Source organism: Actinosynnema sp. NPDC059797 (assembly GCF_042732085.1).
Lineage (GTDB): Bacteria > Actinomycetota > Actinomycetes > Mycobacteriales > Pseudonocardiaceae > Actinosynnema.
The window spans coordinates 1-44,926 of sequence record NZ_JBHWIE010000039.1; the positions used below are offsets into that span (position 1 = coordinate 1).

The window sequence follows — 44,926 nt, forward strand, 5'->3', positions numbered from 1 at the left end:
CTCGCCGCGTGAGGACCGTCAGCCGTTGCGGGCTTCCACGGCGGTGTCCGGGTTGTCGGAGAACACGCCGTCCAGGCCGGTGGCGTAGAACTTCGCGTACTCGTCGAGCGCCCGGCCGTAGGCGGCCGGGTCGGTGGACGTGCGGAGGTCGGCGGGCAGGAACGCGTTCTCGTTGCGGAACGTCCACGAGTGCACGGTCAGGCCGCGCACGTGGGCGTCGCGCACCAGCGTGGTGGGCTGCTGCAGGTTGCCCGCCGCGTCGCGCGGGATGATCAGCGGCTTCTCCACGCCGATGCCCGCCGCGTAGGTGCGGATCTCGCGCAGGCCGTCCGGCGTGACCAGGTCGCGGTAGGTGCGCTTGTCACCGGCCTTGACGAAGTCGTACGGCGCGCCCGAGGCGCTGACCAGCTGCACCAGCGGCACGCGCACCCGCGACTTGAGCCACTTCAGGTTCGCCACCTCGAACGACTGCACGTACACCCGGGCGCCGTGCCGGTTGAGGCCCTTGCGGTTGAGCGCGTCGACGAGCCGCGGCTCCAGGGGCAGGCCGATCTCCTGGAAGTACGTGGGGTGCTTGGTCTCCGGGTAGATCCCGATCTCGCGCCCCAGCTCGCGGGACAGCCGCCGCGACAGGTCGACGACCTCCTCGAACGTCGGCACCTCGAACCGGCCGTTGTAGAGGGTGTTGCGCGCCCGGACGTCCGGGATGCGCTCGACCGCGCGCAGCGTCTTCAGCTCGGCCAGCGTGAAGTCCTCGGTGAACCAGCCGGTCAGCGGCGTGCCGTCGATGACCTTGGTGGTCTTGCGGGCGGCGAACTCCGGCCGCGACGCCACGTCGGTGGTGCCGCCGATCTCGTTCTCGTGCCGCGCGACCAGCTTGCCGTCCTTGGTGACCACCAGGTCGGGCTCGATGTAGTCCGCGCCCATCCGCGCGGCCAGCTCGTACGCGGCCAGCGTGTGCTCCGGCCGGTACCCCGACGCGCCGCGGTGGCCGATCACCAGCGGCCCCTTGCGGGCGTGCGCCACGCGGTCGTCGCCGCTCGCCGCGCCCCACGGGAGCGCCACCGCCAACCCGGCCACCGCCACGGCGGCGAGCGCCGCCCCGACGATCCTCGTCCGCACCATCGCCGACCTCCTGTCAAGGTTCCAGACGCGCGGCAGCCTCGTCGCGCACCGCGACGTCCGAATCACCGTAGGGTGAAGTGCAGAACACGTCACGGTGAACTAACGTCACTCCCTCGCCAGGGCGGCCTCCTCCAGGTCCAGCTCGCGCAGCACCCGTCCCAGCACCTCGTCGTCGATCCGGCCCGCGTCCCGCGCCTCCACGAACACCTCGCGCTCGGCGTCGAGCATGGTGCGCCGCAACCGCCGGAACGCGGCGGCCGGCGACTCGTCCTCCTGCCGCCCCAGCCGCTCCCACGCCGCGTTGCCGCGGTGCTCGGCCAGCAGCCGCAGCCGGTGCACGACGTGCTCGGGCGCGTTGTCGCCGGAGCCCACCTCGTGGTCCAGCCGCCGCACCGCGGCCTCCGCGGCGGCGTGCTGGACCTGCGCCTCGGCCAGCGCGTCGCTGCGCTCCTCGTCGCCGCGGTGCCCCAGCCTCCGGATCACCAGCGGCAGCGTCAGGCCCTGGATCAGCAGCGTGCCCACGGTGACCACGAACGCGCAGAACACGATCACGTCCCGGCCGGGCAGGTCCAGCGGCAGCGCCACCGCGGCGGCCAGCGACACCACGCCCCGCATCCCCGCCCACGAGATGACCGTGACGCCGCGCCAGCCCGGCGCCTCCTCCCGCTCGCGGACGCGCCGGAACAGCCACCGGGGCAGGTAGGCCGCCGGGTACATCCACGCGAACCGCACCAGGATCGTCGCCAGCAGCACCGCGCCCGACGCCCACGCCAGCCCCGGCGTGAGGTCCACGGCGTCCACGACCGTCTTGAGCTGCAACCCGATCAGGGCGAACACGAACGACTCCAGGATCACGTCCACCGACCGCCACACCGCCGTGTCCTGCAGGCGCGTGTAGTACGAGGTGCTGGGCGCGTGGTGCCCGATGTAGAGCCCGGCCACCACCACCGCCAGCACGCCGGACGAGTGCAGCTCCTCGGCGAGCAGGTACGTGCCGAACGGCACGAGCATCCCCAGCGAGCTCTCCAGCACGCCGTCGTCCAGCCGGGTCCGCACCCACCGCACGCCCACGCCGGCCGCCAGGCCGACCAGCACGCCGCCGCCCGCGCTGACCGCGAACGTGCCCGCGCCGCCCGCCCAGCTCGCCGTGGCGCCCGCCGCGGCGGCCACCGCGACCTTGTACGCGGTCAGCGCGGTCGCGTCGTTGATCAGGCTCTCGCCGGTGAGCAGGGTCATCGTGCGGCGCGGCAGGTTCAGCCGCCGCCCGACCGCCACCGCCGCCACCGCGTCCGGCGGCGCGATCACCGCGCCCAGCACCATCGCCGACCAGAGCGGCAGCTCCGGCAGCACGAGGTGCGCCACCCAGCCGACCGCGACCGTGGTCGCCAGCACCAGGCCCACCGCGAGCAGCCCGATCGGCCTCAGGTTGGCGCGGATGTTGTGGTACGAGCTGTCCAGGGCCGCCGAGTACAGCAGCGGCGGCAGCACCAGGACCAGGATCAGCTCCGGTTCCAGGGCGAACGCCGGCAGGCCCGGGATGAACGACACCGCCAGGCCGACGCCGACCAGCACCAGCGGGGCCGACCACCCGAGCCGCCTGGAGACCGCGGTCACCAGCAGCGAGCCGACGAGCAACAGCAGCAGTTCCGGTCCGTGCATGGCGCAATCTTGCGTGATGATGGGCGACATGACCTGCTCCCACGTCGAACAGCTGCCCGCCTCGGTCGAACCCGACAGCCCCGACGGGTGCGCCGACTGCCTCGCCGCGGGCGAGCACAACTGGGCCCACCTGCGCCTCTGCCTGTCGTGCGGCCACGTGGCGTGCTGCGACTCCAGCCCGCGCCGCCACGCCACCGCGCACTTCCACGCCGGCGGCCACCCGGTGATGCGCTCGTTCGAGCCGGGCGAGGACTGGCGCTGGTGCTACGTCGACAACCGGGTCGTGTGAGGCGTCTTTACAGTCCCTTTAGACGGTCGGTCTATGGCTGTGACCGGCGACACAAGTAGCTTCGGGAGCGCCTGATCAAGCGCGACACGAAGGGGTGCGCGTGTCGACCAAGACGCAGACCGGAGAGACCACCGACGTCGACGGGTTGCTGGCCGAGTACGACGAGGAACGCCCCTCGCGCTCGCTGTCCCGGCGGTGGGAGCTGGGCGTGTGGGCGGCGGGGCTCGCCGTCTCGCTGCTGGTGCTCAAGCAGGTGTTCTGGCCGTTCGCCCAGGGCGGCCAGTTCTACCTGGTCGTGTTCCTGGCGGTGACGCTGCCGCTGGTGTTCCTCTGCTACCGCCCGCACGGGCGGCGCGGCGAGACCGACGACCCGGGCGTGCTCGACTGGGCGCTGGCCGCCGCCGCGTTCGCCGTGGCCGCCTACCCGCTGGTCGGCGGGTTCGACGCGTTCCTGGACCGGCAGGGGCAGCTGACCGCGGTGGACGTCCTCGCCGGGTCGGTGCTGCTGGTGCTGGTGCTGGAGGCGTGCCGGCGGACCACCGGGTGGGTGCTGCCGGCGGTGTGCGGCGCGTTCATCGCCTACGCCTACTACGGCGGCTACCTGCCGCCGTCCTGGCGGATCTCGCACGCCGGCGTGGACTTCAGCCAGATCATCAACGGCTTCTACAACGACGCCACCGGGTTCTACGGGACGCCGCTGGACGTGGCCGCCACCTACATCGTGCTGTTCACCATCTACGGCGCGGTGCTCAACGCCTCCGGCGCGGGCGCGTTCTTCGTGGACATCAGCTTCGCCGCGTTCCGCGGTTCCCGCACCGCGCCCGGCCGCACGGCCGCCACCGCCGGGTTCCTGCTCGGCACCGTGTCCGGCTCCGGCACCGCCACCACGGTATCGCTGGGCGCGGTGACGTGGCCGATGCTGAAGAAGGCCGGCTACCCCCGGGAGAACGCGGGCGGGCTGCTCGCCGCGTCGGGCATCGGGGCGATCCTGTCGCCGCCGACCCTGGGCGCGGCGGCGTTCATCATCGCCGAGTACCTCGAGACCTCCTACCTCCAGGTGCTGGTCTGGGCGATCCTGCCGACCCTGCTGTACTACCTGGGCATCGCGCTGGCCGTGGAGGTCGACGCCCGGCGGTTCGGCGCGAAGCCGGTGGACGTCGAGACGCCCGGCGCGTGGGCGGTGCTCAAGCGCGGCGGCTACCACTTCCTGTCGCTCGCGGTGATCGTGGTGTTCCTCGCGCTGGACATCCCGGTCTACTCGGCCGTCGTCTACGCCACCGGCGTCGCCGCGCTGTTCGCGCTGGTCGCGAGGCGGGGCGACGTGCGCGGGTGGGCGCGGGACGTGCTCGACTCGCTGTCCGCCGGCGCCCGCTCGGCGCTGCCGGTGGTCGCGGTGTGCGCGGCGGCGGGCGTGATCACCTCGACCATCACCAAGACGGGGCTCGGCCAGGTGCTGGCGGACCAATTGGTGGGCGTGGCGCGGGCGATCTCGTCGGACCCGACCGCGGTCCTGGTCGTCACGGCGGTGCTGGCGGCGGTCGCGGTGGGCGTGCTCGGGCTCGCGGTGCCGGTCACGGCCTCGTTCATCATCGCCTGGGTCGTGATCGGGCCCGCGCTGACGGACCTGGGCGTGGCGCCCGAGGAGGCCGCCATGTTCATCTTCTACTACGCGGTGCTGTCGGAGGTGACGCCGCCGACCGCGCTGGCCGCCGTCGCCGCGGCCGCGATCACCGGCGGCGACGTGATGAAGACGATGTGGCGGACGTGGAAGTACACGCTGCCCGCGTTCCTCGTGCCGCTGGCGTTCGTGCTGACCGACAACGGCGCCGGGCTGCTGCTGCGCACGTCGCCCCTCGACGCCCTGTGGGTGTTCGCGGTGTCGGCGCTCGGCGTGGCCGCGCTGGCCGTGCTCACCGGCGGGTGGCTCCTCGGCCCGGCGCGGTGGCCCGAGCGGCTGCTGTGCGCGCCCGCCGCCGCGGCCCTGCTCTACCTGCAACCGGTGACCATCGCCGTCGGCCTCGGGTTCCTGGTGGCCGCGGTGGCGGTGCACGTCGTCCTGCGCAAGACATCGAGGAAGGAGCAGCAGCATGCGTAGCTGGGCGCTGAGGGTCGCCGCGGGCGGGCTCGCGATCGGGCTGGTCGCCGCCGGGTGCGGCGGGAAGCGGACCCCCGAGGCCGCGTCGCCGTCGGGTGGCGGCGCCGCCTGCGAGGCGTCGGACGGCCGGATCACCATCGCCACCGGCAACTCCGGCGGCGTCTACTACGTCGTCGGCGGCGGCCTGGCGAAGCTGATCAGCGACAACACCGGGTTGAAGGCCACCGCCGCGGAGACCGGCGCGTCCGTGCAGAACATCCAGCAGCTCGTCGGGAACGACTACGACGTGGCGTTCTCGCTGGCGGACACGGCGGCCGACGCGGTCGCGGGCAAGGGCGCGTTCGACGGCGAGCCGCAGGACGTCAAGGCGCTGACCAGGCTGTACTCGAACTACACGCAGGTGCTGGTGCGCGCCGACTCCGGGATCGACTCGATCGCGGACCTGCGCGGCAAGCGGATCTCCACCGGGTCGCCCAAGTCCGGCACCGAGGTCATCGCCCACCGCCTGCTCACCGCCGCCGGGCTGAACCCCGAGACCGACGTCCAGGCCCAGCGGCTCGACCTGGCCAAGACCGCGGACGGCATGAAGGACGGCAGCCTCGACGGCCTGGTGTGGAGCGGCGGCCTGCCGACGGCGCAGATCACCGACATCACCACGTCGCTGAAGGACCGGGTGAAGTTCCTCGACGTCACCCCGCAGCTCGACGCGCTGAAGCAGGTCAACGAGGTCTACGAGCGGGGCGTCATCCCGGCCGCCACCTACGGGCAGCCGGCCGACGTGCCGACGGTCGTGGTGCCGAACGTGCTGCTGGTCCGGTCGGACTTCCCCGAGGGCGACGCGTGCGCGATCACCAAGCTCATCTTCGACAAGAAGGCCGACCTGGAAGCGGTGCACCCGGCGGCCAAGGGCATCACCCGGGAGGCGGCCGCGCAGACCGACCCGGTGCCGCTGCACCCCGGCTCGCAGGACGCCCTGGGCGGGTGAGCGGGTCGGTCATCTAGGCTGGCCCACCGTGCGTGTCCTGGTCATCGGGTCTGGCGCCCGTGAACATGCCCTAGTCCTCGCGCTGTCGCGGGACCCCTCGGTGATCGCGCTGGCGTGCGCGCCCGGCAACGCCGGCATCGCCGGTGTGGCGGAGACCTACGGTGTCGACGTCACCGACGGCGCGGCCGTCGCGGCGTTGGCCAAGGAGTGGAACGCCGACCTGGTCGTGGTCGGGCCGGAGCAGCCCCTCGTGGCGGGTGCGGCGGACGCCGTGCGCGCGGCCGGGATCCCCTGCTTCGGCCCGTCGGCCGCGGCGGCCCGGATCGAGGGCTCCAAGGCGTTCGCCAAGGACGTCATGGCCGCGGCGGGCGTGCCGACGGCGACGTCCGAGGTGGTCGACAACCCGGCGCGGCTCGACGCCGCCCTGACCCGCTTCGGCCCCACGTGGGTGGTGAAGGACGACGGGCTGGCGGCCGGCAAGGGCGTGGTCGTGACGACCGACCGGGCGGTGGCCCGGGCCCACGCCATGACGCTGCTGGACCACGGCCACCCGGTGCTGCTGGAGACGTTCCTCGACGGGCCCGAGGTGTCGCTGTTCTGCCTGGTCGACGGCTCGTCCGTGGTGCCGCTGCTGCCCGCGCAGGACTTCAAGCGCGTCGGCGACGGCGACTCCGGCCCCAACACCGGCGGCATGGGCGCGTACTCGCCGCTGCCCTGGGCCCCCGAGGGCCTGGTCGACACGATCGTGTCGACCTGCGTGCAGCCGGTCGTGGACGAGCTGGCGCGGCGCGGCACCCCGTTCACCGGCCTGCTGTACGCGGGCCTGGCCCTGACCTCCACCGGGCCGCAGGTGATCGAGTTCAACTGCCGCTTCGGCGACCCGGAGACGCAGGCCGTCCTGGCCCTGCTGCGGACCCCGCTGGCGGGCCTGTTCCACGCCGCCGCGACCGGCGAGCTGGCCTCCGCGCCGGCCCTGGAGTGGGCCGACGGCTACGCGGTGACGGTCGTCATCGCCGCCGAGGGCTACCCCGGCCGTCCCCGCACGGGTGACGTCGTCGGCGGCGGCGACGCGGAGGGCGTGCTGCACGCGGGCACCCGCCGGCGCGAGGACGGGGCCGTCGTCTCGGTCGGCGGGAGGGTCCTGTCGGTCGTCGGCACGGGCCCCACGCTGGCCGAAGCCAGGGAAGACACCTACCGGCGGGTGGCGGGCGTCCACCTCACCGGCTCGCACCACCGGACCGACATCGCGCTGCGCGCGGCCAACGGCGGGATCGAAGTCCCCTAGGCCCCTCACCACGGTTCATCGCGCGCGGGCGGCAGGCTCTCCCCTGACCGCCCGCGCGCTCTGCTCTGCTCTGCGAACGCGGTGGAACCGACCACGGCACGCGTCCGTCCAACTTCAGATCCGGCACACGCGGCCGTTGGTAGCCTCGGACCGGGACCGATTCGTCACCGACCGTACGGGGGTTGGACGTCGTGGCAGAGGAGAGCGGCCTGCTGGGAGCCGTCGCCGGTATAGGTGGTGTCATCGGCAAGGCGGTCGGCGACGCGTTCGCGGCGGAGAAGCGGCTGAGCGAGACGATGGCTTCGGGGCCGGGCTCCGGTCAGAAGTTCGAGGTGACCAAGGAGACGGTCCTGCAGGCCGGCAAGGTCATCAGCGCCCAGATGGAAATGCTCCAGAAAGGCTATGCCGACGCTTTCGACGACCTCCGGGTCGAACTCCGCGGCGCCGACGAGCTGAACGCGGACATCGCCCTGGCGTGGAACGACCGCCTCGTCGGGAGCGACGACTCCTACGCCAAGAACATCAAGCGGTACATCGACAGCCTGGCGGGTCTCGTCGATCAGCTCCGCGAGACGGCCAAGCAGTACGGGTACACCGAGGAAGAGGTCGAAGCGGCCATGGGGGCAGCGGGTGCCACGCACAAGTAACGTCGTGTTCGTGCTCGCGGCCGCGCTGGCGGTGCTGGCCGGTTGCACCACCGGTGAGGGCGGCAACCCCAGCCCGCAGACCACGGCCACGGGCGGATCCCCCACCTCCGGTTCGACGGAGCCGACCGCGGATCTTCCGCCTCGACCGGCCGAGATTGAGCTCGACGGCATCACCGACGCCTGCACCGCCCTGACGACCGACCAGCGTCAGCAGTTGGGGATCGACGAGGCGATCAACGAGCCCCAGGACGTGATCCAGGGCAAAGACTCGCCCGGGTGCAGCTTTCAGGCGAACTCGCGGCCGCTGTTCAGCTACGAGGTCGCATTGATCGCCGACGAGGGCGTGGGCTACTGGCAGGGTGGCGGCAACCTCGACGTCGAGCGGAAGACCGTGGCGGGGTTCGGCGCCTACCAGGTCACCCTGGCCGGTACGACGGACGCGGACTGCGCGTTGGCCGTGGACGTGGCGGACGGGCAGCAGGTTTTCGTGTCCTTCCTGCCGATCACCGACTCATTCACCCAGGACGAGATGTGCCAGAACGCGGCCAAGGGCGCAGAAATGGCACTCGCGACTTTGCAAACGCTGAAGTGAGGGGGAGTTGTGACCGGCTTCAGGCAGATCAGGGACTTCCGGTTCCAGGGGTACGACAACTCGGCGCTCTCCGCGCTGGTCCAGCGGTTCTCCCAGGGTGACGCGGCGCAGCAGTTCAGCAACGCCTCGCACGCACTGCGGAAGCTCGCGTCCACCCTTGAGGAAACCGACCAGACGCTGCGGGACGAGCTGCGCAAGCTCGGCATCGAGTGGCAGGGCGCGGCCGGGGACAACGCCGGGCAGGCGGTGACGGTGTCGGCCGACGTCGCGACTTCGGGGACCGAGGCGGCGCAGCACAACTCCAAGGCCACGGCGGTGCAGGGGGCCACCTACAGCCACACGCGCAACGGGATGCCCGACCCCCAGGCGTTGCGCGGGGACACCGAGACGAACTTCGTGGACGACGTCGGCGGGTTCTTCGGGTACGAGACCGACCACGCCAAGGAAGTGAAGGAGACCCAGGCCGCCCGGGAGCAGACCATCCGGGGGCTGGAGCAGTACACCGACGCGAGTCGGGACGCGCTCAACCAGTACCAGGGGATGAACCGGCCGCCGCAGTTCGACGTGACGGCCGCGGCCAGTGCCGGTGCGCCCGTCACGGCCGTGGGGCAGCCCGGTGGTGTGGTGCCGGGGGTGCCCGGGTCGGTGCCCGGCGGGTTGCCGGGTGGGTCGTTCGGGCAGGCGCTGCCCGGTGGTTCGGTCGGGTTGCCCGGACAGCTGCCGGGGCAGTTGCCCGGCCAGGTGCCCGGTCAGCTCCCGGGGCAGTTGCCCGGTGGTGGGACGACCACGATCGGGCCGCCCGTGCCCGGTGTCGGCGGGACGAACACGCAGACCGCCGCGATCGGCAAGCCCGGTGGGTCGAACCTCGGGCTGGGGATCGGGTTGGGGCTCGCGGGTGGCGCGGCGCTGGGTGCCATCGCGGCCGGCGCCCGGGCCGGTCGGGTGGAGCGCAACCCGTCCGGCGCGGTGCCGCCCGGTGGCAAGGCGCCCGAGGGTGCCGGTGGCAAGGGCGCCGGAGCCGGTGGCGCGGGCAAGGGCGTGGCGCCCGGCGTGCTGACCGGCAAGCCCGGGGTGTCGGCGACCATCGGCGCGATCGACCCCGACGAGCGGGTGGCCGGGCGCGGCGGTGCGGCCGGCGTCGCGGGCAAGGCCGGCGCCGGCGCATCCATGATGCAGCCCGCCGCGACCGCGAAGGGCGGGCCGGAGGAGGAAGACGCCGAGCACGTCCGCAAGTACGGCGTGGACTCCGACGACGTGTTCGGTGACGAGCGGATGGTCGTGCAGTCGGTCATCGGCGACGAACCCGAGCGGAAGTGACGTGGGCACGGTCGTCCTGACGACGCTGGAGTTCGACGTCGCGTGGGAAGGGGAGCGGCTCACCAGGCGGAACGTCGCGCTCGACGTGCCCAGCCCCGGTGTCACGCACACCGAGCGCGCGGTGTTCGTCGGGCAGGCCTGGGGGTCGCTGTCCGAGCGCGGGCTGGCGTCGAACGGGCGGCTGACGCCCGAGTTGGCCGACGCGTTCGCGCTGCTGGCCAACCCGCAGGTGTCGATCGACATCTGGATCTGGGTCGATGGCCGCAAGATCAAGGGTCTTGCGGCCGCCGCCGGTGACGAGGCGGTGCTCGCCGTCGTCGACGGTGACGAGGTGTGGCTGATCGACGCTCGGGCCAGCGCGCTGGCCGAGGCGGCGGTGTCGGTGGCCGGTGAGATGCCCGCCGGCTACGGGCGGTCCATCAGCCTGCCCAACGACCTGCTGCGCAAGGCGTCCGAAGAGGCCGGGAAGGACGCGGAGAAGCTGGTGCTGGCGCTGGAGCGGCACGGCTTGCCGCTCCACGAGGCGCAGGAACTGGCCGGCATGTGCGACGGCATGAGCACCCGCGGCCAGTTCGGCGCCGAACGCGCCCAGCACAGCGGACCGCCCGTGCGGGCCGGGCGCGTGGTGGCCTGGCACGACACCCCGTCCGGCCGCTACCTCCACCTGGTGCGGCCCAGTTCGGACGGGCGCAACTGGAGCACGATCACCCCGATCGACAACGCCCGGTTGGCAGGCTGCGTCTGGGAGCTGCTGCAGGAGATCTGACCACCACGCCACCCCGTCCATGACACGCCGCCTAACCCGCCCATGCCCACGGTTCGCCGCAGGCGGGCAGGGCGGGCAGGGCGGTAAGCGGGCAGGTAGATGGCTGTCGCGTTGAGCGGGTGGCGGTTGAGTGGCCAGCGGTGGTTGGGCGGCGGTTGAGCGGGCGGTGGTGGCCGGCTGGGCGGTTGGCCGGCTGAGCCGAGGTTGGGCTTGGGCTTGGGAGCGCTCCCGTAGGTATGACCGTTCGGTTGGAACCCGGGCGGCCTTCGCCACGTCAGTTCCGTGCGGGCCTGGGGGGCCGGAGCAATGCCCGCCGTCATCCGGGAGTGACGTTTCGTGTCCAACGCGACGCTCAGCGCAACCGCTTTCCGCACCGCCTGGGAACACCTCGACCTCGGCGCGATGCCGATCGTCCTGCACGTCCAGGACGAGCCCGCACCGTGGAGCGCCCTGACCACGCGCGGACTCGCCCGTGGCGGTGAGCTGGACCCGTGGCTCGGTGCGGCGTTCAAGCTGCTCGCCTACCCGCCCCGCTCGGCCGACCTGCGGCTCGGGATCGGGCGCGCGGCGGTGCGGGCGCTGGCGGCCTCGACCGGCGCCGGTTCGTTGTTGGCCGTGCTGACCGGGGACCTGCTCACCGTCCGCGAGCTGGACACCGACCTCGCCACCGCCTTGGTCGACCTGCTGCCCGCGATGCCGGACGGCAGGGTCGGCGCGCCGGACCTGCGCGGCCAGTTCGGCGCCGCCGCGATCGACCGGACCGGCAGGCGGCAGCGCGCGGCGGACGTGGTCGAGTTCCACGGGTTCACCGATGCCGACGTGCTGCGCGCGCGGATCAACGCGCTGCTCGCCCGCTTCTCCGAGCCCTCGGGTGAGGTGCGGGAGGCCTGAAGGGGACAGGAATCCCGCAGGCAGGAGACCTGAGGAGCAGGGGTCCCGCGGGCAGGAAGCCTGGGAGGTGGGAGTCCCGCAGGTAGGAGGCCGGTGGACACGCGCTCTGAGGAGGCCGGATTCCGGGAGGGTCGGAGTCCGGGAGTCCGGGAGTCCGGGAGTCCGGGAGTTCGGGAGGGCCGGGGTTCCGAGGGGCGGAGTCCCGAAGGGCGGGAGGGCTGAGGTGGGGCGGGTGCCTCCCTCCTGAGGTGGCTGGTCGGTTGGTGGGGGCGTGCGGGTTAGCCTGACCCCCATGTTGGGTGTTGCCGCTCGTGCTGAGGTGCCTCCTTTCCACGTCATGGAGGTGTTGTCGGCCGCGGCTCGGCGGCAGCGGGTTCGGGGGGACGTCGTGTCGTTGGCCGCCGGGCAGCCTTCGAGTGCCGCGCCGACGCCCGTGCTGGAGGCCGCGCAGCGCGCCCTGCGGGAGCAGCCCCTCGGGTACACCGAGCAGCTCGGCATCGTCGAGCTGCGTGAAGCCCTGGCCGGGCACTACGGCAGGCAGTACGGCCTGGAGGTCTCCGCCGATGACGTGGTGGTGACCACCGGGTCGTCCGGGGCGTTCCTCCTCGCGTTCCTCGCGTCCTTCGAGGCCGGCGACCGGGTCGCGCTGGCCCGGCCCGGCTACCCGGCCTACCGCAACATCCTGCGCGCGCTGGGGTGCGAGGTCGTGGAGCTGCCGTGCGGACCCGAGACCCGCTTCCAGCCCACGGTGGAGGTGCTGGAGGCGGCGGGACCGCTCGACGGGCTGGTGGTGGCCAGTCCCGCCAACCCCACCGGCACGGTGCTCGCGCCCGCCGAGCTGGCCGGGCTCGCCGAGTGGTGCGGCGCGCGCGGGGTGCGGTTGGTCAGCGACGAGATCTACCACGGCATCAGCTACGGCACCCCCCTCGCCTGCGCGTGGGAGACCTCACGGGACACCATCGTCGTCAACTCCTTCTCCAAGGCGTTCGCCATGACCGGGTGGCGGCTGGGCTGGATGCTGCTGCCGCCGGACCTGCGCCGGGCCGTGGACCGGTTGACCGGCAACTTCACGCTCTGCCCGCCCGCCCTGGCCCAGCACGCGGCCGTCGCCGCGTTCGAGCCCGAGTCGTACGCGCAGACCGAACGCCTGGTCGAGGGGTACCGCCTCAACCGCGACGTCCTGCTCAAGGGCCTGGCCGACCTGGGCATCGACCGGGTGGCCCCCGCCGACGGCGCCTTCTACGCCTACGCCGACGTCTCGCACCTCACCGACGACTCGATGGACTTCTGCCGCCGGCTGCTCGACGACACCGGCGTCGCGATCGTGCCCGGCGTCGACTTCGACCCCGTGCGCGGGCACGAGTTCATCCGCTTGTCGTTCGCCGGGGCCGCCCACGACATCGAGGAGGCGCTGCGGCGCATCGGGAGTTGGCTTTCGTCGTCATCATGATGACTTTTTACGCCGAGGGGCGGGGGTGTGGCCAGGAATTCCGGGCGGGAGCACCCGATCAGGTGTCATCGTGGTGTCATGGTTCGCATCATCGTGTTCCTGCTGGCCGCCTGGGTGCTCCTGGCCGTCGTGGGGTCGATCGTCAAGGGCGTCCTCTGGCTGGTCCTGGTCGGAGGGGCGTTGTTCCTGGGTGTCGCCGCGTACGGCGCGATCAAGACCCACAAGCGCCCCAAGGGCATCAAGGGACCGGGTAACTAGGAAAAACGGGGTAGGGCGCTCACCATGGGGCGGTGTTCGAGACCGATGAACGCCGCCTCGACCGGTGGGAGCGGCGCGCCGAGTGGCCCCTGACGGGCCTCGCGGCGCTGTTCCTGGCCGCCTACGCCTGGCAGGTCCTCGACGACCGCGCCACGCCCGGCCTGCACGACGCGCTGGAGGTCGTCCTCCGGCTGGTGTGGCTCGTGTTCGCCGTGGACTACGCGGTGCGCCTCGCGCTGGCCGTCGACAAGCGCCGGTTCTTCACCGCGCACCTGTTCGACCTGGTCGCGGTCCTGCTGCCGGCCGTCCGCCAGCTCCGGGTGCTGCGCCTGCTCAGCGTCCTCAAGGTGCTCAACCGCCGGTTCGCGGGCCGGGTCCGGCAGCGCGTCGGCGTGTACGTCGGCGCCGTCACGGTCATGGTCGGCGCGTGCGCCTCGCTGGCCGTGCTGGACGCCGAGCGCCACCACCCCGACGCCACCATCACCACCTTCGGTGACGCCGCGTGGTGGACGCTCACCACGATCACCACCGTGGGTTACGGCGACCGCTACCCCGTCACCTGGGAAGGTCGCCTGGTCGCGGCGCTGCTCATGGTCGGCGGCATCGCCCTGCTCGGCGTCATCACCGGCACCATCGCGTCCTGGCTGGTGGAGCGGCTGAGCGGGGTCGAGGGCTCGGTCGCCGAGGCCGAGCGGGCGACGCTGGCCGAGCTCCGCCTGGTCAAGGCGGAGCTGGCCGCGCTGCGCGCCGAGCTAGAGCACCGCCCGGGCGTGTGAGCTGCCGCGCCACAGCACGCCCCGCAGGCCCGCCGCGTTCGCGCCGTCCACGTTGACCTGCCGGTCGTCGAAGAACACGCAGTCCGCCGGGTCCGCCCCGAGCCGTTCCGCCAACGCCGCGAAGATCCGCAGGTCCGGCTTGGCCACGCCCAGGTCGCCGGAGAACACCAGGTGCCGGAAGTGCCCGGTCCACGGCTCGCGCTCGGCGACCCGCGCGAACGACACCGGCGCGTTGGACAGCAGCGCCAGCGGCACCCCGGTCGCCGCCAGCTCCTCGATCAGCTCCAGGGTGGCGGGGTCGGGGAGCAGCCACCCGCGCACGTCGACGTCGGTCAGCCGGCGCGCCAGCTCCTCGTCCACTTCGGCACCCGCCACCGCGCCGACCGCCCGCCAGTACTCCAGGTCGGGCTGCCCGCGGTCGTACTCGTCGCGCGCCTTCCAGTACCCGCGCTCGAAGTCCGCCAGGGGCACGCCGAGCAGGTTCGCCAGGTCCGGCAGCGCCCCGGTCGGCCGCGAGATCACCTCGCCGTAGTCGAACACCACCCAGCGCATCAGCTCACCGACCCGATCCGGCGAAGCGCCTCGGCCACGTCGTCGCCTCCCACGTCGCGGTGCGTCACGAAGCGCACCTTGCCTCCCATCGGCCCGGCGAACACGCCCAGGTGACGCAGGCCGTTCAGCGTGACCTCCAGGTCGGGCACGCCCGCCAGCACGATGTTGGTCTCGGGCTCGTCCACCTGCCAGCCCAGCTCGGCCAGGCCCGCGGCCAGCGCCTTCGCGTTGGCGTGGTCCTGGGCCAGGTCGTCGACCCGCCCGAGCGCGACCAGGCCCGCCGCGGCCAGCACACCGCCCTGCCGGACGCCGCCGCCGAGCATCTTGCGCACCCGCCGCGCCTCGGCCACGAACGTCGCCGTCCCGGCCACCACCGACCCGACCGGCGCGCCCAGCCCCTTCGACAGGCACACCTGCACCGTGTCCACGCCGACCGCCAGCGCCGCGGGCGGCAGCCCGAGCGCCACGGCCGCGTTCCACAGCCGCGCGCCGTCCAGGTGCACCCGCAGGCCGGTCTCCCTCGCCGCCGACACCAGCAGCGCGTGCTGGTCCGGCTGGGTCACCGAGCCGCCCGCCGAGTTGTGCGTGTTCTCCAGGCACAGCAGCGCCGTGCGCAGCGTGTAGTACGGCCCGGACACGCCAGCCGCCGCGCGCACCGCGTCCGCCGACACCCGACCGGGTCCCGCGTCCCACTCGACGGGGTGAGGCATGCCGCCCGCCAGCCACGCGGCCGTGCCCAGCTCGCTGTCCAGCACGTGCGCGCCGCGCGGCGCCAGGAACCGGTCGCCCGGCCGCAGGTGCGTGATCAGCGCGATCAGGTTGCCCATCGACCCGGAGGGCACCCACAGCGCCGCGTCCACGCCCAGCAGCTCGGCGACGCGGTCCTCCAGCAGCCGCATCGTGGGGTCGTGGTCGAGCACGTCGTCGGCGACCTCCGCGCTCGCCATCGCGAGTCTCATGGTCTCGTCCGGCTGGGTGACGGTGTCGGAGCGGAAGTCCAGGGGCGCGTACTCGGTCACGAATGGATCACATCACACCGGGCAAGCCCCTCCCCAGCCGCGTCGGCGGTACCACGATGGGGGTGACGCGGATCTCGCCGGACCGGCGTGCAACCGTTGTCGGCACCGGTTCCGTCCGGTAGGTGCAAGCACGACGAGCGGAGAGAGTCCGCGTGGATCAGCGCGACGAGCAGGAGTTCGCGGAGTACTTCGCAGCTCGCCGGGAGGCCGTGCGCCGAACGGCGTTCCTGCTGTGCGGTGACTGGCACCGGGCGGACGACTTCGCGCAGACCGCGTTCGTCGCGCTGCACCGCAGGTGGCGCAAGGTCCGGGACAAGGGAGCCCTGGACGCCTACGTCCGCCGGAGCCTGGTGCGCGCGGTGATCGACGAGTCGCGCCGGCCGTGGCGGCGGGAGCGCTTCGTGGACCAGGTCCCGGAGGCGCCCTCGGGCGACGGCGAGGTGGCGGACTCGGTGGCCACGCGCGAGGCCCTGGTCGCGGGCTTGAAGCGGGTGCCGCCGCGGCAGCGCGCGGTGCTCGTGCTCAGGTTCCTGGAGGGCCTGGACGTCGCCGCGGCCGCGGAGGCGCTCGGGTGCTCCGAGGGCACGGTGAAGAGCCAGACCTCCCGGGGTCTGGAGGCCTTGCGCGCGGCGCTCGGCGACACGATCGACGACTTGCGGCCCGCGTCGTGAGCAGGGGGTGGAGGTAGGTGGACGAGCAGAAGCTGGCGGAGCTGTTCCGCGACGCCGCGCGCGACGCGCCGCCCGCGTCCTTCGACGTCGCGGGCGTGCGGTCGGCGTCGGCCCTGGCCACCGCGCGGCGGAGGACGCAGGTGGCGCTCGGCTCCGCCCTCGCCGTGGTGCTCGTGCTCGGCGGGGTCGTCGCGACCTCGGTGTCGCCGCGGTCGGAGGGCAACACCACCGCGGCGGGTTCCGCTGAGGACGCGTCGTCCCCTAACGTCAGCACCTTCGGGGTGCCGGAGCTGGCACCGAACGAAGCGTCACCGGACCGCAACGGCGGTCTGCCGCCCAAGAGCATCCCCGAGGACCCGCCTACGCAGGGGGGCGAGCTCTCGGGGAGCGCCGACCGCTCGACGGTCGGCGGCGCGCCCACCGGGTGCGCGGAGGTGGACCGGGAGCTCGCCGTCGCCCTCGCCGACGAGCTCCCGGTCGCCCGCGGCCTCACCCCGGCGCCCGCCGCGGTGAGCTGCCCGCCGGGTTCCCGCGGGGCGAGCTACCTGCTGCGCGACGGCGGCGTGACCGGCACGGTGTCGGTGGTGCTCACACCGCCGGGCGAGTTGCCGCCGTCCTTCGACGAGGGCACGCGGTCCGAGACCGCGAGCGCGTCCGGCGGCCGGGAGCTGCACGTGCTCAGCCGGCCGGAGGCGGGCTCGCCGGTCGTGCCCTTCGCCGACGAGCTGCCCGCGCTGGCGGGCCGCCTGGCCACCCGCTTCTGACCTCCCGCCTCCGACGGCCGCCTGTCGCCGATTTTGGTACGGTGGTACCAAAATTTTGGAGGTGGTCGAGGTGGCGTGGGTCGTGCTCATCGTGTCCGGCTTCTTCGAGGCCGGCTGGGCCGTGTCGCTGAAGCTGTCCAACGGTTTCACCCGGCCGTGGTGGACGGTCTCGTTCGCGGTCACCGCGCTGATCAGCTTCGCCGGCCTGGCCTGGGCGATGAAGCAGCTGCCCGCCGGACCCGCGTACGCGGTGTGGACCGGCATCGGCGCGGCGCTCACCGCCGTCATCGGCATGCTCTGGCTCGGCGACGGAGTCTCCACGCTGAAGCTGGTCTCCCTCGGCCTGATCGTCAGCGGCGTCATCGGCCTGAACCTGGCCGGCGGCGGGCACTAGTACCTTTCGAGCAATGACAGCCGCAACACCGAAGGGTGAACGCCGGCGCCAGGCGCTGGTCGAAGCCGCCGCCGCCCTGCTGGTGTCGGGCGGGTTCGACGCGGTCCGGCACCGCGCCGTGGCCGAGCGCGCGGGCCTCCCGCTGGCGTCCACCACCTACTACTTCGACTCGCTCGACGAGCTGGTCGCCGCCGCGCTGGAGTTCCACGGCAACGCCGAACTCGCCTACGGCAAGGCCCGCCTGGCCGAGCTGGAACCCGCCGAGTGCGGCGGCGACGCGTTCGTCGACCTGGTGCTCGACCTGCTGCTCGGACCCGTCGGCGAGGTCGACGCGGAGGCGGTGCTGCTGCGCTACGAGCGCCTGGTCGCCACCGGTCGGCGGCCCTACCTGCGGCCGCTGATGCGCAAGCTCTCCGGCGAGCTGCACGACCTGATGCTCGACATCTTCGCCAAGGCCGGCCAGCCGGTCGGCCGGGAACGCGTCGAGGAGCTGATCGCCCTCGTCGACGGCGCCGTGGTGAACGCCCTGATCGAGATCAGCCCCGACCCGCGCGCGGCCGCCCGGCGCATGCTCGCGAAGGCGATGCAACCCCGCTGACCTCCCACCGCGTTCTAGGAATCGGAGGGCGCGGAAGGGGATCGCATGCGCAAGGCCGACGAGCAGGGCTTCCGCGAGTTCGCGGTGCAGCACGCCGCTTCGCTGCGGCGCACCGCTTACCTGTTCTGCGGCGACTGGCACATGGCCGAGGACCTCATGCAGGCCAGCCTGCTCAAGCTGTACCAGGCGTGGCACCGGATCGAGTGGCGCGACAACGCCTCGGGGTACGCCCGCAAGGTGCTGCTGCGCACGTGGCTGGACGAGAAGCGCAGACCGTGGCGGCGGGCCGAGCAGCGCGACGGCGAGGTGCCCGACGTGGCGGACGCGGCGGCCGACCCGGAGCGGGCGGGCGAGCAGCTGTGGGCCCGCGACCTCGTGCACGCGGCCCTGCTGCGGGTGCCGCCGCGGCAGCGGGCCGTGCTCGTGCTGAGGTACTTCGAGGACCTGCCGGTCAGCGAGGTGGCGGTGCTGATGGGCTGCACCGAGGGCACGGTCAAGAGTCAGACGGCGCGCGGGCTCGTGGCGCTGCGCACCGCCGTCGAGGACCTGGAGCGGGGGGCGGTGGTCGCGTCGTGAGCGAAGCGGAGCTGCGGGAGGGCCTGCGCGCCGCCGTCGGGGACGAGCCGCCGCTGCGGTTCGACCCCGACGAGCTGATCCGCCGCGGCCGCCACGAGCGCAAGCGGCGGCGCGCGCTGGTCGCGGTGGGCGTGGCCACGCTCGTCATCACCGGGACGGTGCTGTCCCTGCCCGGCCTGCTCGCCACGCGGCCCGGTGCCGGGCCGCCGGGGTTCGACGCGGCGGCGTCGCCCGTGCTGACGACCACGGCGGCGCCACTGCCGGCCGAGACGACGCCGGTGCCCACGTCCGCGCCCGCGCGGGCCCTGGACGCGAAGTCCCTGGCGGCCTACGCGACCCGGCAGGTCCGCGCGCTCCTGCCGGAGGTGAAGGTCCTGCGGGCCGAGTTCACCGACGTGGCCGTGGCCGGGGATGTCACCGGGTTCGTGCAGTTCTTCGACGAGCAGGGGGTGACCAGGATCACCGCGCAGCTCAGCGCGCCGACGACGCCGACGTCGGCGCGGGAGGGGTTCTGCGCCGAGGCCAAGTGCGAGGCGCCGCGCCGGCTGCCCGACGGCAGCCACCTGAGGTTCGCCGAGGTCGTCGACCCGAGCGGGAAGTTGATCACCTACTCGGTCGCGCACTTCCGCGTCGACGGCTCGGTGGTGCGGTTCAACGCCCACAACCACGACCCCGTGGACGGCACCCCGGTGAGCCGGGACGTGCCGCTGACCGGCGACCAGCTCGCGAAGCTCGCCACCGACCCGGGGTTCGCCGCGTGGTGACGTCCCCGCCGGCCGGTCGCGCCCGGCCGCCAAATATGCTGGTCACGTGACTGCCAAGCCCCGCATCGCCAACGTCCTCGCCGGCCGCTACGCCTCCGCCGAGCTGGCCACGCTGTGGTCCGCCGAGCACAAGGTCGTGCTGGAGCGGCAGCTGTGGCTCGCGGTGCTGCGGGCGCAGGCCGAGCTGGGCGTCGACGTGCCCGCCCAGGCCGTGGCGGACTACGAACGGGTGATCGACCAGGTCGACCTGGCGTCCATCGCCGAGCGCGAGCGCGTCACCCGGCACGACGTGAAGGCCCGCATCGAGGAGTTCAACGCCCTCGCCGGCCACGAGCACGTCCACAAGGGCATGACCTCGCGTGACCTCACCGAGAACGTCGAGCAGCTCCAGGTGCTGCGGTCCCTGGAGCACGTGCGCGGCAAGACCGCCGCCGTCCTCGCCCGGCTCGCGCGCCGCGCCGCCGAGCACGCCGACCTGGTCGTGGCGGGCCGCTCGCACAACGTCGCCGCCCAGGCCACCACCCTCGGCAAGCGCTTCGCCACCGCCGCCGACGAGGTGCTGGTCGCGTTCCGGCGGCTGGACGAGCTGATCGCGCGCTACCCGCTGCGCGGCGTCAAGGGCCCGGTCGGCACCGCCCAGGACATGCTCGACCTGCTCGGCGGCGACCGGGACAAGCTCGTCGAGCTGGAACGCGCCGTCGCCGGGCACCTCGGGTTCGAGCGGGTGCTGACCAGCGTCGGCCAGGTCTACCCGCGCTCGCTCGACTTCGACGTGGTGTCGTGCCTGGTGCAGCTGGCCGCCGGCCCGTCGTCGCTGGCCAAGACCATCCGGCTGATGGCGGGCCACGAGCTGGTCACCGAGGGCTTCAAGCCCGGCCAGGTGGGCTCCAGCGCGATGCCGCACAAGATGAACACCCGTTCGTGCGAGCGGGTCAACGGCTTCGCGGTCATCCTGCGCGGCCACCTGTCGATGGTCGGCGAACTGGCCGGCGACCAGTGGAACGAGGGCGACGTGTCGTGCTCGGTGGTGCGCCGGGTCGCGCTGCCCGACGCGTTCTTCGCGCTGGACGGGCTGCTGGAGACGTTCCTCACCGTGCTCGACGAGTTCGGCGCGTACCCGGCGGTGGTGGCCCGCGAACTGGATCGCTACCTGCCGTTCCTGGCCACCACGAAGGTGCTGATGGCGGCGGTGCGGGCGGGCGTCGGCCGGGAGACCGCGCACGAGGCGATCAAGGAGCACGCGGTGGCCGTGGCGCTGGCCATGCGCGAGGAGGGGAAGGCCGAGAACGACCTGCTGGACCGCCTGGCCGCCGACCCGCGCCTGCCGCTGGACCGGGCGGCCCTGGACGGCCTGCTGGCCGACCGGCTGTCGTTCACGGGGGTGGCGGAGCAGCAGGTCGCCGAGGTGGTGCGGCAGGTGGAGGACGTGCTGGCCGCGTTCCCGGCCGCGGCGGGCTACGTGCCGGAGCCGATCCTCTGACCCGCGCCGGCGCGACGACCGGTCACGCCGGCCTGACCTGCGCCGACGCCGAATTGTCGTACCCGGCGGATAAGATCGAAGCAGGGGTGCCCCTGGCGGGGACTTCTGCGAAGCGCGGGGTCGGGATTGTGGTCGGCGGGTGACGCCGACCTGCTCGCGCGGCGGCTCGGGCGGCCCCCGGGGAAGCTGCGGAGCGCGGGGTCAGTCGGTCCTCTCCCAGCGCAGCCACCCGCGGCGCCCCTTCTCGCACACCAGCGGGCGCCCGGTCGGGTCCACCGCGGTCGCGCCCCGCTCCTCGCACGGGAAGCCCTCGAACGCCACCGGGTCGACCGCCGGCGGCTCCGTGGTCGGCGCGGTCGTCGGCTCGGGGCGCGGTTCCGGCCGGCTCGGCGCGGGTGGCGGCGGGGGTGGCGGAGGCGGGGGCGGCGGCTCGGTGGTGGCCTCCACCGCGGTCGTCGGCGTGGTGGTCCGCGGCGGCACGGAGATGTTCGCCACCGCCGGCACGGAGGTCACGGGCGCGGAACTGGTGGTCGTCGGCACGACGACCGGCTCCGGGGCGGCCGTCGGCTTGCCGCACGCGCCCGTGAGCAGCAGGGCGAGCGCGCCGGTCGCCGCTACCGGCGCGGTCAGGGCCTTCCGGTGAACCACGTCAAGCAGGGTAGGGGTCTCTCCGCCGGTAGCCCAAGTGGAGTCCCACGGTCGGCCTTACGACGCACACCGTGGGTGGTCCCAGGGGTCTGCCCGCGCCTACAGCCTGCCCGCTTCGATGATCCGCTTCAGGAACTGCCGCGTGCGCGGGTGCTCCGGCTCGCCCAGCACCTGCTCGGGCGGCCCGGACTCGACGAGCCTGCCGCCGTCCAGGAAGACCACCCGGTCGGCGACCTGCCGCGCGAAACCCATCTCGTGGGTGGCCATCAGGATGGTCCGCCCCTGCGCCGCCAGCTCCCTGACCAGCTGGAGCACCTCGCCGACCAGCTCCGGGTCCAACGCGCTGGTGACCTCGTCGAGCAGCAGCAGCCGGGGCGCGTACGCCAGCGCCCGCGCGATCGCCACCCGCTGCTGCTGCCCGCCCGACAGCTGCTCGGGGTAGCTGCCCGCCCGGTCGGCCAGCCCGACCCGCTCCAGCAGCTCCCGGCCCCGCCGCTCGGCGTCCGGCCGCGGCACGCCGTGCACCACGCGCGGCGCCAGGGTGATGTTGTCCAGCACGCTCATGTGGGGGAACAGGTTGAACGCCTGGAACACGATGCCCATGCCGCGCCGGGCCACGTCGGCGTCCACCCGCGGGTCGGACACGTCCACGCCGTCGAGCAGCACCTGGCCGTCGTCCAGCTCCTCCAGCAGGTTCACGCACCGCAGCAGGGTCGACTTGCCCGAGCCCGACGACCCGATCAGCGCCACCACCTCGTGCTCGTGGACGTCGAGGCCGATCCCGTCGAGCACGGTGCGGTCGCCGTAGCGCTTGACCAGCCCCCGGACGGACAGCACCGGTCGGGGTGGCGCCTGCCCGGACGCCGGCGCGCCGGTCACAGACCACCCCGACGCCGGTCGACCCGCCTGCCCAGGGCGTCGGCGAACCGGGCCGTGGGCACCGCGAGCAGCACGAACAGCAGCCCGGCCACCACGTACGGGGTGAAGTTGAACGCCCGCGACTGCTCGATCTGCGCCGCCCGCACCGCGTCCACCGCGCCCAGCACGGAGATCAGCCCGCAGTCCTTCTGCAACGCCACGAAGTCGTTCAGCAGCGCGGGCATCACCCGCCGCACCGCCTGCGGCAGCACCACCAGCCGCATGGTCTTGCGCGGTCCCAGGCCCAGCGACCGGGCCGCCGCCACCTGCGACGGGTGGACCGACTCGATACCGGCGCGGAACACCTCGGCCACGTACGCGGTGTAGGCGAGCACCAGGGCCGTGCCGCCGAGCACCACGTGGTCGTTGGGCACGCCGGTCAGCCGCAGCGCGGGCAGCCCGAACCCGACCAGGTACAGCAGGATGATCAGCGGCAGGCCGCGGAACAGGTCCACGTACGCCGTGGCGAGCACCCGCAGCGGGAACCACACGGGGCCGCGCAGGGTGCGCAGCGCCGCCACGACCAGGGCCAGCACCAGGATCAGCGCGCCGCACACGACCAGCACCCGGAGGTTCAGCCACAGCCCCTCCAGGATCGCGGGCAGCGACCGCCACGCGACCTCCGGGTCGAAGAACGACTGCCGCACGCGCGGCCAGCCGGGCGCGGTGGTCACGGTCGCCCACGCGACCACCGCGAACACCGCGGTCGACAGCAGCGCGACCAGGGTGGACCGCCGCGCGCGGGAACGCCGGTAGGCGAGGCGCTCCCGCTGCAGCTCGCTGATCACTTCAGCTCGGGCGCCGTGCTCGCGGACGACAGCCACTCCTGCTCGATCCTCGCCAGCGTGCCGTCGGCCCGGAGGTTCTCCACCGCCGTGGACACGCACGGGGTCAGCGGGCTGCCCTTGTCCAGCACGATGCCGAACTGCTCGGGCTTGCCGTCGCCCGCCGGGATCTGGCCGATGACGACGCCGTCCTCCAGCTCCGCGGAGGTGATGTAGAACGCGGTCGGCAGGTCCACCACCAGCGCGTCGATCTGCCCGGCGCGCAGCGCGGCCTTGGCGTCGTCGTTGGTGTTGTAGACCGCCACGTCCTGCTCGGGCTGGAGCCGCTGCGCCGCCTCGAAGCTGGTGGTGCCGACCTGCGCGCCGATCTTCACCGACTTCAGCTCGGCCAGCGTCTTCACCGACGCGGCCTTGGACGACTCCAGCGTGATCGCGACTTGGTCCACGTCGTAGTACGGCGCGGAGAAGTCGACGGCCTGCCTGCGCTCCTCGGTGATGGAGAACTCGTTGATGTCCGCGTCGTAGGTCTTGCGGCCCGGCTGGATGGCCGCGTTGAACGGCACCCGCGTCCACACCACGTCCTCGCGGGCGTAGCCCAGCTCGTCGGCCAGGGCGTAGGCGACCGCGGACTCGAAGCCCTTGCCGTTGGTGGGGTCGTCGTCCACGAACCACGGCTCGTACACCGGCTGGTCCGTGCCGAACGTGATCTTGCCGGGGGTGAGCGTCGCCAGGTTCTCCTTCTTGCAGTCGACCCCGTCGACCTGGTTGGTGGGCCGCGCCTCCTGGTCCGCGGGGGCGCAGGCGACGGCGACCGCGACGACGGCGGTCACGCTCAACATCAGTCCGGGTACGCGCATGGGCAGAATCTTGCCGCAGGTGGGAAGGGCCGCCCACGGATCGGGACAAGTAGGCTTCGGCCGTGCCCAAGCTCGACGACTACCGGCAGGTCGCCACCGGCAAGGTCCGTCACATCCACGAGGTGGACGACGACCTGCTGCTGTTCGTGGCCTCGGACCGGATCTCCGCCTTCGACCACGTGCTCTCCACCGGGATCCCGGACAAGGGCCGGGTGCTGACCGCGATGAGCGTGTTCTGGTTCGAGCGGTTCGCGGACCTCGTGCCGAACCACCTGGTGTCGTGGGACGACCCGCGCATCCCGGGCGAGGTGCGCGGTCGGGCGCTGCTGGTGCGCAAGCTGGACATGGTGCCGGTGGAGTGCGTGGCGCGCGGCTACCTGACCGGGTCGGGCATGGCCGAGTACCGGCGGTCCGGCTCGGTGTGCGGCGTCGAGCTGCCCGAGGGGCTGGTCGAGGCGTCCGAGCTGGTGCCGCCGATCTTCACCCCGGCGACCAAGGCCGAGGTCGGCGCGCACGACGAGAACGTGTCGTTCGCCGAGGTCGAGGCGGCGGTCGGGGCGGACCTGGCCGGGCGGCTGCGGGACGCGACGCTGGCCGTGTACGGCGCGGCGCGGGAGTACGCGCGCACGCGCGGCGTGGTCCTGGCGGACACGAAGTTCGAGTTCGGCCTGGACGCCTCGGGCACGCTGGTGCTCGGCGACGAGGTGCTGACCCCCGACTCGTCGCGCTACTGGCCCGCGGACTCCTACGCGCCGGGGCACGTGCAGCCCTCGTTCGACAAGCAGTACGTCCGCGACTGGCTGACCTCGCCGGACTCCGGCTGGGACCGCTCCTCCGACACCCCGCCGCCCCCGCTGCCCGACGACGTGGTGGCCGCCACCCGCGCCCGGTACGTCGAGGCGTACGAGCGGATCACCGGCCTGTCGTTCGCCGACTGGCCGTCACCGGAGTAGCGCCCGGAGCGGCACCGGAGCAGCGCCGGAGCAGCGCCGGACCCGACCGGGCACAGTTCGCCGGATCCGCACCCCCGCGTCACCTCGCGGTCAGGCGGGCGACACGCCGGTGCGGCGCACTGGGTGTCGTGCGCGCCCACCTCGTGGTTTCGCTGTCCGGCATCGGGCCGAGCACGCTCGCCCGGTGCGCCGACCTAGCCGACCGGCTCGACCGGCGGCACGTGCCGCTGTCGCTGCTGCTGGCGCCGCGCAAGGCGCCGGGACCGGCCCTGACCTGGGTCCGCGACCGCGTCGCCGCCGGTGACGCGCTCCTGCTGCACGGCTTCGACCACGCGCCCGACCCGGCGCACCGGGCCAGGGTGGGGCGCAAGCGCGCCGAGTTCGCCGCGCTGCCCGCCCACGAGGCCGGCCTGCGGCTGGTGGCCGCCCGGGCCGCGCTGGCCCGCCTCGGCCTGCGCACGGACCTGTTCGCGCCGCCGAGCTGGCTCGCCTCGCCGGGCACGCTGGTCGCGCTGCGCGCGCACCGGTTCGCGGTGTGCGCCGACATGGCGGGCGTGCGGGACCTGCGCACCGGCGACGTGCGGCCGGGCCGGGTGCGGATGGTCGGCGAGCACTGGAGCCACCTGCTCGGCACGGGCCGGGCGGCCCGGCGCGGCGGGCTGGTGCGGCTGGGCGTGGACGCGGCGTCGCTCGACCGGCTGGCGCCGGTGCTGCTGGAGGCCGTCGACCTGGCCCTGCACCACGGCGCGACGCCCGTCACCTACAGCTCGATCCCCTCGCCCCGGGGCAGCACGACCACCTCGACGCCCTCCGGCGCGGTGCCCGACAGGACCCGGTAGTACACCTCGGTCCGGGCCAGGACCGCCTCGTGGACCGGCACGGCCTTGCGCGGCGACACCGCGGCCAGGAAGTCCGCCGCGTCCGCCACCTTCATCCACGGCGCGGCGGTCGGCAGCGCCAGCACGTCCACGCGCTGCTCCGGCACGGTCAGCGAGTCGCCCGGGTGGTAGAACGCGCCGTGGTCGACCAGGTAGCCGACGTTCGCGGGCACCGGCAGGTCCCGGTGGATCACCTCGTGCGGCGCGTCGAGCACGTGGACGGTCGAGCCGGCGACCTCCAGCACGTCGCCGGGCGCGACCGCGGTGGCGCCGTCGAGGTCGAACGGCGCGAACACCCGGGCGCCCGGGTTGGCCTCGCGCAGCGCGGGCAGCCGGTCGACGTCCAGGTGGTCGACGTGCTCGTGCGTGACCAGGATCGCGTCCAGGCCGGTGACCTGCTCGAAACCACCGGAGAACGCGCCCGGGTCGAACAGCAGGCGTGCGCCGCCGGTGTCGACCAGCACGCAAGAATGTCCGAAATGGACCATTTCCATGGTGGTGCTCCTCTCGCCCACCGTTCTACACCGGCTCAGCCCACCGCGTGCAGCAGCTCCTCCTCGGCCCGCGGGGGCAGGCCGGCCCGCCGGTCGCGGTCGAGGCCCAGCGCGCGCTCGTGGACGAGGGCGTCGCGCGCGGTCTCCGCGGTGGGCCGGGGCCGCAGCCCGGCGGCCAGCGCCGGACCCGCGTCGCGGAACATCAGCGAGCGGTGGGTGGCGGGCAGCCACAGCGGCAGCGAGCGCGGACCGGCCCACGGCGCGACCTCGTGCCGCCGCAGGACCTCCTCGGGCACGCGCACCAGCTCGGTGCCCTGCGGCGCGACCGCGCCCGCGATCTCGCCCAGGACCAGTGCCAGCGGGTTCGCCGGGCCGACGGCGTCGTAGGTGCCGGTGAGGCGCTGCTCGGCGGCGTCCACCAGCCAGGCGGCCAGGTCGCGGACGTCGATGTGCTGGGCCGGCTGGTCCGGCGCGTCCGGGACCACCGCGCGGCCGCCCCGGGAGAGGCGGTTGGGCCAGTAGCCGAAGCGGTCGCTCTTGTCGCCGGGGCCGGTGATCAGGCCGGGGCGGACGATGAAGGCGCGGTCGCCGCACGCGTCGCGGACCGCGTCCTCGCTGGCCACCTTGATCGCGCCGTAGCGGTCGGGGGACCTGGGCGCGCCCAGGTCGTCCTCCAGCGGGTCGAGCGTGCGGGTGCTGCCGGGCGTGGCGTGGTCGGCGTAGACGGAGCAGCTGGAGACGAACGCCCAGTGGTCCGCGCCCACGGACCGCAGCGCGTCCCGGACCCAGGTGACGGACATGGTCGCCAGGTCGATCGCGGCGTCGAAGCGCTCGCCCGCGAGGGGGTCGAGGCCCGCGTCGCGGTCGACCGGCACGTGGGTCGCGCCGTCGGGCGCGGAGCCGGACTCGCCCCGCGCCGCGCACACCACCTCGTGACCGCGCCGCACCGCCTCGGCCGCCGTCGCGTGGCCGAGGAAGACCGTGCCGCCCAGCACCAGGATCCGCATGATCCCCAGATTAGGGGCGGGACCGGTGGCCACGGACGAGTACGCCGACAGCGAACGGGCGAACATACGTTCGGGTGGGGAAGATCCAGAGCGGTGAAGCGGGTGCCGATGCACCGCTGTGGCCGTGCAAGCCTTTGTCGATGAATCCCGCCGCAGGGACACCTACCTGCTGGCGGCCGCGATCGTGTCCCCCTCGCAGTTGCACCCCTTGAGGAAGCTGCTGCGCGGGCTGCTCCTGCCCGGACAACGGGAACTGCACTTCAAGAAGGAGACGCCGCAGCGGCGCAAACTGATCCTCTCGCGGCTCGCCGAGGCCGGCGTGGAGGTGCACATCTACCGGCGGAACTGCGCGCAAGGGCCTGAAGCCGCTCGCCAGGCGTGCCTCGCGCGGTTGACCACCGACCTGCTGGACCTGGGAGGAGGACGCCTGGTGCTCGACACGCGCGAGGACCGCGACATCCTCGACATGCGCACGATCCGGACGGCGCTGGGCAAGTACCCGAGGGCGTCGCAGCTGTACTACGAGCACCTCATCAGCACGAACGAGGCGCTGCTGTGGATCGCCGACGCGGTCGCCTGGGCCTTCGGGGCGGGAGGCGACTGGGCCCGGCGGACGAAAGCGGTCGTCGCGTGGGACGTTGACTTGGACCAGGTGCCCTGAAAAGCGCGAAGCCCAACCGTCGACCGTCCGGACGTTGGTTGGGCTCACTTCCTCGGCCTACGGGGCCTCGGCTGAGATCAGCTTAGCAAATCAGGCCCCCGAACCGCCCCCTCACGATCGGGTGAACCCAGGTGAACGTGTGCCCCACGCCACGCGAGAACTTGATGAACACCCAGCTCAGGTACCCTTCCCGAGTACCGCCAGCCCTCCTACCTTGGAGCAGCCTGTCGTGGCCCGAGTCGTCGTCGACGTCATGCCGAAGCCCGAAATCCTCGACCCCCAAGGACAGGCGGTGGCCAACGCGCTGCCCCGCCTCGGGTTCGACGGAATCACCAGTGTCCGCCAGGGCAAGCACTTCGAGCTGGAGGTCGCCGACGACGTCGACGACGCCACGCTCGCCAAGATCGCCGAGACGTTCCTCGCCAACCCCGTGATCGAGGACTGGGTCGTGAGGCGGGTCGAGGCATGAGGGTCGGGGTCATCACCTTCCCCGGCACGCTGGACGACGTCGACGCGGCGCGCGCGGTCCGGTACGCGGGCGGGGAGGCGGTCAGCCTCTGGCACGCCGACCACGACCTCAAGGGCGTCGACGCGGTCATCGTGCCCGGTGGCTTCTCCTACGGCGACTACCTGCGCTGCGGCGCCATCGCCCGGTTCGCCCCGGTGATGCAGGAGGTCGTGGACGCGGCGAACAAGGGCATGCCGGTGCTCGGCATCTGCAACGGCTTCCAGATCCTCTGCGAGGCTCACCTGCTGCCCGGCGCGCTGGTCCGCAACTCCAAGCTGCACTTCGTGTGCCGCGACCAGTGGCTGAGGGTCGAGAACAACGAGACCGCCTGGTCCACCCGGTACGACCGGGGCGCCGAGATCCTCGTGCCGCTCAAGTCCGGCGAGGGCGGCTACCAGGCCGACCAGCGGACCCTCGACGAGCTGGAGGGCGAGGGCCGAGTGGTGTTCCGGTACGTCGGCGAGAACCCCAACGGCTCGCGCAACGACATCGCGGGCATCACCAGCGCCAACGGCCGGGTCGTCGGCCTCATGCCGCACCCCGAGCACGCGATCGACGCGCTCACCGGCCCGACCGACGACGGCCTGGGCATGTTCCTGTCCCTCGTGGACTCGGTGGTGACCGCGTGAGCGCCGGGATCACCAAGGTCGACACCGTCGAGGACGCCGAGAAGACGCCCGACCAGGAGCAGCCCTACAAGGAGCTGGGCCTGAAGGACGACGAGTACGCCCGCATCAAGGAGATCCTGGGCCGTCGGCCCACGGACGCCGAGCTGGCGATGTACTCGGTGATGTGGAGCGAGCACTGCTCCTACAAGTCGTCCAAGGTGCACCTGAAGTACTTCTCCGACACCACCACCGACGAGATGCGCGCCAAGATGCTCGCGGGCATCGGCGAGAACGCCGGCGTGGTGGACATCGGCGACGGCTGGGCGGTCACCTTCAAGGCCGAGAGCCACAACCACCCGTCCTACGTCGAGCCGTACCAGGGCGCGGCCACGGGTGTCGGCGGCATCGTCCGCGACATCCTCGCCATGGGCGCCCGCCCGCTGGCCGTGATGGACCCGCTGCGGTTCGGCCCGGCCGACGCGCCGGACACGCGCCGGGTGCTGCCCGGGATCGTCGCCGGCGTCGGCGGCTACGGCAACTGCCTGGGCCTGCCGAACATCGGCGGCGAGGTCGTGTTCGACGCGACCTACGCGGGAAACCCGCTGGTCAACGCCCTGTGCGTGGGTGCGATGCGGGTCGAGGACCTGCACTTGGCGCACGCCTCGGGCACCGGCAACAAGGTCATCCTGTTCGGTGCGCGCACCGGCCTGGACGGCATCGGCGGCGTGTCCGTGCTGGCGTCGGAGACCTTCGACGACACGGTGGGCAAGCGGAAGAAGCTGCCCAGCGTCCAGGTGGGCGACCCGTTCACCGAGAAGGTGCTCATCGAGTGCTGCCTGGAGCTGTTCGCCGAGCGCATCGTGGTCGGCATCCAGGACCTGGGCGGCGCGGGCCTGGCGTGCGCGACGTCGGAGCTGGCCAGCGCCGGTGACGGCGGCATGCACGTCTACCTGGAGCGGGTGCCGCTGCGCGCCTCCGGCATGACGCCGGCGGAGATCCTGTCCAGCGAGTCGCAGGAGCGCATGTGCGCGGTCGTGCGGCCCGAGGACCTGGACGCGTTCATGGCGGTCTGCGCGAAGTGGGACGTCATCGCCACCGAGATCGGCGAGGTCACCGAGGGCGACCGGCTGGTCATCACCTGGCACGGCGAGGTCGTGCTGGACGTCCCGCCGCGCACGGTCGCGCACGAGGGCCCGGTGTACCACCGGCCGATCGAGCGCCCGGCCGACCAGGACGCCCTGCGGGCCGACGTGCCGGACCGGCTGGCGCGGCCGGCCCGGGAGGAGCTGCTGGAGCTGGTCAAGACCATGGCGGCGTCGCCGAACCTGGCGTCGAAGCGGTGGGTGACCCAGCAGTACGACCGGTACGTGCGCGGTGGCACGGTGCTGGCCCAGCCGTCCGACTCGGGCATGATCCGCATCGACGAGTCGACGCACCGGGGCGTGGCGCTGTCCACCGACTGCAACGGCCGCTACACCAGGCTCGACCCGTACGCGGGCGCGCAGCTCGCGCTGGCCGAGGCGTACCGGAACGTCGCCACCTCGGGCGCCACGCCGGTCGCGGTGACCAACTGCCTGAACTTCGGCTCGCCGGAGGACCCGGCGGTGATGTGGCAGTTCGAGCAGGCCGTGAAGGGCCTCGCGGACGGCTGCGCCGAGCTGGGCATCCCGGTGACCGGCGGCAACGTCAGCTTCTACAACCAGACCGGCGCCACGGCGATCCTGCCGACGCCGGTGGTGGGCGTGCTGGGCGTGATCGACGACGTCCGCCGCCGCATCCCGACCGGGATCGGCGCGGAGGCGGGCGAGACGCTGCTGCTGCTCGGCGAGACGCGCGACGAGTTCGGCGGCTCGGAGTGGGCGCACGTGGTGCACGGCCACCTGGGCGGCCTGCCGCCGAAGGTGGACCTGGCCCGCGAGAAGCTGCTGGGCGAGGTGCTGGTGGCGGGTTCGCGCGACGGGATGGTGTCGGCCGCGCACGACCTGTCCGACGGCGGCCTGGCGCAGGCGCTGGTGGAGACGTGCCTGATCGGCGAGGTGGGCGCCCGGGTGTTCCTGGAGGGCGACCTGTTCACCGAGCTGTTCAGCGAGTCCACCGCCCGCGTGCTGGTGGCCGTGCCGCGCACCGAGGAGCTGCGGTTCACCGACATGTGCACCGCGCGCGGCCTGCCGTGGCGCAAGGTCGGCGTGGTGGACCCGGAGTCCGGCGCCCTGGAGGTCCAGGGTCTCGGCAGCCTGCCGCTGGCGGAGCTGCGCGAGGCGTGGGAGGGCACCCTCCCGGCGCTGTTCGACTGAGCGAGGGGTCGGCCGGGTGCGCTCCGCACCCGGCCGACCACCGCTTCCTGCGGTCCCGGGGCCGCCCGGGGTGCGATCCGGTCTCGATCCGCGCACCGTTGCGCCACGCCGCCGTCGCGGCCCCCCGCCGTTGGCAGGGTCGGTCCTTCTCGTCTCACCGACAGGGAGGACCAGCGATGCCCGAGGACAAGTCCACCGACGCGCCGGCGGGGGAACCGGAGAAGGTCGCGCGCCGGGGGTGGCGGCGGTGGTTCCGGGGACCGAGGCGGTGTCCGCGACCACGGCGGTGTCCGCGACCACGGCGGTGTCCGCCACCGGCTCGTCCGACCCGCCGCCGGCGCCCTCCGCGACGCCCTCGGCCCCTCCCGCGCCCTCTTCGCCCGGCGCCCGGACCGGGCAGCCGGTGACCGCGCCGGCGGGCGCCACGTCCGCCGCGCCCGCCGCCACCGCGACCCCCGCCCCGGCCGAGGGGCCCGAGCGGCCCGACCCGGCCGTCCGGTTCGCCGGTGACCTGCCGTTCGGCAGCTTCAACCTGGACTACCGGCAGCCGCGGGCCCTGGAGGGCCGCAACGTCTACCGGATCCAGGACGCCCGCCTCTACGCGGACGACGGGTTCCAGCTCGTGGAGTGGCCGACGGACGGCGCGCCGGACCGGGCCGGGTGCGTCGCCGAGCTGGCGGCCAACGGCAAGCGGGACGCCACCGGGCTGGTGCCGGGCGGCCACGTGTGCGGCCGGACGCCGGAGGGGCGGGTCTTCCGGATCGAGGTCCTGGACGTCTCCGCCGAGGCGTTGCGGGGGCGCGTGCTGGTGTGGGAGGTCTGAACGCCCAGGGTGGCCGGCCGGGTGCTCCCGACCGGCCACCCCGGCGCGTCAGCCGGTGGCCAGCGCCTGGAGCCGGTCGTAGGCGCCGTTGAACTGGTTCTGGTCGATGGGCGAGGACGAGTACTGCCAGATCGTGTAGTACGGCCAGGCGTAGGGCAGGGTGCCGACCGTCGACGAGTAGCGCGCCACCCACAGGGGGTTGGTGGAGCTGAAGTCGCCGCTCACGCACTGGCTCCACCAGCTGGTGGAGGTGTAGATGACCGGCCAGCGGCCGGTGCGGGTGTGGTAGCGGTCGCTGAACGACTTGATCCACGCGGTCATGCTCGCCTTGGACAGGCCGTAGCAGGTCGCGCCGTACGGGTTGTACTCCATGTCCAGCGCGCCGGGCAGGGTCCGGCCGTCGCGGGACCAGCCGCCGCCGTTGTTGACGAAGTAGTCGGCCTGGGCGGCGCCGGTGGAGCGGTCGGGCAGCGCGAAGTGGTACGCGCCGCGGATCATGCCGACGTTGTAGGAGCCGTTGTACTGCTGGGCGAAGTAGGGGTTGCGGTAGCCGGTGCTCTCGGTGGCCTTGACGTAGGCGAACCGCTTGCCGAGGCCCCACCAGTGGTTCCAGTCGACGTTGCCCTGGTGGCCGCTCACGTCGATGCCGTACACGACGGCCTGGGTGCTCGGTTCGTCGGGGACCACGACGCGGGGCGCGCCTCCCTCGTGCTTGCGGATCTGGGAACCCATGGCGTGGTCCTCCGCCGCGGGGGCGGGCGCCGCCGGGGCGGGACCGGCCGGGACGGGGGTGGCCGACGCGGGTGCGGTTAAGCCGATCAGGAACAGCCCGGCGGAGGCCAACAGGGCTGTGGCGGAGCGTGCGAAGGTGTTCATCGGGACTCCTGGAGCCAGTGCAGGGAGTTGACTCGATGGGCAGTGTGCGGCACCACTAACCGGATCACCAGAGTTTTCGTTAATTGGTCACGAAAACGGAGCAGTCCGGGACCGGGACCGCGCCGTGCGGCCGTCGAACCCGGACTGCCCAGGTGAGTCGCGGTTGGGTCAGATCGTCGCCCCGATCGCCCGATTCCGCCATTCGGCGGTCACCCGTCCAGTCGCCGCAGCTCCTCCTCGGACAGTTCCAGGTGGACAGCGGCGGCCGAGTCGGCGATGCTCGCGGGCCGCGACGCGCCCGGGATCGGCACCACCTGCGGCGCCTTGGCGAGCATCCACGCCAGGCACACCTGCTGCGGGCTCACCCCGTGCGCCGCGCCGACCTCGGCGAACGCGCCGAACCGCTCGCCGAGCCGCCCGGCCGCGCTGATGCCGCCCAGCGGGCTCCACGGCAGGAACGCGATGCCCAGCTCCGCGCACAGCTCCAGCTCCGGCTCGCTGGAGCGGAACACGGGCGAGAACTGGTTCTGCACGCTCGCCAGCCGACCGCCCAGCACCTCGTCGGCCTCGCGGATCTGCGCGGGGTCGAAGTTGGACACGCCCGCGAGCTTGATCTTGCCCTCGTCCAGCAGCTCGGCCAGCGCGCCGACGGACTCGGCGGTCGGCACGTCCGGGTCGGGCCGGTGGAACTGGTAGAGGTCGATGGCGTCCACGCCCAGCCGCCGCAGCGACGCCTCGCAGGCGGCCTTGAGGTACTCGGGCCTGCCGTTGAGGCCCCAGCCGCCGTCGGCGGTGCGGGTGTGGCCGCCCTTGGTGGCGACCAGGACCCCGTCCACGCCCTTGAGCGCCTCGGCGATCAGCTCCTCGTTGTGCCCGAAGTCGCTGTCGTCGGCGGAGTAGGCGTCGGCCGTGTCGATCAGGGTCACGCCCGCGTCGACGGCGGCGCGGATGGTCTCGACGGCCCGGGCCCGGTCGGGGCGGCCCTCCAGCGACATGGGCATTCCGCCCAGGCCGATGGCACTGACCTCGACTCCACCGATGCGGCGAGTCAGCATCTTGACGTACCTCCGTGTTGGTCCGTGTGCGGTTCCAGCTTGGGCCGACCGCATTAAGCTGTCCAACAGAAGGACCTGATGCCATTCAGCAGTACGGGTGATGAATCGTGGAGCTCCGGCAGCTCGAGTACTTCGTGGCCGTGGCCGAGGAGTGCCACTTCACCCGGGCCGCGCGGCGGATGCACGTCGCCCAGTCGGGTCTGTCGGCGTCGATCCGGGCGCTGGAGGTCGAGCTGGGCGCGCCGCTGTTCGTGCGCAGCACCCGGCAGGTGGAGCTGACCCAGGCCGGGCGGGCGCTGCTGGTGGAGGCGCGCCGCGCGCTGGGCACGATCGACGCGGCGCGGGACGCGGTGGCGGCCGTCCAGGGGCTGCTGCGCGGCGAGCTGTCCGTGGGCAGCGTCCAGTGCCTGCACGGCGTGCACCTGCCGGCCGTGCCGGCGCGGTTCCACGAGCTGCACCCCGGGGTGGAGCTGCGGTTGCGGCAGGCCGGGTCGGGCGAGCTGGTGGAGCTGGTGCGCGCGGGCCGGCTGGACGTCGCGTTCGTCACGGCCGGCTCCGCCGCGGCCGACCTGGAGGTGTCCACCCTGTCCACCGAACCCCTGGTGCCGGCGTGCGCGCCCGAGCTGCCGCTGGCGGGGCGGGAGTCGGTGCGGCTCGCCGAGCTGGCGGGTCAGCCGTTCGTGGACTTCAACCCGGACTGGGGGACGCGCGACGAGGTGGACCGCGCCCTGGCCACCGCCGGGGTGGACCGCCGGGTCGCCGTCGAGGTCAACGACGTGCACTCGCTGCTCGACTTCGTCGGCTTCGGCCTGGGCGTGGCGCTGGTGCCCCGGTCGTTCGCGGCGAAGAGGACCCGGGCCCGGTTCGTGGAGGTGGTGGACGCGCCGGTGGCCGAGACCGCGGTGGTCACCTCGCCGGCGGGCGGCGCGGCCGCGTCAGTCCTGCTGGACATGGTCCTCGACGGCCGCGGGCTTCCCGTGGCCGGTTAGCGGCCACCCGGCGGGGTCGTTGCGGAACGCGGTGCCCTCCCGCACGTCGAGGCTGCCGGTCAGCCCCTCCGGGGGTCGCTCGGGGAAGTGCAGGAACGTGCCCGCGGTCGCGCCGGCGAGCTGGAGGCCCAGCTTGAAGGCGACGTCCTGGAACGAGATGCCGCCGTGGAACTTCCCGTTCTCGAAGTTCACCCGTCCGTGGAACGTGCCGCCGGAGAACAGGGCCGGCTGGGCGAGCGCGATCTCCGAGAACGCGGTGATGCCGTAGAACTGGGCGCGCCGGGCCACGAGCCGGCCGAACCGGCGGCCCTCCAGCCGGAAGTGCACGAGCTTCGCACCGCTCAGGTCGAGCTGGTACCTGGTCTGGTCCGGGTCGGACCCCCACGGGAGCAGGTCGGTGATGAGCCGCTGCGCGGTCCGCCGGACCGTCATCTCCTGCTCCTGCTCGGGCGAGACCTCCTCCCGCCGCTCCTCGGGCACGCCGAAGTACGCCTGGTCCGGGTCCTCGGGCTTCGCGGTCAGCGCCGGGTGCGTGAACGGCCGGCGCAGGTAGGCGCACAGCACGTCCAGCACGGTCTGCTTGTACCGCCGGTCGGCCCTCGCCAGGTTGGCCAGCACGTGCATCGCGCCCACCCGGACCTGGTCGGCCTCGTTGCCCAGCAGCTCCACGGCCTTGGCGAACCGCTCGTCGGAGGCCTTGTCGCTCTCCAGCTCGTGCCGGGCCTCCTCGACGCGCCGCCGCCGGTCGTTGAGCCACAGCGCGTACAGCGCGACGACCGCGCCGCCCGCGAGCGCCCCGGTCTTGATCGCCTCCGCCTTCGGCTGCCTCGGGTCGACCAGCAGCAGGGCCGCCGTGGTGGCGACCGTGACCAGCACCGCGGCGAGCACGGTCGCCGCCAGCAACCACCGCCCTCGTCCCATCAGCTCCTCACCAGTCCCGTGCTCTCCTCGACCACCCACCCGTCGGGCAGGTGGTTCTCGTGCCGGGTGGACACGTGCGCGCCGATCGTCCGGGCGACCTGCGGCTCGGCCAGGCGCAGGTCGAGCCCGCGGTGGAACCGGGCGCCCCCGAGGTCGACGGGTCGGGCGAAGCGGGCGCCCTCGAAGGTGACCGGCCCCCGGAACACCGCCTCGGCGAACTTGTTCGGCCCGAGGAACCCCGTGCGGGAGAAGTCGGTCCGCTCGTCGGCCTCGACCCGGAAGTGGCTGAACCAGGCCTTGCCGTGGAAGGTCATGTCGTGCAGGTAGAGCCGGCCCTGGCTCTCGGCGTCGGTGAACCACGCGCCGCCGTGCACGGTCGTGTGGTGCAGCGAGTTGGACCGGTGCAGGCGCGCGGCGCGCAGCATGAGGTTGTTCACCTGCCGGCGGGAGATGTCGAAGTACTCCAGGTAGGCCCTGGTCAGGTCGAGGTCGTAGCGCGGCGCGTCGCGGGCGTCGTCGCGGGGCAGCAGCTCGGCGATCAGCCGCTGGGCGGTGAGCCGGACCTCGAACTCGCGCTCGTGCTCGCGTTCCCGGCGGCGGTCCGACTCCTCCTCGTTGGGATCGACGAGGAACGGCCGCCGCAAGTAGGCGCACAGCACGTCGAGCACGGTCTGGGTGTACTCCGGGCGGGACCGCGCCAGGCCGGCCAGGGCGTGCATGGCGCCCACCCGGACCTGTTCCGCCTCGTGGCCGAGCAGTTCAACCGATCGGGCGAATCGTTCGTCGGCGACCCGCGACCGGTCGTGTTCGGCGCGTTGGGTCTCCAGCTCCTGCCGCTCGCTGTCCAACTCGTGCCGGGCCTCGTCGGTCCGCCGCCGCCGGTCGTTGAGCCACAGCGCGTACAAGGCGATCACCGCGCCGCCCGCCAGGCCGCCGGTCTTGATCGCCTCGTGCTTCGGCGCGGCCGCGTCCACCGCGAACATCCAGCCCGCGACCAGCGCGAACGCGCCGATCGAGCCGATCAGCGTCGGCGCCAGGAAGCTCTTCTTCCGCCGGTGCTGCACCACGAGCAGCACGGCCGCCGCCACCAGCACGGCCGCGCCCGCGATCCACAGGTAACCCACAAGGAGGTCATTCTTCCCGGTGAGCGACAGCGCGGGGCCGGGATCCGAAATCAACGCAAGAGGACGGTGTGACAACTCACCGGATTGGCCCATGATGTGGGGTGTCACCGCAACGGTGGGGAACCGCGATCGTCGAGGAGAGCGTGTGGACAGCGTGGAGCGGCCGACCTGGGCGCCGGGCGACATCGACCTGAGCAGGCCCAGCATCGCGCGGGTCTACGACTACTGGCTCGGCGGCGCGCACAACTTCGCGGTGGACCGGGCCGTGGCCGACAAGACCCTGGCCGACGCGCCGGTGATCAAGGAAGTGGTGCTCAACCACCGCGCCTTCCTGCGGCGGGCCGTGCGCCACCTGCTCGACCAGGGCGTCCGCCAGTTCCTCGACCTCGGCTCGGGCATCCCCACCGTGGGCAACGTGCACGAGATCGCGCAGGCCACCGACCCGTCCGCGCGCGTGGTGTACGTGGACGTCGACCCGGTGGCGGTCGCGCACAGCCGGGCCATCCTGACCGGGAACGACCGGGTCGAGGTGCTCCAGCGGGACGTGCGGGACGCGGAGTCGGTGCTCGGCTCGCCCGAGGTGCGCGGGCTGCTCGACTTCGACCGGCCGATCGGCGTGCTGATGGTGGCGCTGCTGCACTTCGTGCCGGACGCCGAGGACCCGCAGGGCGTCGTGGCGGCCTACCGGGACGCGGTGCCCCCCGGCAGCTACCTGGCGGTCTCGCACGTCGGGTACGAGGAGGGCGACTGGGACCCGGCGTGGGACGAGGCGCGGGGCACCTACAACCGGGGCGTCACCGAGCTGATCTGGCGCCGCAGGCACGAGGTGGAGGCCCTGTTCAAGGGCTTCGACCTGGTCGAACCCGGGGTGGTCCGGCTGCCGCTGTGGCACCCGGAGTCGCCGGACGACGTGGACGAGAACGCCGCGAGGTTCCTCAGCTTCGGCGCGGTCGGGCGGAAGCCCTGATGGTCGGCGCGGACGTGGCCCGCGCGGCGGCGGTGGACGAGGCTCGCGCCGAGCCGGCGCGCACGGACCGCGCGGGCGCGGCGGCGAGCCGGCGGAGCTGTCGACCGCGCACCGCGAGCGGCCGTATCCTCTGCGTTGTGGCGGCAGGCCGGCGGACATGACGGAACAGGTTGACCATCGGGTGGCAGCACCAGGCCGATCTAACCTCGACCCCGCCGTCCTGGCCGGGGCGGAGTCGTTCGCCCGGACGTGGGCCACCGCGGTCATCGGCAGCAGCTACGTGCCGATGACGCGGGCCGAGGTCGCCGAGCACCTCCAGGCGCTGACCGAGGTCCTGGTGCACGCGCTGCACGCCAGCCCGTTCCGCACCGCGCCGGGCTACGAGATCGGCGCGCGCCTGGTCGAGGCCCACTTCACCGGCACCGACACGCTGGGCCGCACCGTGCAGCTGCTCGGCGACGACCTGCTGGCCGAGCTGGGCGTGCCGCGGGACGAGCTGATGCGCTCCCGCCTGGCGGCCCTCCAGGGCGCGCTGGCCGCCGGGTACGCCCGCGCGCTGCGCGAGCGGACGCTGGCCGAGCAGGAGGCGATCCGGGCGGCCGTGCTGGACGCCCGCGACCAGGCCGAGGCCGCGCTGAGGGCGTCCGAGGCGCGGTTCCGCGCGATGTTCACCGAGGCCGCGATCGGCATCGGCATCGCCGACATCGAGGGCCGCATCCTGGACGTGAACCAGGCGCTGCAGGACATGCTCGGGTTCAGCGTCGAGGAGATGCGGCAGTACAACATCCGCGACCTGATGCACCCGGAGGACGGCAGCAACGTCTGGCGGCTGTACGACCAGCTCACCGCGGGCGAGTGCGACCACTACCGGGCCGAGAAGCGGTTCCGCCGGGCCGACGGCGAGCAGGTGTGGACGCACCTGACGCTGTCGCTGGTGCGCGACGACCACGGCGAGCCGCAGTACCAGGTGGCGATGATCGAGGACGTCACCGACCGCCACCTGCTGCAGAACCGGCTGCGCTACCAGGCGCTGCACGACCCGCTGACCGGCCTGCCCAACCGGGCGCTGTTCCTGGAGCGGCTGGGCCGGGTGTTCAACAACCGCCACAGCAGGCGGGCCGGCCTGTGCTACCTGGACCTGGACGGGTTCAAGGTGATCAACGACAGCCTGGGCCACGACATCGGCGACCGGCTGCTGGTCGAGGTGGGCCGCCGGCTGGACCTGTCGGTGTCCGGCGAGGGCAAGCTCGTGGCGCGCATGGGCGGCGACGAGTTCGTCATCCTGGTGGAGGGCTCGCGGGACACCGGCGACATCATCGCGGTGGCCGACCGCGTGCTGCGGGAGCTGGAGTCCCCGATCCGCATCGGCGGGCACGAGCTGACCGTGTCGGCGTCGATCGGCATCGTCGAGCGCGCCCTGGCCGGCACCACCGCGGCCGACCTGATGCGGGACGCGGACATCACGCTGTACTGGGCGAAGGCGGACGGCAAGTCGCGCTGGGCGCTGTACGACCCGGATCGCAACGCCAAGGAGGTCGCCCGCTTCACGCTGTCGGCGACCATGCCCGCGGCGCTGGAGCGCGACGAGTTCTACGTCGACTACCAGCCGCTGGTGCGGCTGGAGGACAGCACGGTCGTGGGCGTGGAGGCCCTGGTCCGCTGGCAGCACCCGGAGTTCGGGCGGCTCGCGCCGGACCGGTTCATCGAGCTGGCCGAGGAGACCGGCCTGATCGTGCCGCTGGGCCGGTGGGTGCTGCGCAAGGCGTGCGAGCAGGCGCGCCGCTGGTTCGACGCGTTCGGCGACAACGCGCCGTTCGTGAGCGTCAACCTGGCGGTGCGGCAGTCGCGGGACCCCGAGCTGGTGCGGGACGTGAAGCGGATCCTGGACGAGTGCGCGCTGCCGCCGCACCACCTCCAGCTGGAGCTGACCGAGAGCGCCATCATGGGCACCGCGGACGAGCCGCTGGAGGCGCTGCGGGCGCTGTCGGACATGGGCGTGCGGATCGCGATCGACGACTTCGGCACCGGCTACTCGAACCTGGCCTACCTCAAGCACCTGCCGGTGCACGAGCTGAAGATCGCGGGCTCGTTCATGGAGGGGCTGCGGGCGGCCGACGAGGAGGACGCGGTGGACGCCCAGATCGTCTCCACCCTCGTCCAGCTGGCCCACGCGCTCCAGCTCGGCGTCACCGCGGAGGGCGTGGAGACCCCGGCGCAGGCCAAGCGGCTGCACCGGATCGGCTGCGACACGGGCCAGGGCTGGTTCTTCGCCAAGCCGATGAAGCCGGAGGAGATCGACGAGCTGCTGAACCGCAGTTGATCGTCCCTTGTGGACCGTTGTTTGACGTGCCGCGCGGCGGTGCACCCAGGGGGGCATGACGATCCCCTTAGTCGCGGTGCTGCTGGCGGGCGCGTTGACCGCTCCCGGTCCCCCCGCGACCTACATGCCCGCCGACAAGCAGGGGTTCGGCACGGCCCGCCAGGCCGGCAGCCCGGTCTGGTTCACCCTCGGCCGCGGCGGGCTGAACGAGGTCTTCTACCCCGACCTGAGCACCCCGGCGACCCGCGAGCTGCGGCTCGTGGTCAACGGCCGCACCGCGACCAACGCCCGCACCGAGCCGGTCGGCAGGCTGCGCTACCGGCAGGTGTTCAGCGGCCCCGGCTGGCAGGCGCGCGTCACCTACACCACCGACCCGTCCCGCGCGACCGTCCTGGCCGACGTCGAGGTCGGGGGCGGCCCGGCCGACGTGCGGGTGGTCTTCGACCCGAACCTGTCCCGCGACGGCGACGACGACACCGCCGTCGACCAGCCGGACGCCCTGGTGGCCCGCGACGGACTGGCGGCGAGCGCCCTCGTCGCCGACCACGGCCTCACGCCCGTGTCCGCCACCACCGGCAACGTGATCCAGACCGGTGAGCTGCGCCTGCGGCACGGCCGCACCACGCTGGCCCTGGGGTTCGGCGCGAACCCCGAGGAGGCCCTGACCACCGCGCGCACCTCGCTGATCGAGGGCTTCCCCCGGCACGCCCGCCGCTACGACCAGGGCTGGGACGACTACCTGAAGGGCTTCGAGCGCCCGCGCGCCGCCGACCGCGACCTCTACGAGACGTCGCTGATGGTGCTGGCCGCCGCCGAGGACAAGCGCAACCCCGGCGCGTTCATCGCCTCGCCGAGCTTCCCGTGGGCGTTCGGCTTCGACCGCGAGATCGCGCCCGAGTTCGGCTCCTACGCCCTGGTGTGGCCGCGCGACCAGTACCAGATCGCCAGCGCCCTGCTCGCCGCCGGCGACACCCGGGCCGCGCACCGCGCCCTCGACTTCATGCTCGACGTGCAGCAGCGGCCGGACGGCCACCTGCCGCAGAACACGCGCGTCACCGGCGAGCCGTACTGGACCAACGTGCAGCTGGACGAGCAGGCCGCGCCGATGCTGCTGGCGTGGCTGCTCGGCCGCACCGACCGCGACACCCTCGACGGGCTCGTGCGCGCCGCCGAGTTCATGGTCTCCCGACCGGACGCGCCGGCCACCGAGCAGGAGCGCTGGGAGAACCAGGGCGGCTACTCGCCCGGCACGATCGCCTCCGCGATCGCCGGCCTGGTGTGCCTGGCCGACCTGCTCCGGCGGGCCGGCGACCCGCGGGCCGCGGAGTTCCTCGCCGTCGCCGACGACTGGGAGGCCCGCGTCGAGGGGTGGACGGTCACCCGCACCGGCCCGTTCTCCGACCGGCCCTACTACCTGCGAATCACCAAGGACGGGCAGCCCGACCGCGGCACCGCCTACAACCCCGGCGACAACCACCCGACCGAGATCGACCAGCGCGCCGCCGTGGACCCGAGCTTCCTCGAACTGGTGCGCCTCGGCGTCCGGCCGCACGACGACCCGGTGGTGCGCGACACCGTGCGCGTCGTCGACGAGCAGCTCAAGCGCGGCCGGTTCTGGCACCGCTACAACGGCGACGGCTTCGGCGAGCGCGCCGACGGCGGGCCGTGGAACATCGGGCACGGCCGCACCTACGGCCGCACGTGGCCGATCTTCGCCGGCGAGCGCGGCGAGTACGAACTGCTGGCCGGCGACCCGGGCGCGGCGCGCGGCCGCCTGGCCGACGTGGCGTCCGCCGCCAACGGGGGTCGGATGCTGCCCGAGCAGGTGTGGCACGGCCGCGGCACCACCTCGGCGACCCCGCTGTCCTGGACGCACGCCCAGTACGTGCGCCTGGCGTGGTCGATCGAGGCGGGCGAGCCGGTCGAGCGACCCTCCGTCGTGGCCTGCCGCTACGCGGAGAGGTGTTGAACCGGCTGTCAACCCGTTCGGGTCATCGCGCGGACGGGTCTCGGATACGTTGGGCCCATGCGTCGTGCCGTGCCGCTCCTCGCTGCCCTGGCCCTGCTCGCGGGCTGCTCCCAGACCACGGGTGGTTCCGCCACGGGCGGTTCCGCCACCGCCGGCGGGGACCCCGCGCCCACCCGGACGACCGGCGCCGGGTCGAGCGAGCCGACGTCCCCCTCGAAGGCGCCCGCCGCCCGGCCGAGGACCATCGACGTGGCGGCCGTCGACCCGTGCGCCGCGCTGACCGAGGCGCAGCGCGCCCAGTTCGGCGCCACCGTGCCGCCGCGCCCGGGCACGGCCTCCACCTTCCGGTCGCCGACCTGCAACTTCTCCCGCGAAGACCACAGGTGGGGCTTCCGCGTGACGACCGTGACCACCACCGGCGTCTCCTGGTACACCGACGGCAGCTTCGCCGTGGAGCCGGAGCACCTGGAGGTCGGCGGCTTCCCCGCGGTGCTCGGCCGGGTCCCCGACGACGACGCGGTCTGCTTCCTGGGCGTCGACGTCGCCGACGGGCAGATGCTCGACGTGCAGGTGTCGGGCTACGAGGACGTCCCCTCGGCCGAGCTCTGCCGGCTCGCGCCGCAGATCGCCGGGGCCGCGGTGGAGACCTTGTCGAACGGGTAGGAGTAGTCGCTTCGCAGGCGGAACCACTCACCCGTGTGACGCATCAGAGCTAAAGTCATCCCGAAAGCGCACGGTGGGGTGTGCGCGGTGTTGAGGAGGGTGTGTCTTGTTCATCGACGGCGGCGGTGGTGGTTCCACGCGGACCACGCCGGAGTACAGCGGGACGCAGCAGAAGCTGAGCATCGAGCCGTCGGCGATCCCCGACGCCCGGAAGGTGTTCAGCGACGCCCTCCACCGCCTGGAGGACCAGCTGGCCGACGCGAAGGCCGCCCTGCGCGCCCGTCGGTGGGCGGGCGACCCGGTGAGCCAGGAGACCGCCGAGAAGTTCAACCAGGACACCTTCGAGGCAGGCGACTCGGCCGCGCTGTCCGCGATCGAGGCCTACCGCGACCAGCTGCGGGGCGTCGTGGACCAGCTCACCGCCATCGAGGCCGACTACCGCCGCGTCGAGGGCGACAACACCGCGTCCTGGGGACGCGTCCACAACGGCTGACCATGACCACCAACGCACCCGAGGGGGGCGAGCACCATGGGTGACCACCGCTGGCGCGGTTACGCACACCCCGATCTGTACCGCATGATCAACGAGGGTCCCGGGGTGGCGGCCTCCCGCCCCATCGAGGACAAGTGGAAGTCGCTGTCCGAGGCCCTGGCCGAGATCGACACCTCCATCCACCAGGGGCTGGAGAAGCTCGGCGCGGTGTGGGAGGGCTCCAGCGCGAACGAGGCGCGGGCGGCGCTCTCGCCGCTGGGCGAGTGGGCGTCCGACGCGCAGCGCGCCTCGGACGTGATGAAGTCCTCCGCGCAGCTCCAGGGCGAGTACATCGCGGACGCGCGCAAGGAGATGCCCGAACCGGTCCCGGTGACCACCGAGGCGCCGTCCACCGGCGACAAGATCCTCGGCGCGCTGACCGGCCCGGTCGGCATGATGCACGTCATCCAGCAGCAGCAGGACCACGAGCGGCAGGAAGCGGCGCAGGACAACGCCGAGGCCAAGGCCGTCGAGGTGATGAACAACTACCAGTCCAACAGCGAGTGGAACAGCAACACGCTGGGTGAGTTCGTCCCGCCGCCGAAGGTCGTCATCGACACGCCGCCGCCCGCGGGCGCCGGCGAGTACAACAGCTACACCGTGGCCCAGAGCGCCGCGCAGCCGTCCTGGAGCGGTCCCGGCGGTGGCGGCACCACCATGCCGTCGTGGGCTCCCCCGTCGCCGCCCGGCCCGGCCACGACGGTGCCCGGCCACCTGCCCGGCGGTGGCACGACCAACCCGTCGTGGGCGCCGCCGAGCACGCCGACGCCGACCCCGCAGCCGGTGCCCACCCCGCCGGTCACCGTGAAGCCGCCCGTCGCGCCCCCGGTGCCGCCCCCGGTGTGGACGCCGCCGAAGCCCCCGGGCAACGGCCCCGTCCTGCCGCCGAGGGGCCCCGTCGGCCCGAGCGGTCCCGGCGGCCGGCCGAACCTGCCCCCCGGCGTGCGCGGCCCGGGGATGCCCGGCCAGGGGATGCCCGGCCAGGGGATGCCCGGTGGTCCCGGCAACCCCCACGGTCCCGGTGCGCGCGGCGGCGTGCCCGGCATGCCGGGCGTGCCCGGTGGTCCCGGTGGCGTCCCCGGCGGCTCCAACCCGGCCGGCGCGGGCCCGCGCTGTCCGCTGC

At 73.3% G+C, this 44,926-nt stretch carries 47 protein-coding genes; 33 read left to right on the forward strand and 14 right to left on the reverse strand.

Annotation, left to right across the window (positions count from 1 at the left end; translation table 11 throughout):
- Positions 1 to 18: 18 nt before the first annotated feature.
- Positions 19 to 1,125: a glycerophosphodiester phosphodiesterase gene (locus ACFV4N_RS13330; protein WP_499672768.1), complete on the reverse strand. Its 1,107-nt coding sequence runs from the start codon at positions 1,123 to 1,125 to the stop codon at positions 19 to 21.
- Positions 1,126 to 1,230: 105 nt separating this feature from the next.
- A complete protein-coding gene (locus tag ACFV4N_RS13335) occupies positions 1,231 to 2,784 on the reverse strand; it encodes a Na+/H+ antiporter (RefSeq protein WP_499672769.1) in 1,554 nt (517 codons plus the stop codon).
- Positions 2,785 to 2,812: 28 nt separating this feature from the next.
- Here ACFV4N_RS13335 and ACFV4N_RS13340 point away from each other — a divergent pair, with 28 nt between their 5' ends.
- The 12 genes from ACFV4N_RS13340 to ACFV4N_RS13395 all read left to right on the forward strand — a co-directional run bounded on the left by ACFV4N_RS13340 (position 2,813) and on the right by ACFV4N_RS13395 (position 14,135).
- Complete coding sequence (locus ACFV4N_RS13340) at positions 2,813 to 3,073, forward strand: UBP-type zinc finger domain-containing protein (RefSeq protein ID WP_499672770.1); 261 nt, start codon at positions 2,813 to 2,815, stop codon at positions 3,071 to 3,073.
- 100 nt (positions 3,074 to 3,173) lie between these two features.
- The gene (locus tag ACFV4N_RS13345) at positions 3,174 to 5,168 is read left to right on the forward strand and encodes a TRAP transporter permease (RefSeq protein WP_499672771.1); all 1,995 of its coding nucleotides are present in this window, start codon (positions 3,174 to 3,176) and stop codon (positions 5,166 to 5,168) included.
- Positions 5,161 to 6,153, forward strand: a complete 993-nt coding sequence (locus ACFV4N_RS13350) for a TAXI family TRAP transporter solute-binding subunit (RefSeq protein ID WP_499672772.1) — start codon at positions 5,161 to 5,163, stop codon at positions 6,151 to 6,153. The genes ACFV4N_RS13345 and ACFV4N_RS13350 overlap by 8 nt, the downstream gene beginning before the upstream one ends.
- Positions 6,154 to 6,181: 28 nt before the next feature.
- Positions 6,182 to 7,438: a phosphoribosylamine--glycine ligase gene (gene purD, locus ACFV4N_RS13355; protein WP_499672773.1), complete on the forward strand. Its 1,257-nt coding sequence runs from the start codon at positions 6,182 to 6,184 to the stop codon at positions 7,436 to 7,438.
- A gap of 182 nt (positions 7,439 to 7,620) precedes the next feature.
- Entirely contained in the window at positions 7,621 to 8,085 is a 465-nt protein-coding gene (locus ACFV4N_RS13360; protein WP_499672774.1) for a hypothetical protein, read from the forward strand.
- Between the two features lie 4 nt (positions 8,086 to 8,089).
- Positions 8,090 to 8,677: a DUF3558 domain-containing protein gene (locus ACFV4N_RS13365; RefSeq protein WP_499672775.1), complete on the forward strand. Its 588-nt coding sequence runs from the start codon at positions 8,090 to 8,092 to the stop codon at positions 8,675 to 8,677.
- 9 nt (positions 8,678 to 8,686) lie between these two features.
- Entirely contained in the window at positions 8,687 to 9,994 is a 1,308-nt protein-coding gene (locus ACFV4N_RS13370) for a PPE domain-containing protein (RefSeq protein WP_499672776.1), read from the forward strand.
- Position 9,995: 1 nt separating this feature from the next.
- The gene (locus ACFV4N_RS13375; RefSeq protein WP_499672777.1) at positions 9,996 to 10,760 is read left to right on the forward strand and encodes an ESX secretion-associated protein EspG; all 765 of its coding nucleotides are present in this window, start codon (positions 9,996 to 9,998) and stop codon (positions 10,758 to 10,760) included.
- A 336-nt stretch (positions 10,761 to 11,096) separates the two neighbouring features.
- Complete coding sequence (locus ACFV4N_RS13380) at positions 11,097 to 11,651, forward strand: ESX secretion-associated protein EspG (protein ID WP_499672778.1); 555 nt, start codon at positions 11,097 to 11,099, stop codon at positions 11,649 to 11,651.
- Between the two features lie 292 nt (positions 11,652 to 11,943).
- The gene (locus ACFV4N_RS13385) at positions 11,944 to 13,101 is read left to right on the forward strand and encodes a pyridoxal phosphate-dependent aminotransferase (protein WP_499672779.1); all 1,158 of its coding nucleotides are present in this window, start codon (positions 11,944 to 11,946) and stop codon (positions 13,099 to 13,101) included.
- Positions 13,102 to 13,179: 78 nt separating this feature from the next.
- Positions 13,180 to 13,359, forward strand: coding sequence for a hypothetical protein (locus tag ACFV4N_RS13390; RefSeq protein ID WP_499672780.1), 180 nt, complete (start codon positions 13,180 to 13,182; stop codon positions 13,357 to 13,359).
- A gap of 32 nt (positions 13,360 to 13,391) precedes the next feature.
- Entirely contained in the window at positions 13,392 to 14,135 is a 744-nt protein-coding gene (locus ACFV4N_RS13395; protein WP_499672781.1) for a potassium channel family protein, read from the forward strand.
- Here the strand turns inward: ACFV4N_RS13395 and ACFV4N_RS13400 are convergent.
- Complete coding sequence (locus ACFV4N_RS13400; protein ID WP_499672782.1) at positions 14,112 to 14,687, reverse strand: HAD family hydrolase; 576 nt, start codon at positions 14,685 to 14,687, stop codon at positions 14,112 to 14,114. The two genes, ACFV4N_RS13395 and ACFV4N_RS13400, sit on opposite strands and share 24 nt — an antisense overlap.
- Positions 14,687 to 15,706 (reverse strand): threonine aldolase family protein, encoded by a 1,020-nt coding sequence (locus ACFV4N_RS13405; protein ID WP_499672783.1) that lies wholly within the window; start codon positions 15,704 to 15,706, stop codon positions 14,687 to 14,689. Before ACFV4N_RS13405 ends, ACFV4N_RS13400 begins: the two co-directional genes overlap by 1 nt.
- Positions 15,707 to 15,858: 152 nt before the next feature.
- Between ACFV4N_RS13405 and ACFV4N_RS13410 the strand changes: the two genes are divergently transcribed.
- The 7 genes from ACFV4N_RS13410 (at position 15,859) to purB (ending at position 20,953) form a co-directional block, all read left to right on the forward strand.
- Positions 15,859 to 16,377: a SigE family RNA polymerase sigma factor gene (locus tag ACFV4N_RS13410; protein ID WP_499672784.1), complete on the forward strand. Its 519-nt coding sequence runs from the start codon at positions 15,859 to 15,861 to the stop codon at positions 16,375 to 16,377.
- 17 nt (positions 16,378 to 16,394) lie between these two features.
- Positions 16,395 to 17,141 (forward strand): hypothetical protein, encoded by a 747-nt coding sequence (locus tag ACFV4N_RS13415; RefSeq protein ID WP_499672785.1) that lies wholly within the window; start codon positions 16,395 to 16,397, stop codon positions 17,139 to 17,141.
- Between the two features lie 70 nt (positions 17,142 to 17,211).
- Complete coding sequence (locus tag ACFV4N_RS13420) at positions 17,212 to 17,535, forward strand: DMT family transporter (protein WP_499672813.1); 324 nt, start codon at positions 17,212 to 17,214, stop codon at positions 17,533 to 17,535.
- A gap of 13 nt (positions 17,536 to 17,548) precedes the next feature.
- On the forward strand, positions 17,549 to 18,133 hold the full coding sequence (locus tag ACFV4N_RS13425; RefSeq protein WP_499672786.1) for a TetR/AcrR family transcriptional regulator: 585 nt from the start codon (positions 17,549 to 17,551) through the stop codon (positions 18,131 to 18,133).
- Between the two features lie 45 nt (positions 18,134 to 18,178).
- The gene (locus ACFV4N_RS13430) at positions 18,179 to 18,709 is read left to right on the forward strand and encodes an RNA polymerase sigma factor (protein WP_499672787.1); all 531 of its coding nucleotides are present in this window, start codon (positions 18,179 to 18,181) and stop codon (positions 18,707 to 18,709) included.
- Positions 18,706 to 19,473 carry a hypothetical protein gene (locus ACFV4N_RS13435; RefSeq protein WP_499672788.1) on the forward strand — a complete coding sequence of 256 codons (768 nt, stop codon included), beginning with the start codon at positions 18,706 to 18,708 and terminating at the stop codon, positions 19,471 to 19,473. Before ACFV4N_RS13430 ends, ACFV4N_RS13435 begins: the two co-directional genes overlap by 4 nt.
- A gap of 46 nt (positions 19,474 to 19,519) precedes the next feature.
- On the forward strand, positions 19,520 to 20,953 hold the full coding sequence (purB, locus tag ACFV4N_RS13440; RefSeq protein ID WP_499672789.1) for an adenylosuccinate lyase: 1,434 nt from the start codon (positions 19,520 to 19,522) through the stop codon (positions 20,951 to 20,953).
- A 201-nt stretch (positions 20,954 to 21,154) separates the two neighbouring features.
- Here purB and ACFV4N_RS13445 read toward each other — a convergent pair whose 3' ends face one another.
- From ACFV4N_RS13445 to ACFV4N_RS13460, 4 genes are all read right to left on the reverse strand, one after another.
- Complete coding sequence (locus ACFV4N_RS13445) at positions 21,155 to 21,601, reverse strand: hypothetical protein (protein ID WP_499672790.1); 447 nt, start codon at positions 21,599 to 21,601, stop codon at positions 21,155 to 21,157.
- A 99-nt stretch (positions 21,602 to 21,700) separates the two neighbouring features.
- On the reverse strand, positions 21,701 to 22,480 hold the full coding sequence (locus ACFV4N_RS13450; protein ID WP_499672791.1) for an amino acid ABC transporter ATP-binding protein: 780 nt from the start codon (positions 22,478 to 22,480) through the stop codon (positions 21,701 to 21,703).
- Positions 22,477 to 23,343 carry an amino acid ABC transporter permease gene (locus tag ACFV4N_RS13455; RefSeq protein WP_499672792.1) on the reverse strand — a complete coding sequence of 289 codons (867 nt, stop codon included), beginning with the start codon at positions 23,341 to 23,343 and terminating at the stop codon, positions 22,477 to 22,479. The genes ACFV4N_RS13450 and ACFV4N_RS13455 overlap by 4 nt, the downstream gene beginning before the upstream one ends.
- Positions 23,304 to 24,161, reverse strand: coding sequence for an ABC transporter substrate-binding protein (locus ACFV4N_RS13460; protein WP_499672793.1), 858 nt, complete (start codon positions 24,159 to 24,161; stop codon positions 23,304 to 23,306). Before ACFV4N_RS13460 ends, ACFV4N_RS13455 begins: the two co-directional genes overlap by 40 nt.
- Before the next feature lie 62 nt (positions 24,162 to 24,223).
- Between ACFV4N_RS13460 and ACFV4N_RS13465 the strand changes: the two genes are divergently transcribed.
- Both ACFV4N_RS13465 and ACFV4N_RS13470 read left to right on the forward strand, forming a co-directional pair.
- Positions 24,224 to 25,114, forward strand: a complete 891-nt coding sequence (locus ACFV4N_RS13465) for a phosphoribosylaminoimidazolesuccinocarboxamide synthase (protein ID WP_499672794.1) — start codon at positions 24,224 to 24,226, stop codon at positions 25,112 to 25,114.
- A 128-nt stretch (positions 25,115 to 25,242) separates the two neighbouring features.
- Positions 25,243 to 25,953: a DUF2334 domain-containing protein gene (locus tag ACFV4N_RS13470; protein ID WP_499672795.1), complete on the forward strand. Its 711-nt coding sequence runs from the start codon at positions 25,243 to 25,245 to the stop codon at positions 25,951 to 25,953.
- Here the strand turns inward: ACFV4N_RS13470 and ACFV4N_RS13475 are convergent.
- On the reverse strand, positions 25,875 to 26,486 hold the full coding sequence (locus ACFV4N_RS13475) for an MBL fold metallo-hydrolase (RefSeq protein ID WP_499672796.1): 612 nt from the start codon (positions 26,484 to 26,486) through the stop codon (positions 25,875 to 25,877). The genes ACFV4N_RS13470 and ACFV4N_RS13475 overlap by 79 nt on opposite strands.
- A 35-nt stretch (positions 26,487 to 26,521) precedes the next feature.
- On the reverse strand, positions 26,522 to 27,493 hold the full coding sequence (locus tag ACFV4N_RS13480) for an NAD-dependent epimerase/dehydratase family protein (RefSeq protein WP_499672797.1): 972 nt from the start codon (positions 27,491 to 27,493) through the stop codon (positions 26,522 to 26,524).
- Positions 27,494 to 27,617: 124 nt separating this feature from the next.
- Here ACFV4N_RS13480 and ACFV4N_RS13485 point away from each other — a divergent pair, with 124 nt between their 5' ends.
- The 5 genes from ACFV4N_RS13485 (at position 27,618) to ACFV4N_RS13505 (ending at position 32,387) form a co-directional block, all read left to right on the forward strand.
- Positions 27,618 to 28,154, forward strand: coding sequence for a hypothetical protein (locus ACFV4N_RS13485; RefSeq protein ID WP_499672798.1), 537 nt, complete (start codon positions 27,618 to 27,620; stop codon positions 28,152 to 28,154).
- Positions 28,155 to 28,383: 229 nt separating this feature from the next.
- Positions 28,384 to 28,623 (forward strand): phosphoribosylformylglycinamidine synthase subunit PurS, encoded by a 240-nt coding sequence (gene purS, locus ACFV4N_RS13490; RefSeq protein ID WP_033428368.1) that lies wholly within the window; start codon positions 28,384 to 28,386, stop codon positions 28,621 to 28,623.
- The gene (gene purQ / locus ACFV4N_RS13495; RefSeq protein WP_499672799.1) at positions 28,620 to 29,291 is read left to right on the forward strand and encodes a phosphoribosylformylglycinamidine synthase subunit PurQ; all 672 of its coding nucleotides are present in this window, start codon (positions 28,620 to 28,622) and stop codon (positions 29,289 to 29,291) included. Before purS ends, purQ begins: the two co-directional genes overlap by 4 nt.
- Positions 29,288 to 31,564 carry a phosphoribosylformylglycinamidine synthase subunit PurL gene (gene purL / locus ACFV4N_RS13500; protein WP_499672800.1) on the forward strand — a complete coding sequence of 759 codons (2,277 nt, stop codon included), beginning with the start codon at positions 29,288 to 29,290 and terminating at the stop codon, positions 31,562 to 31,564. Before purQ ends, purL begins: the two co-directional genes overlap by 4 nt.
- Positions 31,565 to 31,811: 247 nt before the next feature.
- Complete coding sequence (locus tag ACFV4N_RS13505) at positions 31,812 to 32,387, forward strand: hypothetical protein (protein WP_499672801.1); 576 nt, start codon at positions 31,812 to 31,814, stop codon at positions 32,385 to 32,387.
- 48 nt (positions 32,388 to 32,435) lie between these two features.
- Here the strand turns inward: ACFV4N_RS13505 and ACFV4N_RS13510 are convergent, their stop codons facing one another.
- Positions 32,436 to 33,263, reverse strand: coding sequence for a lysozyme (locus ACFV4N_RS13510; protein ID WP_499672802.1), 828 nt, complete (start codon positions 33,261 to 33,263; stop codon positions 32,436 to 32,438).
- A gap of 209 nt (positions 33,264 to 33,472) precedes the next feature.
- Positions 33,473 to 34,318 carry an aldo/keto reductase gene (locus ACFV4N_RS13515; protein WP_499672803.1) on the reverse strand — a complete coding sequence of 282 codons (846 nt, stop codon included), beginning with the start codon at positions 34,316 to 34,318 and terminating at the stop codon, positions 33,473 to 33,475.
- Positions 34,319 to 34,425: 107 nt separating this feature from the next.
- Here ACFV4N_RS13515 and ACFV4N_RS13520 point away from each other — a divergent pair, with 107 nt between their 5' ends.
- Positions 34,426 to 35,307, forward strand: coding sequence for a LysR family transcriptional regulator (locus tag ACFV4N_RS13520; RefSeq protein WP_499672804.1), 882 nt, complete (start codon positions 34,426 to 34,428; stop codon positions 35,305 to 35,307).
- On the opposite strand, the gene ACFV4N_RS13525 is transcribed toward ACFV4N_RS13520, so the two are convergent.
- Positions 35,254 to 36,228, reverse strand: a complete 975-nt coding sequence (locus ACFV4N_RS13525; RefSeq protein WP_499672805.1) for a pentapeptide repeat-containing protein — start codon at positions 36,226 to 36,228, stop codon at positions 35,254 to 35,256. The two genes, ACFV4N_RS13520 and ACFV4N_RS13525, sit on opposite strands and share 54 nt — an antisense overlap.
- Positions 36,228 to 37,352 (reverse strand): pentapeptide repeat-containing protein, encoded by a 1,125-nt coding sequence (locus tag ACFV4N_RS13530; RefSeq protein ID WP_499672806.1) that lies wholly within the window; start codon positions 37,350 to 37,352, stop codon positions 36,228 to 36,230. The genes ACFV4N_RS13525 and ACFV4N_RS13530 overlap by 1 nt, the downstream gene beginning before the upstream one ends.
- Positions 37,353 to 37,497: 145 nt before the next feature.
- On the opposite strand from ACFV4N_RS13530, the gene ACFV4N_RS13535 reads away from it, so the two are divergent.
- From ACFV4N_RS13535 to ACFV4N_RS13560, 6 genes are all read left to right on the forward strand, one after another.
- Entirely contained in the window at positions 37,498 to 38,319 is an 822-nt protein-coding gene (locus ACFV4N_RS13535) for an SAM-dependent methyltransferase (RefSeq protein WP_499672807.1), read from the forward strand.
- A gap of 157 nt (positions 38,320 to 38,476) precedes the next feature.
- Positions 38,477 to 40,639, forward strand: a complete 2,163-nt coding sequence (locus ACFV4N_RS13540) for a putative bifunctional diguanylate cyclase/phosphodiesterase (protein ID WP_499672808.1) — start codon at positions 38,477 to 38,479, stop codon at positions 40,637 to 40,639.
- A gap of 55 nt (positions 40,640 to 40,694) precedes the next feature.
- A complete protein-coding gene (locus ACFV4N_RS13545; RefSeq protein ID WP_499672809.1) occupies positions 40,695 to 42,608 on the forward strand; it encodes a glycoside hydrolase family 15 protein in 1,914 nt (637 codons plus the stop codon).
- Positions 42,609 to 42,665: 57 nt separating this feature from the next.
- Positions 42,666 to 43,271: a DUF3558 domain-containing protein gene (locus ACFV4N_RS13550; protein ID WP_499672810.1), complete on the forward strand. Its 606-nt coding sequence runs from the start codon at positions 42,666 to 42,668 to the stop codon at positions 43,269 to 43,271.
- A gap of 106 nt (positions 43,272 to 43,377) precedes the next feature.
- Positions 43,378 to 43,764 (forward strand): transcriptional regulator, encoded by a 387-nt coding sequence (locus ACFV4N_RS13555; protein ID WP_499672811.1) that lies wholly within the window; start codon positions 43,378 to 43,380, stop codon positions 43,762 to 43,764.
- A 36-nt stretch (positions 43,765 to 43,800) separates the two neighbouring features.
- Positions 43,801 to 44,926, forward strand: a 1,126-nt coding sequence (locus tag ACFV4N_RS13560) for a PPE domain-containing protein (RefSeq protein WP_499672812.1), incomplete at its 3' end; no start/stop codon positions are given.

What these genes read in the sequence shown, in the direction of transcription:
- ACFV4N_RS13330 (WP_499672768.1), bottom strand. Translation starts at nt 1,125, where the DNA reads ATGGTGCGGACGAGGATCGTCGGGGCGGCGCTCGCCGCCGTGGCGGTG.
- ACFV4N_RS13335 (WP_499672769.1), bottom strand. Translation starts at nt 2,784, where the DNA reads ATGCACGGACCGGAACTGCTGCTGTTGCTCGTCGGCTCGCTGCTGGTG.
- ACFV4N_RS13340 (WP_499672770.1), top strand. Translation starts at nt 2,813, where the DNA reads ATGACCTGCTCCCACGTCGAACAGCTGCCCGCCTCGGTCGAACCCGAC.
- ACFV4N_RS13350 (WP_499672772.1), top strand. Translation starts at nt 5,161, where the DNA reads ATGCGTAGCTGGGCGCTGAGGGTCGCCGCGGGCGGGCTCGCGATCGGG.
- ACFV4N_RS13385 (WP_499672779.1), top strand. Translation starts at nt 11,944, where the DNA reads ATGTTGGGTGTTGCCGCTCGTGCTGAGGTGCCTCCTTTCCACGTCATG.
- ACFV4N_RS13390 (WP_499672780.1), top strand. Translation starts at nt 13,180, where the DNA reads ATGGTTCGCATCATCGTGTTCCTGCTGGCCGCCTGGGTGCTCCTGGCC.
- ACFV4N_RS13400 (WP_499672782.1), bottom strand. Translation starts at nt 14,687, where the DNA reads ATGCGCTGGGTGGTGTTCGACTACGGCGAGGTGATCTCGCGGCCGACC.
- ACFV4N_RS13425 (WP_499672786.1), top strand. Translation starts at nt 17,549, where the DNA reads ATGACAGCCGCAACACCGAAGGGTGAACGCCGGCGCCAGGCGCTGGTC.
- ACFV4N_RS13430 (WP_499672787.1), top strand. Translation starts at nt 18,179, where the DNA reads ATGCGCAAGGCCGACGAGCAGGGCTTCCGCGAGTTCGCGGTGCAGCAC.
- ACFV4N_RS13460 (WP_499672793.1), bottom strand. Translation starts at nt 24,161, where the DNA reads ATGCGCGTACCCGGACTGATGTTGAGCGTGACCGCCGTCGTCGCGGTC.
- ACFV4N_RS13475 (WP_499672796.1), bottom strand. Translation starts at nt 26,486, where the DNA reads ATGGAAATGGTCCATTTCGGACATTCTTGCGTGCTGGTCGACACCGGC.
- ACFV4N_RS13480 (WP_499672797.1), bottom strand. Translation starts at nt 27,493, where the DNA reads ATGCGGATCCTGGTGCTGGGCGGCACGGTCTTCCTCGGCCACGCGACG.
- purQ (WP_499672799.1), top strand. Translation starts at nt 28,620, where the DNA reads ATGAGGGTCGGGGTCATCACCTTCCCCGGCACGCTGGACGACGTCGAC.
- ACFV4N_RS13510 (WP_499672802.1), bottom strand. Translation starts at nt 33,263, where the DNA reads ATGAACACCTTCGCACGCTCCGCCACAGCCCTGTTGGCCTCCGCCGGG.
- ACFV4N_RS13515 (WP_499672803.1), bottom strand. Translation starts at nt 34,318, where the DNA reads ATGCTGACTCGCCGCATCGGTGGAGTCGAGGTCAGTGCCATCGGCCTG.
- ACFV4N_RS13525 (WP_499672805.1), bottom strand. Translation starts at nt 36,228, where the DNA reads ATGGGACGAGGGCGGTGGTTGCTGGCGGCGACCGTGCTCGCCGCGGTG.
- ACFV4N_RS13540 (WP_499672808.1), top strand. Translation starts at nt 38,477, where the DNA reads ATGACGGAACAGGTTGACCATCGGGTGGCAGCACCAGGCCGATCTAAC.
- ACFV4N_RS13545 (WP_499672809.1), top strand. Translation starts at nt 40,695, where the DNA reads ATGACGATCCCCTTAGTCGCGGTGCTGCTGGCGGGCGCGTTGACCGCT.
- ACFV4N_RS13550 (WP_499672810.1), top strand. Translation starts at nt 42,666, where the DNA reads ATGCGTCGTGCCGTGCCGCTCCTCGCTGCCCTGGCCCTGCTCGCGGGC.